43 protein-coding genes (1 of these 43 cut by a window edge) are annotated in these 51398 nt (G+C 65.9%); 17 read left to right on the top strand and 26 right to left on the bottom strand.

Annotation, left to right across the window (positions count from 1 at the left end; all coding sequences use genetic code 11):
- Positions 1 to 137: 137 nt before the first annotated feature.
- The 4 genes from AC6CHP_RS16105 (at position 138) to AC6CHP_RS16090 (ending at position 5977) form a co-directional block, all read left to right on the top strand.
- Positions 138 to 1238, top strand: a complete 1101-nt coding sequence (locus AC6CHP_RS16105) for a LacI family DNA-binding transcriptional regulator (RefSeq protein ID WP_498230953.1) — start codon at positions 138 to 140, stop codon at positions 1236 to 1238.
- A 13-nt stretch (positions 1239 to 1251) separates the two neighbouring features.
- Positions 1252 to 3063 carry a beta-glucuronidase gene (gene uidA / locus AC6CHP_RS16100; protein ID WP_498230951.1) on the top strand — a complete coding sequence of 604 codons (1812 nt, stop codon included), beginning with the start codon at positions 1252 to 1254 and terminating at the stop codon, positions 3061 to 3063.
- 82 nt (positions 3064 to 3145) lie between these two features.
- Positions 3146 to 4918, top strand: coding sequence for a glycoside hydrolase family 3 protein (locus AC6CHP_RS16095; protein ID WP_498230949.1), 1773 nt, complete (start codon positions 3146 to 3148; stop codon positions 4916 to 4918).
- Between the two features lie 90 nt (positions 4919 to 5008).
- Entirely contained in the window at positions 5009 to 5977 is a 969-nt protein-coding gene (locus AC6CHP_RS16090; RefSeq protein ID WP_498230947.1) for a LysR family transcriptional regulator, read from the top strand.
- A gap of 46 nt (positions 5978 to 6023) precedes the next feature.
- On the opposite strand, the gene AC6CHP_RS16085 is transcribed toward AC6CHP_RS16090, so the two are convergent.
- The 7 genes from AC6CHP_RS16085 to AC6CHP_RS16055 form a co-directional block, all read right to left on the bottom strand.
- Entirely contained in the window at positions 6024 to 7022 is a 999-nt protein-coding gene (locus tag AC6CHP_RS16085; RefSeq protein WP_498230945.1) for a fumarylacetoacetate hydrolase family protein, read from the bottom strand.
- A gap of 12 nt (positions 7023 to 7034) precedes the next feature.
- Complete coding sequence (locus AC6CHP_RS16080) at positions 7035 to 8117, bottom strand: amidohydrolase family protein (RefSeq protein ID WP_498230943.1); 1083 nt, start codon at positions 8115 to 8117, stop codon at positions 7035 to 7037.
- Positions 8114 to 9238: an FAD-dependent monooxygenase gene (locus AC6CHP_RS16075; RefSeq protein WP_498230941.1), complete on the bottom strand. Its 1125-nt coding sequence runs from the start codon at positions 9236 to 9238 to the stop codon at positions 8114 to 8116. The genes AC6CHP_RS16080 and AC6CHP_RS16075 overlap by 4 nt, the downstream gene beginning before the upstream one ends.
- A 63-nt stretch (positions 9239 to 9301) precedes the next feature.
- Positions 9302 to 10309: a cyclase family protein gene (locus tag AC6CHP_RS16070; RefSeq protein ID WP_229675262.1), complete on the bottom strand. Its 1008-nt coding sequence runs from the start codon at positions 10307 to 10309 to the stop codon at positions 9302 to 9304.
- On the bottom strand, positions 10306 to 11253 hold the full coding sequence (locus AC6CHP_RS16065) for a fumarylacetoacetate hydrolase family protein (protein ID WP_188728742.1): 948 nt from the start codon (positions 11251 to 11253) through the stop codon (positions 10306 to 10308). The genes AC6CHP_RS16070 and AC6CHP_RS16065 overlap by 4 nt, the downstream gene beginning before the upstream one ends.
- A 6-nt stretch (positions 11254 to 11259) precedes the next feature.
- Positions 11260 to 12279 (bottom strand): VOC family protein, encoded by a 1020-nt coding sequence (locus tag AC6CHP_RS16060; protein WP_498230938.1) that lies wholly within the window; start codon positions 12277 to 12279, stop codon positions 11260 to 11262.
- A gap of 305 nt (positions 12280 to 12584) precedes the next feature.
- On the bottom strand, positions 12585 to 13772 hold the full coding sequence (locus tag AC6CHP_RS16055; RefSeq protein WP_498230936.1) for an ABC transporter substrate-binding protein: 1188 nt from the start codon (positions 13770 to 13772) through the stop codon (positions 12585 to 12587).
- A 247-nt stretch (positions 13773 to 14019) separates the two neighbouring features.
- Here AC6CHP_RS16055 and AC6CHP_RS16050 point away from each other — a divergent pair, with 247 nt between their 5' ends.
- Positions 14020 to 14478 (top strand): SRPBCC family protein, encoded by a 459-nt coding sequence (locus AC6CHP_RS16050; RefSeq protein ID WP_498230934.1) that lies wholly within the window; start codon positions 14020 to 14022, stop codon positions 14476 to 14478.
- A gap of 37 nt (positions 14479 to 14515) precedes the next feature.
- On the opposite strand, the gene AC6CHP_RS16045 is transcribed toward AC6CHP_RS16050, so the two are convergent.
- The 4 genes from AC6CHP_RS16045 to AC6CHP_RS16030 form a co-directional block, all read right to left on the bottom strand.
- Positions 14516 to 15814 (bottom strand): Y-family DNA polymerase, encoded by a 1299-nt coding sequence (locus AC6CHP_RS16045; RefSeq protein ID WP_498230932.1) that lies wholly within the window; start codon positions 15812 to 15814, stop codon positions 14516 to 14518.
- A 24-nt stretch (positions 15815 to 15838) separates the two neighbouring features.
- Positions 15839 to 16270: a LexA family protein gene (locus AC6CHP_RS16040; RefSeq protein ID WP_377192284.1), complete on the bottom strand. Its 432-nt coding sequence runs from the start codon at positions 16268 to 16270 to the stop codon at positions 15839 to 15841.
- Between the two features lie 180 nt (positions 16271 to 16450).
- Positions 16451 to 17407, bottom strand: coding sequence for a polysaccharide deacetylase family protein (locus AC6CHP_RS16035; RefSeq protein ID WP_498230930.1), 957 nt, complete (start codon positions 17405 to 17407; stop codon positions 16451 to 16453).
- Positions 17408 to 17423: 16 nt separating this feature from the next.
- Positions 17424 to 18956, bottom strand: coding sequence for a purine-cytosine permease family protein (locus AC6CHP_RS16030; RefSeq protein WP_188728753.1), 1533 nt, complete (start codon positions 18954 to 18956; stop codon positions 17424 to 17426).
- A 109-nt stretch (positions 18957 to 19065) separates the two neighbouring features.
- On the opposite strand from AC6CHP_RS16030, the gene AC6CHP_RS16025 reads away from it, so the two are divergent.
- Entirely contained in the window at positions 19066 to 20616 is a 1551-nt protein-coding gene (locus AC6CHP_RS16025) for a helix-turn-helix domain-containing protein (protein WP_188728755.1), read from the top strand.
- Positions 20617 to 20802: 186 nt separating this feature from the next.
- Positions 20803 to 21786: an endonuclease domain-containing protein gene (locus tag AC6CHP_RS16020; protein WP_498230927.1), complete on the top strand. Its 984-nt coding sequence runs from the start codon at positions 20803 to 20805 to the stop codon at positions 21784 to 21786.
- A 156-nt stretch (positions 21787 to 21942) separates the two neighbouring features.
- On the opposite strand, the gene purU (AC6CHP_RS16015) is transcribed toward AC6CHP_RS16020, so the two are convergent.
- The 7 genes from purU (AC6CHP_RS16015) to glyA are packed head-to-tail and all read right to left on the bottom strand — an operon-like array spanning position 21943 to position 30828.
- Complete coding sequence (gene purU / locus AC6CHP_RS16015; RefSeq protein WP_471899994.1) at positions 21943 to 22839, bottom strand: formyltetrahydrofolate deformylase; 897 nt, start codon at positions 22837 to 22839, stop codon at positions 21943 to 21945.
- Positions 22840 to 22842: 3 nt separating this feature from the next.
- The gene (locus AC6CHP_RS16010; protein ID WP_188728758.1) at positions 22843 to 24216 is read right to left on the bottom strand and encodes an L-serine ammonia-lyase; all 1374 of its coding nucleotides are present in this window, start codon (positions 24214 to 24216) and stop codon (positions 22843 to 22845) included.
- Positions 24217 to 24855, bottom strand: coding sequence for a sarcosine oxidase subunit gamma (locus AC6CHP_RS16005; RefSeq protein WP_188728760.1), 639 nt, complete (start codon positions 24853 to 24855; stop codon positions 24217 to 24219). It lies immediately after the preceding gene.
- Complete coding sequence (locus AC6CHP_RS16000) at positions 24848 to 27793, bottom strand: sarcosine oxidase subunit alpha family protein (RefSeq protein ID WP_498230924.1); 2946 nt, start codon at positions 27791 to 27793, stop codon at positions 24848 to 24850. Before AC6CHP_RS16000 ends, AC6CHP_RS16005 begins: the two co-directional genes overlap by 8 nt.
- Positions 27790 to 28218, bottom strand: coding sequence for a sarcosine oxidase subunit delta (locus AC6CHP_RS15995; RefSeq protein ID WP_498230922.1), 429 nt, complete (start codon positions 28216 to 28218; stop codon positions 27790 to 27792). The genes AC6CHP_RS16000 and AC6CHP_RS15995 overlap by 4 nt, the downstream gene beginning before the upstream one ends.
- Positions 28219 to 28255: 37 nt before the next feature.
- Positions 28256 to 29476: a sarcosine oxidase subunit beta family protein gene (locus tag AC6CHP_RS15990; RefSeq protein ID WP_188728766.1), complete on the bottom strand. Its 1221-nt coding sequence runs from the start codon at positions 29474 to 29476 to the stop codon at positions 28256 to 28258.
- A complete protein-coding gene (glyA, locus tag AC6CHP_RS15985; RefSeq protein WP_377192264.1) occupies positions 29473 to 30828 on the bottom strand; it encodes a serine hydroxymethyltransferase in 1356 nt (451 codons plus the stop codon). Before glyA ends, AC6CHP_RS15990 begins: the two co-directional genes overlap by 4 nt.
- Before the next feature lie 156 nt (positions 30829 to 30984).
- Here glyA and AC6CHP_RS15980 point away from each other — a divergent pair, with 156 nt between their 5' ends.
- Together AC6CHP_RS15980 and AC6CHP_RS15975 are read left to right on the top strand one after the other, a co-directional pair.
- Positions 30985 to 31656, top strand: coding sequence for a GntR family transcriptional regulator (locus tag AC6CHP_RS15980; RefSeq protein ID WP_188728769.1), 672 nt, complete (start codon positions 30985 to 30987; stop codon positions 31654 to 31656).
- A 110-nt stretch (positions 31657 to 31766) separates the two neighbouring features.
- Positions 31767 to 32972, top strand: coding sequence for an MFS transporter (locus AC6CHP_RS15975; protein ID WP_498230919.1), 1206 nt, complete (start codon positions 31767 to 31769; stop codon positions 32970 to 32972).
- A gap of 6 nt (positions 32973 to 32978) precedes the next feature.
- Here AC6CHP_RS15975 and AC6CHP_RS15970 read toward each other — a convergent pair whose 3' ends face one another.
- From AC6CHP_RS15970 to AC6CHP_RS15950, 5 genes are all read right to left on the bottom strand, one after another.
- Complete coding sequence (locus AC6CHP_RS15970) at positions 32979 to 34067, bottom strand: LacI family DNA-binding transcriptional regulator (protein WP_498230917.1); 1089 nt, start codon at positions 34065 to 34067, stop codon at positions 32979 to 32981.
- Between the two features lie 38 nt (positions 34068 to 34105).
- A complete protein-coding gene (locus tag AC6CHP_RS15965; protein WP_188728775.1) occupies positions 34106 to 35011 on the bottom strand; it encodes a carbohydrate ABC transporter permease in 906 nt (301 codons plus the stop codon).
- Positions 35008 to 35889 (bottom strand): carbohydrate ABC transporter permease, encoded by an 882-nt coding sequence (locus AC6CHP_RS15960; RefSeq protein ID WP_188729205.1) that lies wholly within the window; start codon positions 35887 to 35889, stop codon positions 35008 to 35010. Before AC6CHP_RS15960 ends, AC6CHP_RS15965 begins: the two co-directional genes overlap by 4 nt.
- 101 nt (positions 35890 to 35990) lie before the next feature.
- Positions 35991 to 37325: an ABC transporter substrate-binding protein gene (locus AC6CHP_RS15955; protein ID WP_498230915.1), complete on the bottom strand. Its 1335-nt coding sequence runs from the start codon at positions 37323 to 37325 to the stop codon at positions 35991 to 35993.
- 48 nt (positions 37326 to 37373) lie between these two features.
- On the bottom strand, positions 37374 to 38810 hold the full coding sequence (locus AC6CHP_RS15950; protein WP_498230913.1) for a glycoside hydrolase: 1437 nt from the start codon (positions 38808 to 38810) through the stop codon (positions 37374 to 37376).
- Between the two features lie 279 nt (positions 38811 to 39089).
- Between AC6CHP_RS15950 and AC6CHP_RS15945 the strand changes: the two genes are divergently transcribed.
- Positions 39090 to 40661: a glycoside hydrolase family 32 protein gene (locus AC6CHP_RS15945; RefSeq protein WP_498230911.1), complete on the top strand. Its 1572-nt coding sequence runs from the start codon at positions 39090 to 39092 to the stop codon at positions 40659 to 40661.
- Between the two features lie 102 nt (positions 40662 to 40763).
- On the opposite strand, the gene hxlA is transcribed toward AC6CHP_RS15945, so the two are convergent.
- Both hxlA and hxlB read right to left on the bottom strand, forming a co-directional pair.
- A complete protein-coding gene (gene hxlA / locus AC6CHP_RS15940) occupies positions 40764 to 41387 on the bottom strand; it encodes a 3-hexulose-6-phosphate synthase (RefSeq protein WP_498230909.1) in 624 nt (207 codons plus the stop codon).
- A gap of 57 nt (positions 41388 to 41444) precedes the next feature.
- Positions 41445 to 42047: a 6-phospho-3-hexuloisomerase gene (gene hxlB, locus AC6CHP_RS15935; RefSeq protein WP_498230907.1), complete on the bottom strand. Its 603-nt coding sequence runs from the start codon at positions 42045 to 42047 to the stop codon at positions 41445 to 41447.
- Positions 42048 to 42179: 132 nt separating this feature from the next.
- Here hxlB and AC6CHP_RS15930 point away from each other — a divergent pair, with 132 nt between their 5' ends.
- Both AC6CHP_RS15930 and AC6CHP_RS15925 read left to right on the top strand, forming a co-directional pair.
- Positions 42180 to 43439 (top strand): helix-turn-helix transcriptional regulator, encoded by a 1260-nt coding sequence (locus AC6CHP_RS15930; protein ID WP_498230905.1) that lies wholly within the window; start codon positions 42180 to 42182, stop codon positions 43437 to 43439.
- Positions 43440 to 43506: 67 nt separating this feature from the next.
- Positions 43507 to 44313: an IclR family transcriptional regulator gene (locus tag AC6CHP_RS15925; RefSeq protein ID WP_188728786.1), complete on the top strand. Its 807-nt coding sequence runs from the start codon at positions 43507 to 43509 to the stop codon at positions 44311 to 44313.
- Between the two features lie 90 nt (positions 44314 to 44403).
- Here AC6CHP_RS15925 and AC6CHP_RS15920 read toward each other — a convergent pair whose 3' ends face one another.
- The gene (locus AC6CHP_RS15920; protein WP_104185765.1) at positions 44404 to 45336 is read right to left on the bottom strand and encodes a LysR family transcriptional regulator; all 933 of its coding nucleotides are present in this window, start codon (positions 45334 to 45336) and stop codon (positions 44404 to 44406) included.
- Between the two features lie 160 nt (positions 45337 to 45496).
- On the opposite strand from AC6CHP_RS15920, the gene AC6CHP_RS15915 reads away from it, so the two are divergent.
- From AC6CHP_RS15915 to AC6CHP_RS15895, 5 genes are all read left to right on the top strand, one after another.
- A complete protein-coding gene (locus AC6CHP_RS15915; RefSeq protein ID WP_377195653.1) occupies positions 45497 to 46801 on the top strand; it encodes an aromatic ring-hydroxylating oxygenase subunit alpha in 1305 nt (434 codons plus the stop codon).
- On the top strand, positions 46798 to 48213 hold the full coding sequence (locus tag AC6CHP_RS15910; protein ID WP_498230902.1) for a ferredoxin reductase: 1416 nt from the start codon (positions 46798 to 46800) through the stop codon (positions 48211 to 48213). The genes AC6CHP_RS15915 and AC6CHP_RS15910 overlap by 4 nt, the downstream gene beginning before the upstream one ends.
- Positions 48214 to 48471: 258 nt before the next feature.
- Positions 48472 to 50394, top strand: coding sequence for a BCCT family transporter (locus tag AC6CHP_RS15905; protein WP_377195652.1), 1923 nt, complete (start codon positions 48472 to 48474; stop codon positions 50392 to 50394).
- Between the two features lie 3 nt (positions 50395 to 50397).
- On the top strand, positions 50398 to 51327 hold the full coding sequence (purU, locus tag AC6CHP_RS15900; protein ID WP_427117638.1) for a formyltetrahydrofolate deformylase: 930 nt from the start codon (positions 50398 to 50400) through the stop codon (positions 51325 to 51327).
- 23 nt (positions 51328 to 51350) lie between these two features.
- Positions 51351 to 51398, top strand: partial view of a GcvT family protein gene (locus AC6CHP_RS15895; protein ID WP_498230899.1) — the 5' portion only. Its footprint extends 2460 nt past the window's final position; the window shows 48 of its 2508 coding nt (coding positions 1-48); its start codon is at positions 51351 to 51353; its stop codon lies beyond the right edge, outside the window.

The following is a 51398-nucleotide window of genomic DNA, read 5'->3' as shown; positions in this document are numbered from 1 at the left end:
AACCCCGAACACCCCTACACCCAGCGCCTGCTCCTCGCCTCCCCGGTCCCGGACCCCGACCGCCAGGAACAACGCCGCGCCGACCGCCACCGGCTCCTCGAAACCCAACAGCAACAAAACGAACAGGCTCTCCCGGCATGAGCACGCAACCGGCGACCGACAACGCGACAGGCAAGGCTAGATCGAAGCCGACAATTTACGACATCGCCAGGGCCACCGGCGTCAATCCGTCAACGGTTTCCCGCGCACTTAATAAACCAGGACGCGTCAGCGCCAAGACCCAAAAAGTCATCCAGGACGCAGCAGAGGAGCTGCAATTCCAGATGAACCCCTACGCACGGGCGCTGGGAACAGGCCGCACCGAAACGCTCGGACTGATTCTTACAGACATCACCAACCCCACGTTCTTCGACATAATTCGAGCCGCCCAATCGACGGCGATCACCCGGAACTACACCATGATGATCGCCGAATCGGCCGAATCTCCAGCCACCGAGCTGAAGGCCGCGGTGAGGATGCAGGCCACCGTGGACGGGCTGATACTGGCGAGCCCCCGCATGGACGATGACAACATCCGGATGCTCGCCCGCACCAAACCGCTCGTCGTCATCAACCGCGAAGTTGAGGGTGTTTCCTGTGTCGTCCCGGATGTCAACGGCGGGATCGGCGCCGCTGTCAGGGCTTTGGCCGAACAAGGACATCGCAAAATCGCCTATTTGGCTGGCCCGCAGCAATCATGGATGTCGGTCCGTCGCTGGGAAGGCGTTCAAGAGGCCTGCGACTGGTCCCGGCTGGAGGCAGTCCGGCTGGAAACGGCCAAACCCACAGTGGACGGCGGACGCCGGGTTGCGCGGGAAGTCCTGGCCAGCGGGGCGACAGCGGTTATGGCATACAACGACCTCCTCGCCATCGGACTGATGCAGGAACTCCAAGCGGCGGGAGTGGTGGTACCTGACCAGGTCAGCATTGTCGGCTTTGACGATATCTTCGGGGCAGACTTCACCACCCCGCCCCTGACAACCGTTCGCTCGCCGCTGGCGAGCTGCGGCACCACCGCGGCGGCACTCCTGCTGGACATGTTCGACAGGGAACCGGAGGAGAAGCCCTCTCTGGTGCATGTTGAGACCGAACTGATCCGTCGCGGCTCCAGCGGACGGCTGATGCCTGCCGCGCGGCGCCCCCACCACTCTTCCGCTCTGACGGGCGCGAGTGCCCTTCGGGGCGCTCCAACACTATGAAAAGGACAAGAACTTGCTAAAACCCCAAGCGAACAGCACCCGTGAACTGGTCAACCTGGACGGCCTCTACCGGTTCAAGGTGGATACCGAGCGCACCGGACATAGCCAAGAATGGTTCAAGAAGCCCCTTGAAACCGGCCTGGAAATGGGCGTGCCCGGCAGTTACAACGACGTGTTCCCGGACAAGGCAATCCGGGACCACGTGGGTTACGTCTGGTATCAGCGCGAAGTGCGCGTGCCCCGCGGATGGGCGGGGGAGCGCATCCACCTGCGGCTCGACTCCGCCACGCACGAGGGTATGGTCTGGGTAGATGACGCACTCGTTGCAGAGCACGTTGGCGGCTACGCGCCCTTCAGCGCGGACATCACCGACCATGTAGCTCCCGGCAGGGCTTTCCGGCTCACCGTCGCTGTGAACAACGAACTGACCCAGGCGACCATCCCACCAGGCAAAATCACTGTGGGGGCGGACGGACGCAGGCAGCAGACCTACTTCCACGACTTCTACAACTATGCCGGCCTGCACCGCAGCCTCTGGCTTTACAGCACACCCGCCGTGACAGTCGACGACATCACGGTTGTTACCGGCTTTGAAGGCCACACCGGCAGCGTCGACTTCAGCGTCGCCGTACGTGGCAGGTCCGGCACCGAAGCTGTCACCGTCACGCTCCGGGATGCTTCAGGCGCCGAAGTCGCCCGGCGGGACGGAACTGACGGCACCCTGACGATCAGCGACGTCGTTCTCTGGCAACCGGGTGCCGGCTACCTGTACAGCCTTACTGCCGACGTGCGTGACGGGGACCAGCTGCTGGATACCTATACCCTGCCTGTCGGCGTACGCACCGTGGAAGTCAGTGGGGCCGAATTCCTGATCAACGGAAAGCCGTTCTACTTCACGGGATTCGGGATGCACGAGGACCACGTCACCATCGGAAAGGGCCACAGCAACGCCCAGATGGTCAACGACCTCGAACTGCTGAAGTGGACAGGGGCGAACTCTTTCCGGACGTCCCACTACCCCTATGCCGAAGAGTTCCTGGAATACGCCGACCGACACGGCATTGTGGTCATCGACGAAACAGCCGCGGTTGGGTTGAACCACGGCTTCGCTGCCGCCTTCGGGGGCCTGCCCCAGAAGACTTATGAGGAGGGTGCGGTGGACGCAAAGACTGCTGCGAACCACCGCCAGGCCATCACAGAACTCGTAGACCGGGACAAGAACCACCCCTCCGTGGTTCTCTGGTCCATCGCCAATGAACCCAACGCCTCGGAGGAAGGCGCCCGCGAGTACTACGAACCCCTTGCCCAGCTCACGCGCGAGCTGGACCCGAGCCGCCCTGTTGGCTACGTCAACCTGATATTCGATCCCGTTGGCAAGGAAAAGCTGGGAGACCTTTTCGATGTCATCATGCTTAATCGCTACCAGGGCTGGTACACCAACACCGGTGACCTGGAGAACGCGGAAGTCCTGCTGGAAGCTGAACTCCGTACCTGGGAAGACGCCTACGGGAAGCCGATGATCATGACCGAGTACGGCGCCGACACCATGACCGGCCTGCACTCCATCTACGAGCAGCCGTGGAGCGAGGAGTACCAGACGGCCTTCCTTGCCATGTACCAGCGCGTCTTCGACCGCATTGATGCGATGGTGGGTGAACATGTATGGAATTTCGCTGACTTCCAGACTTCCGACGGGGTACGGCGCGTGGACGGAAACAAGAAGGGAGTATTCACCCGTGACCGCCGGCCCAAACCGGCCGCCTACGCCCTCCGCCAACGTTGGACTGCGTTGGCTGGAAACAAGGACAACGTTCTTCGCCCGTAGGTGCGGGGAGGACAACATCGGCCTGGCCATCCGCGGCCACGGCTGAAAGAACCAAGAGCATGGTCCAGACAGGAGAACCCAAATGACGCAGACAGCCGGCACCTCCGCCTACGGCGACGCCTCCCGCCCGGCCGCTGAACGCGTCGAAGAGCTGCTGGGGTGCATGACGTTGGAGGAAAAGGCCGGGCAGATGTTCCATGCCATCTCTTTCGGCGGCGAAGAGGTGGACACGGAAACGCAGCGGCTTATAAGCGATGGCCTGATGAGCCACTTCAACGTGCACCAACTGCCGGACGCCCCCACAGCAGCAAGGTGGCACAACCGGATGCAGGAACTGGCGTCCAGGACCAGGCTCGGCATCCCCATCACCGTGTCCACCGACCCCCGGCATGCCTTCGCGGAGAACCAGGGTGCTTCATTTGCGGCCGGCTTCTTTTCCGCTTGGCCTGAGCCAATCGGCATGGCCGCGCTCGGCGACCCCGAGACTGTTCGACGGTTCGCCGACACGGCCCGGCAGGAGTACCTTGCCGTGGGCCTGCGTGCAGCGCTGCATCCCACCGTGGACCTGGCCACGGAACCTCGTTGGGCCCGGCAGTACAGCGGCTTTGGCCAGGATCCCGAGCTGACGGGGAAGCTGGCCGCCGCGTACTTGGAAGGGTTTCAGGGTCAAGCACTGGGCCGCCAGAGTGTCGCGTGCATGACCAAGCATTTCCCTGGCGGCGGGCCCCAAAAAGACGGGGAAGACCCCCACTTCCCCTATGGGCGGGAGCAGGTCTACCCCGGCGGCAGATTCGAGGACCACCTGCTCCCTTTCCGGGACGCCATCAACGCCGGGACCAGTGCGATTATGCCGTACTACGGCATGCCCGTCGGCCTCAGCCGTGATGGCGAAGCGATAGAGGAGGTAGGTTTCGGGTTCAACCGCCAGATCATCACCAAGCTGCTCCGCGACGAACTGGGCTACGACGGCGTGGTGTGCACCGACTGGGGGCTTCTGCACGATTCCCATGTCTTTGGCATGACGTTGCCGGCCCGGGCCTGGGGCGTGGAGCACCTTTCTGTCGAAGAGCGGATGATCAAGGCAATCGACGCCGGCTGCGACCAGTTCGGTGGTGAGTCGTGCCCCGAGATTCTCGTTGACTTGGTGAGGGCCGGGCGCATATCAACGCAGCGCATCGACATGTCCGTGCGGCGCCTGCTGCGGGTCAAGTTCGAGCTGGGCCTCTTCGATGACCGCTATGTGGATGAGGATGCTGCTGAAGCCCTGGTCGGTAACGCCGAGTTCCGCGAGGAAGGCCTGAAGGCCCAAAGCCGCTCGGTGGTCGTCATCAAAACCACCGAAGGAATCCTTCCCCTCCGAACGTCCATGCGGGTGTACCTTGAGGGCCTGTCAGCTGCTGCCATCCAGTCCTGCGGCGCGACCGTTGTCGCGTCTCCGGCAGAGGCTGACCTTGCCATCGTCCGCCTGGACGCTCCCCACGAGCCGCGGAACGAGCTGTTCCTCGAGGCGATGTTCCATGCGGGAAGCCTCGAGTTCGGCGACGCCGTGGCCTCCCATTTGAAAGAGCTTGCCGGGCAGGCGCCCCTGGTCTTGGTGGCCAACCTGGACCGCCCCGCGATCCTCACTCCGCTGGAACCGCACTGCTCCGCCATACTGGCCACGTTCGGAGTATCAGACGAAGCCCTCACGCGGGTGCTGACCGGACAGGCTGTGCCTGCAGGCCGCCTTCCCTTTGAGCTTCCCCGATCAACCCAGGCAGTTCTGGAAGCACAGAGTGATGTTCCGGGGGGCTCAGCAGACCCTCTCTACCCGTACGGCCACGGCCTCGCAGGATGGGCCGGCTTGAAAAGCTGAGGCCCTGCACATGAACGACTACATCCCAGACGCTGACGCTGCGGGCCTGCCACTGGAGGGACGAAAGTTGGGGCCGGATAACCTGTGGGTATGAAGAACCTGGACCTTAACCTGTTGCCCCAGCTACAGGTCCTGCTGGAACTGCGGAATATTTCCCGGGCAGCTGAGCGGCTCCAGCTCAGCCAGCCCGCCACGAGTGCGGCGATGGCAAGGCTCCGGCGGCATTTCGATGACGAACTCCTGGTCCGGAATGGCCGCACGTACGACCTCACGCCGTTTGCGCAGTCGCTGGTCCCCCTGGTTGATGAGGCCATGATTCACATCCAGCGGGCCTCACGCGTGCGGTCCGGTTTTGATCCGGATACCAGCGAGCGGGAGTTCATCATCGCTGCGTCGGACTATGCCGCAGCACTGATTGTGGGCCCACTGCGGGGAATCCTGCGCCAGGAGGCGCCGGGTGTGTCGGTGGATATCGTACCCACAGCAGCCAAGTCCGGCATTTTGGGCCAGATGGCCGACTATTCCAGAATCGATCTGCTCGTCGGACCCATGGGCTACCAACTGCAGGGTGCCAGCAAGCAGTTGTTCCGTGACAGCTTCGTGGCCATAGCTGACGCCGGAAACCCCCTGCTGCAGCAGCCCCGGCTCACCCTGGCGGACCTGACTGCGGTGCCCCACGCCGTCGGTTACTTTGGTGAGGGGATCAGCACACCTGCCGACAAACTGTTCGAGACCCGCGGCATACAGCGGCGAGTGGCGGCGGTGGTGGCCGGCTTCCTGTCGCTGCCGCTGCTGGTCGAAGGTACGGATCTCGTGGCCCTGGTGCCGCGGATGCTGGCAGCGAGGGCACAGCGCGGCGCGGACATCGTGGTGCTGGAGGTCTCGGACGATGTAGACGCGTCCCTGGTGGAAGCCATGTACTGGCACCCTTCCCAGACGGAGGACCCGGCCAGTGTATGGCTGCGCTCCGTGGTCCAGCGTGCCTGCTCGAGGCTGCACGAGCTCTTCCCGATTTCAACCCACCCTGTGACCGTCTGCGCCCTGGACACTCCACCGTAGACCTGCGCTCGCAGTGCTGAAGGAGTGGTTCGTGATGACTGCCAGCCTAGGATCCGGCCGGAGCCGGGTGGACCGTCCGGTTGCGCGGGCGGACGCGTGCAGCCACCCGGGTCACGGCCTCGCGCCGGTCACCGACCGTGTTTTCGATGCTGCCGATGCCTTCCACGGTCATGCGGACAACGTCCCCCGTCTTCAGCGGCGGGGGAGTCTTGGCACCGTTACGTCCCCAGAGTTCGCCGAGGCAGCCGCTGCCGCAGGTGCCGGAGCCAAGGACGTCGCCGGGCCGGACCACGGAGTCCTGGGAGGCGTATGCCACCAGTTCGGCGAACGGCCACCCCATATTGGACAGCAGGTCCTGACCGATGGCTTCCCCGTTGACCTTCACCGCCATGGAGATCGGCAGGAACCCTTCGGCGTCGTGCCGGTCCTCAAACTCATCCGCGGTGACAATCCAGGGCCCCAGGGTGTTGGCGAAATCCTTGCCCTTGCACGGGCCCAGGCTGACCTTCATCTCGCGGCGCTGCAGGTCCCGCGCGGACCAGTCGTTGAGCACGGTGTAGCCGAAGATGTGCCGGTGCGCCTCTTCTGCCGTGAGGTTCCGGCCGTCGCTCCCCGGGACACGGCCGACGACGGCGGCCACTTCCGTTTCAAAGTCCAGGTCCTCGCAGCCCGCCGGAATACCGATCACCTCACCGGTGCCGGTTACCGTGTGCGGGTTCGTGAAGTAGAACGTGGGCGCCTCGTACCATTCAGGCATAACGCCTGCCATGCCGTCGATGCTCATCCGCATCCCTTCGACGTGTTCCTCAAAGGTCACAAAGTCGCGGATGGTGGCGGGCACCAGCGGAGCGAGCAGCTCCACGTCCGCAAGCGGAACGGCAGGGCTGGACCCGATGGTGTCCCGGGCGAGGCCCAGCGTTTCTTCCAGCCCGGCGTCCAGGAGGGTCTGGACACCCTGGCCTGCCGGCAGGGGGTAGCAGTTAACGCCATCGACGAAGCCGGACTGCGTGCCGCCGTCGAAATTCCAGCGTGCAATCTTCACCATGGGAGTTGTTCCTTAAACAGTAGGGCGTTGTGAGAGTGCGGCAGCCGCCGCGAGGCCGAGGGCAGCAGCATTGCCGGTCAGCATGCTGGCTTCGTCCTTCGCGGAAAGCTGCGCCTCGATGACCTCGGCAACCGGGCGTTCGGAGCCCATGTCGAACGGGTAGTCCGAGCCGAGCAGCACCTGCTCCGGGCCCGCGGCCGCCACCAGTGCCCGCAGCTCGCCGGCGCTGTGGACCAGGGAATCGAAGTAGAGCTTCTTCAGGTACGACGACGGCGGCTGGGCACAGCCATGTGCCTCCGGCCGGACTTTCCAGGCATGGTCCGAGCGGCCCAGGGTGGTGGGAAGATAGCCGCCGCCGTGCGCGGCCAGAACCTTCAGGCCAGGGTGCCGGTCCAGGACCCCGCTGAAGATGAGGTGGGACAGGGCAACCGCATTTTCTGCGGGCTGGGAGACAGTGTTGGCAAGGTAGAACCGGTCCAGCCGCTCATCAAGGGAGCAACCAAAGGGATGGAGGAAAATAACAGCGCCCAGTTCCTCTGCCCGGCTCCAAAACGGTTCCAACCGCGGATCGGACAGTTCAACGGTGCTCCGCTCCGGGTTATCCGGCGTGGCGGCGAAGGAGCCGATTTCCACACCAAGCAGCCCGCACTCCAGGACCGCGTGCTCCAGTGCCTCCACCATGAGTGCGGGGTGCTGGAGCGGAACCAGGCCCAGGCCGTTGAGGCGTTCCGGGGCGCGGTCAACGAACTCCCGTACTGCCTGGTTGGCGGCCTTCGCCACCTGCAGCGACAGGCCTTCCCCCGCGAAGTAGTAGAAGTGCGACGGCGACGGCGAGACCAGCTGCACGTCCACGCCTTGGGCATCCATGTCCGTGAGCCGGCGGTCGAGGTCTGTCAGCTGCGGCCATCGCTCTTTGACCATCCGGCCTGAAATGGCCATGGAATCAGCCCCGTGGCGCAGCACCTCCAGCGACTGCTGGGCCCCGAAGCCCTCGGGGTCGGCTTCGGCGACCATCTGCTGCAGGGCCGGAAGCAGGACGTGGGCGTGGACGTCCACGGTAGGGCTGGACGCCTCGTTGATGGAGCTGTTGCTCATGCAGGTTCCTTCACCACGACGGACACCGAATGCACCAAGCCCGGGACATCGGCGTCGCGGACACCGTCCAGCATCCACTGGCCCAGCTGGACGGATGCGTTGACCACTGCCTTGGCCCGGTCCAGCCGGCGGTCGGTGAACTCCTTCCAGACAGTTTCAGTGACCTCGTCGGCCTTGATCAAGAGTTCGGCGAGCACGGCCGCGTCCTCGAGCGCCATGGCAGCCCCTTGGGCCACCGTGGGCGGGCAGCTGTGGGCGGCATCGCCGATGATCACGGTGCGGCCACGGTTCCAGGGCCCGTCCACCAAGTGCGTGGTGAACCACGTGTAGTTGATGCGGGCACTGTGGTCCAGGTTCGAGCGGATCTCATTCCACGGTCCGCCGTAGGCCGCGGCAAGTTCGGACATGATCCGCGGGCCGTCCTCGTGCCGGCGCTCCTGCGCCCGCTCCACCAGGTAGGCGTAGATGGTGTCCGGGCCGGTGGGGCAGTAGCCGGCGATGAAGCAGGGGCCGCCGTAGGTGAGGTCCGTGCGGACCACGTCGGCGGGACGTTCCACGAAGGCACGCCAGATGCCCATCCCGGTGGACTTGGGTTCAGTGTCGATGCCAATGGCTTTGCGTACGGCTGAGTGCAGGCCGTCGGCGCCGATCAGGAGATCGTAGCGGGCTGTGTTGCCGTCGGCGGTGCTCACGGTGACGGAGCCGCCGTCGTCCGTTATTCCGGTGAGAGTCTTACCGTAGCTGATCCTGGCGCCGGCCTGCTCCGCCCGGTCCCGGAGGATGGCGGTCAGGTCGGGGCGGTACATGCCCAGGGTGGCCGGCAGGTCGTCGCCGCCGGTCCGCATGTCGTCCAGGACTGCAATGACGGTGCCGGCAGGGTCCGGAGCCCGCAGTCCGAGGGTGCTGAATGCGTAACCCTTCGCCTCGATCTGCTCCCAGACGCCGAGCTTGCGCAGGACCCGAAGGGCATTCCCCTGCAGGGTGATTCCGGATCCGAGCGTCTGTGGGGCGTCGGCCTTCTCAAGCACTTCCACGTGGATTCCGGCGTCGGCCAGGAGGATGGCTGCGGTCAGTCCCGCGGCTCCCGCCCCGACGATTCCGACGTTCTGTACTGCTGCCATCGCTGACTCCTTTGTATTGACGGCGTTACTGCTGGTGCTGGTTTGCGGCTGTTGATGTGATCGCTAGCGGAGGGCAATCGGGTTGACGGGGGAACCGACGGCGCCGGTGATGGGAAGCGGGGCGGCCGTCAGCAAGAAATCGTACCGGCCGTCCGCTGCGCAGGCTGCGGCAAGTGCGTCCGGGTCCCACATTTCGCCCAGGAACAGCCCGAGGTTGGGGATGGCGATCTGGTGGAGGGGCTGGAAGGCGTCGTCGAATTCGTTGGGACGGACCTCGAAACCCCAAGTGTCCGTCGCGATCCCGGCGATTTCGCTGCGGTGCAGCCACGGGGCCGTGCTGAAGGACAGCCCGGGTGCCGGCCCGCCGGCATAGTCGCCCCAGCCTTCGCGGCGGGTCCTGGAGTACTGCCCTGTGCGGATTACCACGATGTCTCCCCGCCCAACCTTCGCGCTGGGCCCTTGCAGGTCAATGGTGCGCGCAAGGTGTTCCGGGGTAATGGCGAAGCCGTCCGGCAGTTCACCGTCGATCCTTCCGAGCTCCGGTCCGAGCGCCCTGCCCACATCCAGCAGTACTCCGCGGCTGACGATCTTGGCAGCTGCGGTCTCGATGCCCGTGACCAGGTCACCTTCGGAGGTCACGACGTCCCCTGCGGCGCGGCCGTTCCAGGCCTTGCCACGGTCGAAGATGTGGCCCAGCCCGTCCCACTGGGTAGAGCACTGCAGCGGCATGGCGATCACGTCATCGGCGCCGCCGATGCCGTGCGGGAAACCTTGGTTTCCGCGTTCCGCGTCCACTCCTGTGTCCGTCATGGTGTGGACGGGGTTGGTGCGGCGACGCCAGCCCTTTTGCGGGCCGTTGGTGTCGAACGGCTGGGAGAGCGAGAACGCCTCGCCGGTGCGAACCAGCGCTGCTGCTTCCACACGTTTTGCGGCATCGATGAAGTTCAGGGTGCCCAAGACATCATCTTCGCCCCAGCGGCCCCAATTGTTGTACTTGTAGGCGGCCGCCGTGATGCTTGCCAGCGGATCCCCGCGCTGGATCAGCTGCTCTTCCACCGCATCGGCTGTCACGGCTGGACCTCGTCCTTGCAGCGGATCAGCTGGGTGCCGAGCCCGGTGATGGTGCCTTCCATAACGTCGCCGTCCTGGAGCAGGCGGCCCCAGTGAGCGCCGTTGCCGGCGGGGCTGCCGGTGAGGACCAGGTCGCCGGGGCGGAGGGGCATGATCTGCGAGGCTTCGCTGACGAGCTTGGCCACCCCGAAGATCATGTCCTGCGTGGACTCGTCCTGCATGGGCTTGCCGTTGAGCTTCAGGGTCACCTGGACGTCCTGCGGGTCGCCGAAGAACTTGGCGGGTACCAGCAGCGGTCCGGTGGGCAGGAAGCCCGGGGCGTTCTTGGCGCGGTACCAGTCCGAACCGATCGCGGGCATGTCCTTGCGGAAGACGAACTCACGGGTGGTGATGTCGTTGACCATGGTGTAGCCGAAGACGTAGTCCAGGGCTTCCTCGGGGGTGACGCGGAACGCGGTCCTGCCGATCACTGCTGCCAGTTCCAGCTCCCAGTCGTGGGACTTGCTGTATGACGGAAGGGTGAGGTCGTCCGTGGCGGACGCGATCGCCGTCGGGAGCCCGATGAAGAAGTACGGCGTGCCCTGGCCCGCGCGCTTGTCCATGATGGCCGCCGTCTTGGCGCGCACATCCTCCTCGTCCTCGCCCGGTTCGCGGTGCGCTGCGGCGAGGTCGATCACGTGCTTGCGATAGTTAGCGCCGGTCTGCAGGACCTGCGCAGGCTCAACCGGAGCCAGGATTTCGACATCGGCGGCCGCCAGGCCGGTGTCCTGGCCGGCAGTGGCGGCCAGCGAGTCCAGCTGGCCTTCGGTGGTGTCCCAGTGCTCGATCAGGGAGTTGATGTCCCCATCCAGCGGCAGGACCCGGTTTTCCACCAGCAGGCCGGCGCGGGCCTTGCTGTCGCCGGCTTCCTGGAACCGGACCAGGGCGTACTGTGTTTCGGTCATCGTCCTTTAGCCCCGGCCCTGCTTGGCGTACGGGTTCAGGAGGGCTTCCTTCATCTCCGGGGAAGCTCCCTCCTCCGTGGCGGTGAAACCCTCGGCGGGAGGGAACGATTCCGTCATGGAGTGCGGCATTGCACCGTTCTTGTAGAAGTTGTTGGAGCCCTCGGACGGCTTCCAGGTGTTGGCTTCCCAGTCCGGAACATAGTTGCGGTAGCCGCCGGAGTTGAGCTCCACGCGCAGGCCGGACGGTTCACGGAAGTAGAGGAAGTTCTGCTCGCCGATGCCGTGGATTGAGGGACCGTACTCCATGGGAGTGCCGTTTTCCATAAGGACGTCCGCGGTCCGCAGCAGGTCCTCGTGGGTGTCCACCCAGAACGCGATGTGGTTCACGCGTCCGGAACGGCTGGAGGTGTCCAGGACAACGCCAAGGTCGTGGGACTTCTCGTTGGTGGTGAGGACCGAGAACACGGTGATGGGGGCCTCGTCGAGTTCGGTGAACGCCATCACGCGGAAGCCCAGTGCGTCGTTGTACCACTTGGCGAAGCCGCGGACATCGGAAGCCGCAACGGTCACGTGGTCCAGGAAGCGCGGTGCCGCGGCGTGGCTGCTGCGGCGCTCCGGCCGGTCCGGGTAGGTGGACTCGAAGCCGGGCTCGGCGACGAACTTTTCCACCTCATAAAAGAGGCGCATGGAGTGCCCGTAGGGGCCGGTGAATTCATACGCCTTGCCGAAGCCGTGGCCGCCGGCGGTCCAGCTGCCCTGGACGCCGGTTGCCTCGATGCGCTCGGCGGCTGCCTCGAGCGCTGCCTGGGAGGTGGTGCGCCAGGCCATGCGCCCCAGGGACGCTTCCGGTCCTTCGGTGATGACAAGGCTGTAGCGGTAGTAGTCGCCCCAGCAGCGCAGGTAGACGTTGCCGTCCACGCGGTCGATGATGCGCATGCCGAACTTTTCCTCGTAGAACCGTGCCGAGGCTTCGACGTCCGGGGCGGTGATCTCGAGGTGTGCAAGATGGGAGAGCGGAGTTTCCACGTTGAAGTCCTTCTGGTTACTGGCTGCGGTACTTGTTGTTGCAGGTCCTGTAACTACTGTGAGGCACTTCATATATTCGGGGAAGATGAGGTTCTTGATATCAGGTATCCGCCTCGCTGATACCTGGGCGCTTCGAAAACCGCTGGGGGGCGGCCCCTGTTTTCCTGCCCCCAGGACGCTCTCTCACTTGATGCAGGTTAATTGCCATCGCTCTCTCACTCTCAAGGGGAAAGTGAGAGAGCGATGGCCAAAGTGATGCAGTAACTGCGAGAGCGTTTCGGCGGGGACCTGGAAACCCGCTGCCGCTACTCCTTCCCCAGCCCGGCAGCCGGGGTCTTCCCGCCCGTTACCTCATTGAGGGCGGTGAGGTTGAAGATGCCGTTGATGTCGGCCTGCTTGGTGGTGCCGGCAGCGACGCCGTCGGCCAGGAGCTTTTCGTAGGTTCCGGCCAGCGGGTCCACGGTGAACACGATGTTCTTGAGGGAGCGGTCGATGACGTCGGCTTTCAGCTCCGCACCCGCGGCATCCTTGAGGGCGGCGTTGATGACGCTGGCCTTTTCGGCGTCCGCCGCGCCGTTCAGCCATTGGACCGACTTCACATGGCCTTTCAGGAGTGCCTTGACGGTGTCCGGGTGCTCCGCAGCGAACTTCTGGTTGACGATCAGGATGGTAGTGGGGAACTCGCCCGGCTTGCCGGACAGCGAGCCGTCCCACAGGTCCTTTTCGTCCACCAGGACCTTGGCTCCGGCAGTGAGCACCAGGCGTGAGGCCCACGGCTCAGGCAGCCACGCGCCGTCGAGCTTTCCGTCCTGGAAGAGCTTCAGGGTCTGGGCGTTCTCGGTGGGGTTGATGGCCACGTCGCCGCTGCCGTCAACGTTGGTCCTGTAGCCCTGGGACGCGAGCCAGGCGCGGAGGGCCACGTCCTGCGTGCCGCCGAGCTGCGGGGAGGCAAGGGTTTTGCCCCTCAGGTCCGCGGCGGAGCTGATCTCCGGCCGAACCACCAGCTGGGCGCCGCCGGCTGCAGCGCCGGCGATGATGTTCACCGATTCGCCGCCACTCTTCACGAACGAGTTGATGGCGGGATTCGGGCCGATGTACGTGGCATCGATGGCACCCGCGTTCAGCGCCTCGATCGCGGCCGGGCCGGCGTTGAACACCTGGGTGCTGAGCCTGGTATCGCCGAGCTCCTCCGCGATGTAGCCCTGGCTTACCCCCACCAGGGCGGGGGCGTGGGTGACGTTGCCGAAGTATCCAAGCTTGAGTTCCGCGGCGGGGTTGCCGGCGGGGGCGGTCTCCTGCACTGCCGCGGGGGTCCCGCCGTTCACGGCGGAGGCGACGGCGGCGCCCCCGCCAATGAGGGCGAGGATGCCGACGGCGATGCCGACCTTCAGCCCGAGCGGCCGCTTGGGCGCGGCGGACTGGCCGGCCACGATGCGGGTGGAGCCTGGCTGGTCCTGCGGATTCTTGGGGCTTTGGCGCGAGGGATCTGACACTGGAATTCCTTTGCTGGGGCGGATGCTGAAATGAGATTACGGAGCGCCCGGCAGCGCCACAATCGTTCCCGTAGCGGGCGTTCACGGGAGGTCGCGGGGGCTCAACAAGGCGTAGCACAGCGACAAGAAACGTCGCGGGACGTCTTTTTCCGGGGCGCCCGAAGGAGTGTTCCCACGGCAATAAATCCCAGACGTTGCCGGTCGCGGGGGCCTGTTTCCGGGCCCTGATACGGACGTACGATCAGGCATGGAAAAGTTGAAATTTGAGGTGGATATCAACGCTCCCGCCGGGACAGTCTGGTCCACGATGCTCGACGATGCCACCTACCGGGAATGGACGAGTGCCTTCAGCGAGACAGGTTCCTTCTATGAGGGCGACTGGAACACGGGCAGCGAGATTCGATTCCTCGGCCCGGACGGTGAGGGGTCCGTGGGAGGGATGATCGCAACAGTTGAGGACTGCCGGCCGAACGAGTTCGTGTCCCTGCGGTATCTCGGCCAGATCGTCCGCGGTGTGGATGACAGGACCAGTGATGCTGCGCAGGAATTCATCGGAGCACACGAAAACTATTCGTTCACCGAAGCCGAAGGGGTAACGAAAGTCGAGGTCGAGGTTGAGAGCGTCGCGGAGTGGGCGGCCATGCTGAACGACACTTGGCCCGTGGCCCTCGCCAAACTCAAGGACCTCGCCGAAGCTCGGGCCTGACCTAGCCGCCCTCGGCGGCCGTGGACCTGCGTGCGGCTCAGGCAGCCTTCACCAGGGGAAGCTCGTCCCAATGGGTGGTGTACCTGGGGGACCGCATGTTCCGTTTCATGGTCCAGTCCAGGCCCGACTTGATCCCGGCGTGCCCCAGGCCGATGGAGCTGCGTCCGAAGCGGCTGCCCACGTCCTCCAGCAGGGTGCCGATGTGGCGTTCCTCGTGCCGGTTCTCGAACAGCTCCAGCGGGGACTGGTTGCCGGTAGGCCGCAGGTCCGTGAGCATGAGCCCCACTTTGACGTACTTCAGCCCTTCGCGGATGTTGGGCAGCAGGGCGTGCGCCGCCCTGGTGAGCAGGAGCGGGTCGGCGGTTGGCATCGGCAACGGGACGCACACGGACGGATACGCCTGCTCCTGCCCGCTGAAGGGTGAGGTGCCGGCGAATGCGGTGAGGACTTTTGCCTGCAGCCCGTGTTTGGCCAGCCGCGCGCTCGCGTTCTGGCCGTAGATGCTGAGGACCTGCCGCAGCCCCGCCGCCGTGGTGACCGGGGTGGAGAAGGAACGGGAGAAGATCAGCTGGTCCCGGCCCAGGCGCTCCTCTTCCATGGGGATGCAGGGCGTGCCGTTGAGTTCCAGGACAGTGCGCATCATGACCACGGAGAACTTGTCCCGGATGGCCACGGGGTCGGCGCGGGTGAGGTCCAGGATGGTGTGGATGCCCATGGCGTTCAGGCGCCTGGTCAGGCGGCCGGCGATGCCCCAGATTTCCTCCACGGACAGGCGCCCCAGCAGCTGCTCCCGCACGGCGGCGGGAACGCTGTCCCAGTGGCATACCCCGCCGAACGCCGGGTTGTTCTTAGCCCATTTGTTGCACAGTTTGGCCAGCGTCTTGGTGGGCGCGATCCCGACGCACACGGGCACGCCCACATTGCGGCGGACGGCATTCTTCATGGTCCTGCCCAGCGCCAGCAGCTGCTCCGGCTCCCCCTTCACTCCGAGGAAGGCCTCGTCGATGCTGTAAACCTCCAGCCACGCTGAGTACCTGCCGAGCAGCTCCATGACCCGGGCGCTGATGTCCCCATAGAGCTCGTAGTTGCTGGATTTGGCCACCAGTCCCCATTCCTTCGCGCGGGGTGCGAGTTTGAACCACGGCTCGCCGGTGGCAATGCCCAGGGCCTTCGCCTCGGGGGAGCGGGTGACGGCGCAGCCGTCGTTGTTCGAAAGGACCACCAGCGGCCTGCCCTCCAGCGAGGGATCGAAGGCACGCTCCGCCGAGGCGTAGAAACAGTTCACGTCTACGTGGGCGATCTGCGGCATCTGCCGCATGGGGACGGGTTTGCTCATCGCCGGGCCCCCGGACGCCGCCGGCTAGACATGGTGCAGGCACCTCGTGGCCACGCCCCAGATGGTCAGCTCCGAGAGGGCAGGCACTTTGATGTCCGCATACTTTGGATTCTCCGCCTGCAGCACCACGCCTGTGGCGGTAAGGCGCAGGCGCTTCACCGTCAGCTCCCCGTCCAGCACGGCAATCACCACTGAGCCGTCCCGGGGCTCCAGTGCCCTGTTGACGATCAGCTCATCACCGTCGCTGATGCCCGCGCGCTCCATGGAGTCTCCTGTCACGCGGACCACGAACGTGCTGGTGATGTCCTTGATCAGGTGGGCGTTCAGGTCGATCCGGCCATCGAAGTAGTCCTGCGCCGGCGAAGGAAACCCTGCGGCGACGGGAACCGGGGCAATCAGCACCGACAACAACGAGGCGCCCGCATCTATCACGCGGGGACCGATAATAACGCCCACAACACACCTTTATTCGAATATATGTTCGATTACTTCAGTGTAGACCCTGGCCCTGACAATGCCACCCCCGGAGTACCTGGCGTCCCTGCTTCCGGGTGCTTCACGGTGAGGCAGCCACCTTAAAAGCAGGAGTGGTGCTGCCGGATGGGCAGCACCACTCTGCGGCTGGTTGTAGCTAAGTCAGCCGGCGACGGCGGGCCGTGACTCCCGCACCACCGACGGCGTGAACTTCGCCCCGGTGTCCGGGAAGGAGGGCACCTGGATGCGGGCGTGGGTGTGGACTTCCTGAACCGTCCGCCGGGTGTGCTCCGCGATCTCTTCCATGGTGGCCACCCACATGCCGTCCATCCCCTTGACCCGTTCAATCAGCCGCTCCAGGGCCACAGCCTTGGAGGGGCGCCCGGAGATGAAGGGATGGTTGGTCAGGACGAAGCAGCTGCCCTGCGCATGGTGCGCCTCCGCCTCCAGCGTCCACATTTCCAGGACCTTCGCCGGGCTCTCGATGACGCCGCTGCCGGTGACGCCCGGGTAGAACGCGTACTGCTCCCAGTCGTCCAGCGCCCAGTCCACCGGGATCTCTACAAGGTCCCGGGAGTCGCCCGGGGCGACGCTGAAGCGGTAGGGGGCGTCGCCGTCGAGCAGGCTTGAATCGTAGAGGAAGCCGCGGTCCGCCAGGAGGGCCGGGGAATGCCAGTTCAGTTCCCACCACGGCGCCCGGTAGCCCACCGGCTCCACCCCTGCCACCTTGGCCAGGGCCTCCAGGCCGCGGTCGATGTAGCGCGCCTCCGTCTCGGCGTCGATACCCTGCATGGGCTCGTGCAGGTAGCCGTGGTGGGCCACCTCATGCCCCGCGTCCACGATGCGCCGGACCGTGTCCGGATAGCACTCGGCGGTGAAGCCGGGGACGAAGAACGTGGCACGGATGTCCTGCCGCTGGAGGATCTGCAGCAGCCGGGGGACTGCCACCTTGGGCCCGTAGGACTGGTGGGTCATCAGGGACATCCGGCTGGTGCTCTTGGGGTCGTGGGCGATGGTGCAGGATTCGGCGTCGACGTCGAAGGTGAAGGAGGCTGCCGCCTGCTTGCCCTCGGGCCAGGTGATCGGGTGGGCGGAGTCGGGGAATGCGTCAAAGGTCATGTCAGGTGTTCCTAGGTTAGAGGCCGGCCGGGGCGCTGGGCCGGGCAGGGATTCCGGCCAGGGCCGGGGAGGGCTGGGCGTCGGCGCCGGCAGCCGGAGCGGATTCGAGGAACTTGCGGTGGACCCTCGGGCCCAGGATGGCGTAGCTCGTAGCGCTCGCCAGCCCGCCGGCCAGCCAGGACAGGTCCCAGCCGCCCAGGGCCACGGCGATGGGGCCCTGCATGGCGGGAACGAGGCCGTACATAAACAGCCAGGTGGCGAAGATGCCGACCAGGAGGGAGGTGACTCCCGCCCAGTTGACGCCGGGCAGTCGCTTGGTCCCGACGCCGTCGAACAGCCGTGCGGGGTTGCCGGGCCAGCGCTTCTCGATCCAGAAGTAATGCACCAGCATCACGCCGCCCCAGGCGGCCACCCAGGCCACCAGCCCGATGAGCCAGGCGTCCAGCACCGCTGCGAAGTCCTCCTGGAAGATGAAGAAGACGACGGCGATGAGCGAGAAGACGCCGACGAACAGGTTCAGCTTGCGGCGGCTGATGGTGATGTCCAGTGACTGGGTGGCCACCGAAAAGGTGTAGATGTTCAGGATGTTGGTGGCGATGGGGCCGTGCAGCACCATCAGCAGGACGGGCAGGGCGAGGACGCCGAAGTTCTGGACGATGAGCTTTCCGGGGTCGATTTCACCGCTGTTGGTGGCCAGGCTCGCACCCAGCACGCCGAGCCAGACGACCGGGATGAACTGGCCCAGGACGGATGCCAGGTAGACCTTCTTCTTGGGGACCTCGGTGCTGACGAAGCGGGAGTAGTCGGCGGCGTACGTGAACCAGGTGATGCCCCAGCCGATGCCGATGGCCGTCATCACGGCGCTCATGGCCGCGATCCGCTCGGAGCCTTCCAGGATGTTGCCGGCGGGGCCGGCGTAGGCCCAGTCGATCTTCATGCCGAACCAGGCAACAGCGGACATAACGGCCAGGATGATGATGGTGGGCGGGACGGTCCACTTTTCAAAGGCGGCGATCGCCTTGTAGCCAAACCAGGCGATGGCCACCTGGGTGGCCATGATGGCCGTTGCGACGCCGATCTTCCAGGCGTAGTTCTGCGCCGCGGGATCCACCCAGCCGAGCGTTCCGAACAGCGCCATCACCAGGTCCAGGATGATCCAGGTGTTGACGGCGCACCAGCCGATCACCAGGAGTGCCTGGATGCTTGCGGGAAGGTAGTTTCCGCGCCGGCCGAAGGCTGCCCGGGCCAGGACCATGCCGGTGGCGCCGGTCTTCTGGCCCAGCAGGACGAAGCAGCCAAAGAGCAGCATGCCGATCAGGTTGCCCAGGACCAGGACAGTGACGGTGTCCGCGAAACCCAGCCCCAGGTGGATTCCGAGGGCGCCCAGTACCCAGTTGATGGGGGCGAGGTTGGCGCCGGCCCAGATCCAGAACTGGCCTGAAACCTTGTGCGTGCGCTGGGACTCGGGAATGGGCTGGAGCCAGGCTTCGCAGTCCTCGGCCGGCGCCATTGCCGGCCCAGACTGCTTCGTGGAGAGGTTGTCTTGCATGGGGAAAGCCTCCAGTAAGTGAAAGGGATAGATCCAGATTATGTGGCTCATGCCACAACCACCACATACAATGTGTCGTGAAGATTCACCTTCTACTTGACGGAGTGTCATGCCAATACGGCTGCAGGACGTTTTGAAACATTCCACCCTCACCCCTGCGGACCCCGTGATCCGCGCTGCGGCGGCGACTGCGGCCCAGACGCAGCTGCGCTGGATCCACTCCAGTGAGGTTTTGGACATCGCACCGTTACTTGGCGGCGGAGAACTGCTGCTCACCGGTGGCCAGGCGCTGGCCGCGGCAACGGACAAGCGGCGCATCGGCTATATCTGGGAGCTGGCGGAGCGTGGAGTGGCCGCACTGGCCATCGAGACGGGCGCGGCCCTGCCGTCCATTCCGTCCTCCATGGTGGGAGCAGCCGAAGCCGCGGGGCTTCCCCTGATAGAGCTGCGCAAAAGAGTGCCCTTCGTGGGTGTCATGGAAGCCATCAATTCGTTGCTGGTGAGCGAGTCGGCTGCGCACCTGCAACAGGCTGACCGGGCAAGCCATGCCATGGCGGTGGAGCTGGCCCACGGCGGCAGCCTCGACCGGATCCTGGCCGTCCTCGCCGACGCTACCGGCGCGGAAGTTGTCCTGACCTCCAACGCCGGGGCTCCGCTGGCCAGCGCACTGCCTGCCGGCCATGCCGCGGATGCCGAACCGGCACCCGAGGGGGACGCCGACCAGGACCGGGCACGGACCACGCATATTGATGTGTCCGTGCGGGGCATACCCTCGGCGCGACTAAGCCTTCACACATTGGAGGGAGGCGATGTGAACCTGGCAAGGATTGCCGGGAACCGCTCAGTGGACATTCTGGCACTGGCGCTGTTGCAGCGCATGCCGCCCGGCCTGAAGGAGATGGCGGGTGCCGCACTGATCCGCGCCGTTGATGCCGGTACCCAGAACTGGCGGCTCCAGCAGCTCGCCCCGGCTGCGGGGATTCCCCCTGCTGCGCAGCTGGTGGCTGTTGTGATCCGTTCTCCTGGCTCCCGGCAGCTCCGTACCACCGTGGAGCAGCTGCTGGACCGGGTGGGCCGGCACAGTGCCAGCTACGCCGATAACGAGGAGCTGCTGGCGCTCGCGGCGTTGCGGACCGGTAAGGCGCAGGAGGACCGGAGCGAGATCCTGGCCGGGCTCCGCACGCTCGAACTGCCCGAGGGCAGCATCAGCGCGGTAGGCCCGGTGGCCTCCGGGATTTCGTCGGCACCCTGGTCGCTGGCAGAGGCGCGGCTGACGCTGGATATTGGAGCCCGTGATGAACTGCGCCCGTCCGGGGCGCGGCTGGCTAGTGGGGCGCTCGACGCGGAGGCGTTTGCGGTGGAACGGATGGCCTTCCATTCTCTGGATGCGGCCAGGCGCGAGGATTTTGTCCGGCAGCAGTTGGGGTCCCTCCTTGACTACGATGCGCAGCGTCGCTCGCAGCTGGCCGAAACCCTGCGGGTATGGCTGGATTCCGGCTGCAACACCGCACAGGCTGCGCGGGAGCTGCACCTGGAGCGGCAGTCCATGCACCAGCGGCTGCAACGGATCTTCTCCCTGTGCGGCGGCGACCCCCGCAGCACCGGCCGCCTTGCCGCCCTGCACCTGGCCAGCCGCCTCGCTGCCATGCACTCCGACTAGGCCCCAACGCTCTCTCACTTGATGCCCCTTCCCCGGCGATCCTCTCTCACCTAACGTCGGGTTCCGGGAAACCCTCTCGCAGTTAACGCGCGTTTTGGGCGCACCCTCTCTCACCCCTGGCCGGCCCAACCGCAGGCCTGTGGATAACTTCTGCAGCCTTCAGCCGGATCGAGGCACAATGCCAGCATGCAAAAGCAGGATTCCCTGCCCCTGCCGTTGGCAGCGGCTCCCTTCACCTTCAGCTCAGCCATGTCTTCCGGCGTCCCGTTAAGCAGGCTCCGCCGCAAGGATGTGATCAATGTGGGCCGCGGCCTCTACCGTCCGGCAGGCTGGGATTTTGACTTGGAAGGCGCGGCCAGGGCGTTGTCCGCGGCGTCGCCGGGAGCCTGGATCTCGCATGTGACCGCGGCACGGCTTCGATGCCAACTGCTGCCGCCATGGCTGGCGGATTCGTCAGAGCTGCATCTGAGCAAGCCGAGGTCGCTGCCATCGGTCCGCCGGAAGGGCGTGATCGGCCATACCGTGCTGGCACGTGAGGATGAGACTGAACTTGTCGACGGCATCCGCCTGAGCACCCGGTCCCGCACGTGGCTTGATGTGGCCCGCATCCTGCCGCTCCACGACCTGGTGAGCATGGGGGACCAACTCATCCGCATGCCACGGATGGATTTCGAGGGAAGGGCACAGCCCTACGACACCATTGCGGGCCTTCGCGCACTCGTAGCCCGCCACCCGAACCTCCAGGGCATCGTCCGCGCCCGTGAAGCGCTGGATCTGATGCGGGTGGGGGCCGACTCCGCGCCCGAATCGCTCCTTCGCTTGGCAATCGCCGACGCCGGGCTCCCGGAGCCCGAACTCCAGGTGCCGTTGCGCGCAGGAGACGCGCGGTCGCCGTCGGCCGATCTCGGCTACCGTCATCGCCGCCTTGCCATCCAGTACGACGGCGAACATCACCTCGGTGACGCACAGATCCTGAGCGACAGGAGACGGGACAAGGCCTTCGAATCAGCCGGCTGGACGGTTCTCATCTTTGATAGGGACGATCTTGCTGACGAGTTTCAACGCGCAGTGCAAGGGGTCAAACGGGCCCTCCGGACGCTTGGCTTGACCACCCCCAGGCATCGGGATTCGCCAGCGGGGCCTGAACGTCAAAGAACTTTTGTGCAATGACGACGGCGGCGCTTAAGGCCGTGGCGCTCCCTCACCAGGGTGAGAGAGCGCCACGTAAAAACCCGCATCAGGTGAGAGAGCGTCACGGGAAAACCCGCGTCAGGTGAGAGAGCGTCACGCAAAAGCCTGCGTTAAGTGAGAGAGCGTCGCAGGGGGCTACCGGAGGACCACCGTGCGGTTGCCCTGCAGGATGACCCGGCCCTCGCAGTGCCAGCGGACCGCGTTGGACAGGGCCTTGCACTCGGTGTCGCGGCCGGCGGCCACCAGGTCCTCGGGCCCGTAGGTGTGGTCCACCTCCACGGTCTGCTGGGAGATGATGGGTCCCTCATCCAGCTCGCTGTTGACGTAGTGCGCGGTGGCGCCCACAGTCTTGACCCCGCGCGCGTACGCCTGGTGGTACGGCTTGGCGCCCTTGAAACTGGGCAAAAACGAGTGGTGGATGTTGATCGCCTTCCCGTCCAGCTTCCGGGTCAGGTTGTCGCTGAGCACCTGCATGTACCGGGCCAGCACCACAAGCTCCACATCGAACTCGTCCACCAGCTCCAGCAGCCGCGCCTCGGCCGCAGGCTTGGTGTCAGCCGTGACCGGCACATGGAAGAACGGGATCCCGTGCCACTCCACCAGGGCCTGGTGGTCGGTGTGGTTGGACACCACGGCCACCACGTCCACGGGCAGCTCGCCGATGCGTGCCCGGAACAGGAGGTCGTTAAGGCAGTGCCCGAACTTGGACACCATGATCAGCACCCGCCGCTTTGAGCCGTGCGGCTCCAGGCGCCAGCGCATCCCAAAACGCTCCGCAACGGGACCAAACGCGGCCCGCAGCGTGTCCGCGGTGGAGGCATCGCCGTCGGACGCGAAATGCACCCGCATGAAGAAGTGCCCTTCGCTGCGTTCGCCGAACTGCTGGTTGTCGATGATGTCGCAGCCGTGCTCCAGCAGGAAGCCGGACACGGCGTGGACGATACCCGGCGACTCGCTGCAGTCCAGCGTGAGGACATGCTCCACGGTGGTCAGCGGCGCGGACAGGGAAGTTTCAGTCTCAATGGCGGTCATGGTTCAGCACTCGATCACATTCACGGCGAGTCCTCCTCGGGAGGTTTCCTTGTACTTGGTTTTCATGTCGGCTCCGGTTTCGCGCATCGTCTTGATGGCTTTGTCCAGGGACACCTTGTGGCTGCCGTCGCCGTGCAGGGCAAGGCGGGCGGCGTTGATGGCCTTGACGCTGGCGATCGCGTTGCGTTCGATGCAGGGGATCTGCACCAGCCCGCCCACGGGGTCGCACGTCAGGCCCAGGTTGTGTTCAATGCCCACCTCGGCGGCGTTTTCCACCTGGGCGGGTGTGCCGCCGAGGACTTCGCAGAGCCCGGCGGCGGCCATGGAGCAGGCGGAGCCCACTTCACCCTGGCAGCCCACCTCGGCACCGGAGATGGAGGCGTTGATCTTAAACAGGATTCCGACGGCGGCCGCTGCCAGCAGGAAGCGGACCACGCCGTCGTCGTTGGCGCCGGGGACAAACTTCACGTAGTAGTGCAGCACCGCCGGAACGATACCCGCCGCGCCATTGGTGGGCGCCGTGACGATGCGCCCGCCGGCGGCGTTTTCCTCGTTCACGGCCAGCGCGAACAGGTTCACCCATTCCATGGCCCGGAGCGGATCGGTCACGCCGGTGTCCGCCGTCAGGGTCTGGAACAACGACGGCGCGCGGCGGCGGACGTTGAGCCCGCCCGGAAGGATGCCTTCCGCGGCGCAGCCGTTGTCCACGCATTCGCGCATCACCGCCCACAGCCCCAGCAGCTTCTCCCGGAGCTCCGCTTCGGTCCGCCAGGTCAGTTCATTGGCGAGCATGACGTCGGAAATGGACATCCCCTCGCGTTTGCAGATCTCCAGGAGCTCGTCCGCCGTGGTGAACGGGTAAGGCAGGACGGTGGAGTCCGCCACCACCCGGTCTCCGGCGTCGGCGTCCCCGTCAACAACAAAGCCGCCCCCAATCGAATAGAAGCTCCGTTCGCTGAGGACTGCCCCGGCGTGGTCCAGGGCGCGGAAGGTCATGCCGTTGGGGTGGGCGGGGAGGGACTTGCGCCGGTGCAGCACCACGTCATCGTCCCAGTTGAAGTCCACCCGGTGGTCCCCGCCGATCCACAGTTCGGCGTCCAGCGCGGCTGCGGCCACCTGGTCGTCGGCCGTGAAGGTGTCCACGGTTTCGGGGTCCAGGCCCTTGAGGCCCAGGACCACGGCCTTGTCCGAGCCGTGGCCCCGCCCGGTGGCGCCGAGGGAGCCGAACAGTTCAGCCTGTACGCGCCGGGTGGAGCTCAGGTGTCCGTCGCCCTTGAGTCCGTCGGCGAACAGCTTTGCTGCCCGCATCGGGCCGACCGTGTGTGACGACGACGGCCCGATGCCAACGGAGAACAGGTCCAGGACGCTGAGGGCCATTTAGGGGACCTCGGGCGAGGCATACTCGCGCATCGCGTCGAGGAGCCAGCGGCCCAGGAAATCCGCGAACGAGGCGCGGGGGAAGAGCCGGAACGTCTCCTCGCCGGTCTTCCACAGCACCACGGGGATGTTGCCGACCTCCGTGGAGAGCGCCGTGCCGGCTTTCAGCACGCGCGGGTGCAGGTCCAGCGAGCAGCCCTTCTCCAGGACGGCCCGGGCGCGGGGCCCGGTGAGCTCGAACGTGGTGCGGTTCGCGGAGAGGTCCACTACCTGGCCGGCGCCGTCTCCGAGGGCTTCGCGGAGCGCCTGGATCAGGCCGCCGCCCAGGGATTCGTGGGCGTCCCGTGGTGCCACCACCAGGAACTCTTCCGGGCCAAGCCACAGCACGGAGGTGTCCCCGGTTCCGCTGACGCTGCCGCACGTGGCGGGCAGGCCGCCGGTCACGGCGGCGACGCGCTGTCCGGCGTCGCTGGAGCGGCTGGCCCGGAGGCCCACCATGGTCAGGAAAGCCACTTCGCTGATCTCCACCACGCCCCGGACGGAGCCGGTTTCAAAGTCTGCGCGGAGCTGGGCGGCGGGGCTGACCCGGAGTGAGAGGTTCTTCTCGTAGGAGGTTGCGGGTGCTGCTGTTTCAGCCATCTTTGCGGGTCCCTTCGGGGTCAAAAAGTACGGTTTCGGCGACGACGACGTCCACCAGCCGGTCGCCGGCGGCAGCAGTCAGGGTTTCGCCGATGCGGTTGCGGCCGTTCTTGATCAGGGCCAGGCCAAAGGACCTGCCGAGCGCCGCACTGTGGTAGCTGGAGGTGACGAAGCCTTCCATCGGGACCGGCCCGTAGGCAGGGTTGGTGGAACGGCCCTTCTCTACGAGCTGGGTGCCTTCCGGGAGCCGCAGCGTCCCGTCCACCGGCAGCACGCTCACCAGGTGCTTGCGGTCCTCGCGCTGGCCGTCGGCCCGGGAGTAGGAGCGCTTGCCGATGAAGTCCTTGCCCTTGGAGACGATCCATTCCATGCCGGCGTCCTGCGGGGTGACGGTGCCGTCCGTGTCCTGGCCGACGATCGGGTAGCCCTTCTCGGCGCGGAGCACGTGCATGGTTTCGGTGCCGTACGGGGTGATGTTGTATTCGGCGCCGGCAGCCGCCACGGCCTCCCAGGTGTTCAGCCCGTACCAGGACGGAACGTTGATCTCGTAGGCCAGCTCACCGGAGAAGGAGATCCGGCAGACCCGGGCGCGGACGCCGGAGGCCAGGGTGGTTTCGCGGAACGTCATGAACGGGAACGCCTCGGCTTCCAGCCCGCCGCTGGCCGCCAGTTCCGGGGCCACCTTGGCAAGGACTGCGCGGGACTTGGGCCCGACGACGGCAATGGTGGACCACTGTTCGGTCACCGAGGTGCAGTGCACGTCCAGGTCCGGCCATTCGGTCTGCAGCCATTCCTCCAGCCAGTCCAGCACCTTCGCGGCGCCGCCGGTGGTGGTGGTCATGAAGTAGGTGTCGTCGTCCAGGCGCAGGGTCACGCCGTCGTCGAAGATCATGCCGTCAGCCATGCACATCACGCCATAGCGGGCGGAACCCGGGGCGAGCTTCTTGAACGCGTTGGTGTAGATCCGGTTGAGGAACTCACCGGCGTCCTTGCCGCGGATTTCGATCTTTCCGAGCGTGGTGGCGTCCATGAAGCCCACGGATTCGCGGACGGCGCCGCATTCACGCAGCACGGCCTCATCCATGTCCTCCCCGCCCTGCGGGTAGTACCAGGGACGCTTCCACTGTCCGACGTCCTCGAACAGGGCGCCCTTGGCGACGTGCCACGGGTGGATGGAGGTCTTGCGGGCGGGGTCGAACAGCTCGCCGCGCTGGCGTCCGGCCAGTGCCGCGAAGGCCACGGGCGTGAACGGTGCGCGGTAGGTGGTGGTGCCGATGTCACCGATGCCGCGGGAGGCTTCTCCTGCGGTGCGCAGCGCGGCGGCGATGACGCCGATCGCGTTGACGCCGGAGGTCTTGCCCTGGTCGTTGGCGGTGCTGATGGAGGTGTAGCGCTTGATGTGCTCCACTGAGCGCATGCCGGCCCCGGTGGACCGCAGCACGTCAGCCACGGACTGGTCGCGCTGAAAATCGACGTAGTGCTGGTGCCAGTCGTCCGGGGTACCCGCCTCGCCGGGGACCAGCCACAGCTGGCGGGTGGGGGCGGAGGCCTTCGGCTCCGCCAGGACGAGAGGAGCGACGGCGGACGCGAAGCCGGCAGCGATGGCCGCCGAGGCACCGGCGGAGATGCCCTCGGCCAGGCAGTCGGCCAGTTCGAAGCTGCCCCGGCCCGAGCCGATGGTCTGCTGGTTGGGGACCACGGTGCTCGGCACGAAGGCGGCCAGCTCGTCGTCCCAGCGCAGCTTGCCCTGCCGCTGGGAGTGCAGGTGCACCAGCGGGCTCCAGCCGCCGGACACAGCCAGCAGGTCGCAGGCGATCTGTTCGACGCCCGAGGTGAGCTCGCCATCGTCGTTAATGCTGCGGACGGTGACGCCGTCCACCCGGCCGTCTGCTGACTGCGAAGACGTGTTGGCCACGGCGCTGCCGATCAGCACCCGGGTGCCGGCTTCGACGGCGGCAGCAGCCACGGCGGTGAGCTGCGGACGGGCGTCCACGACGGCGGCAACCTTGACGCCCGCGGCGCGGAGGTCCGCGGCCACGGCGTAGGCGCTGTCGTTGGTGGTGCTGATGACCACGCGGCGGCCGGCGGCCACCCCGTAGCGGTTCAGGTAGGTGCGGACGGCCGAGGCGAGGATGATGCCCGGGCGGTCGTTGTTCTCGAACACCAGGGGACGCTCGTGGGCGCCCGGTGCCAGGACCACCTGGTTGGCACGGATGTGCCAAATCCGCTGCCGGGATACTCCCGACGCGGCAGGGGAGGACAGGTGGTCCGTGCGGTTCTGGACAGCGATCACGTAGTTGGCGTCGTAGGCGCCGAAGGCCGTGGTGCGGTTCAGGACGGTGGATTCGGCGCCTGAAACGAGCTCGGCTTCGACGTCCGCCACCCATTCCAGGGCCGGCTTGCCTTCGATGGTCTCAACGAGCTCCGGTGCCGTTGACCCGGACAGGAGGGACCCGCCCAGCTCGGGCTGGTCGTCCAGCAGCATCACGCGTGCGCCGGTGCGGACGGCTTCGCGGGCTGCGGCCAGGCCGCCGGGGCCGCCGCCGACCACCAGGACGTCGGTGTGGACGTACTTCTTGTCGTACTCGGCGCGGTCCTCCTCGGGATCCAGCTTGCCCAGGCCGCTGAGCAGTTCCGCCTTCAGGCCGTCCACCAGGGTGACGGTGGTGGCGGGGAGCATGGATTCGGCGACGTCGCCCGGGAAGCGCGCAGCGATCTTCACCATCGCATTGGATTCCTCCACACCGGCGGACATGATGCCGCGGGGGCGGTCCTCGTAGAGCGAGTTGCCGGCGTTGATGCGGCCGTTGGCGATCAGGGCGGAGGCGAGGGTGTCGCCGGGGTGCCCCGTGAATTCCTCGCCGTCCACGGTGAATCGCCAGGAAATGGTGCGGTCGATGCGGCCGCCGGAAGCGAGGCGGGCGTTCTGGGAAGTCACTTGGTTGCTCCTTCCGGGGCAGTGGTGCTGGCGGTGCTGGCGGTGCTGGTCTTAGCGGTGCTGGTCCCCGAGATGTCCGGTGCCGCGGTCCCGGTGGTGGTGCTGTCCGGGGCGAGGCTGGCAGTGCCGGTGTCCGGGGTTGTCCGGCCGGCAGCGTCAGGCCGGGGCGCGCCCATCGGGTAGATGGCCTGGATGTCGTAGGTGACGGTGTCGCGGAGCATGTTGAACCACTGGCGGCAGCCGGTGCTGTGCAGCCAGCGCTCGGCGAAGGCGCCCTTGGTGTTGTCCCGGTAGAACAGGTACTCGGCCCACTGGCGGTCGGTCAGCTCGTTCGGGTTTTCGGGGTAGGGAACGTGGGCCTGGCCGCCGTAATGGAACTCGGTCTCGTCGCGGGAGCCGCAGTTGGGGCAGGAGATGAGCAGCATGTGCGTCTTCTTTCTAAAGTGCAGTGTTCGCTGGCGGCTAGTGGGCCACGGCGGCGGCGCCGTGTTCGTCGATCAGCGCGCCGGTTTCGAAGCGTTCCAGCGCAAACGGCTTGTTCAGCTTGTGCGGGGTGCCGGTGGCGATGTTGTGCGCGAAGGTCATGCCGGCCGCGGGAGTGGCCTTGAAGCCGCCGGTGCCCCAGCCGCAGTTCACGAACATATTTTCCACCGGGGTGTTGCCCACGATCGGGGAGGCATCCAGCGTCGTGTCCACAATTCCGCCCCAGGTCCGGAGCACGTGGGCCCGGGCAAAGATGGGGAAGAGCTCAACGGCGGCAGCCATTTGGTGCTCGATCACGTGGAAGGAGCCGCGCTGGCCGTAGCCGTTGTAGGAATCGACGCCGGCGCCCATCACCAGCTCGCCCTTGTGGGCCTGGGAGACGTAGACGTGCACGTGGTTGGACATGACCACCGTGGGGTGGACGGGCTCGTGCAGCTCGGAGACCAGGGCCTGGAGCGGGTGGGACTGGATGGGGAGCCGGAAGCCGGCCATCTCGGCCAGGACCGAGCTGTGCCCGGCGGCGGCGAGGCCCACCTTTTCGGTGTTGATGGTGCCGCGGTTGGTCTTGACGCCCACCACGCGGTTGCCGTCCTTGACGAAGCCGGTGACTTCGCAGTTCTGGATGATGTCCACGCCCATCTCATCGCACTTGCGGGCGAAGGCCCAGGCAACGTGGTCGTGCTTGGCGATGCCGGCCCGGGGCTGGTAGGTGGCGCCCATGACGGGGTAGCGGATGTTGTCGCTGATGTTCAGGATGGGGCAGAGTTCCTTGACCTGCTTGGGGTCCAGCCACTCGGCGTCCACGCCGTTGAGCTTGTTGGCCCCCACGCGCCGCATGCTTTCGCGGACGTCGCCCAGGGTGTGGGCGAGGTTCATCACGCCGCGCTGGCTGAAGAGGAAGTCGTACTCGAGCTCCTCGGGCAGGATCTCCCAGAGCTTGAGGGCGTGCTCGTAGATGGCCGCGCTCTCGTCCCAGAGGTAGTTGGAGCGGATGATGGTGGTGTTCCGGGCCATGTTGCCGCCGGCCAGCCAGCCCTTTTCCAGGATGGCGATGTTGGTCATGCCGTGGTTCTTGGCCAGGAAGTACGCGGTAGCCAGGCCGTGCCCGCCGCCGCCCACAATCACGGCGTCGTACGAGGACTTGGGCTCCGGGTTGCGCCAGAGGAAGTCGGGGTGCTCGGGGAGGAGGTCTGCACTCACTGGGCTGCTCCAATCAGGTCTGCTTCAAGGGCGGCAACTTCAGTGCCGTTGCTGAGGTGTGGGTAGAGGGGGAACTGGTCGGCCAGGGCGGTGACGCGGGCGCGGAGTTCGACGGCGGTGCTGTCGCCCAGGGTGCCGCTGGCCGCGGTGCCGTTGCCCGCAGCGGCGATGAGCGCCGTCGCAATAATGTCTGCGACTTCCTCGAATTCCTTGGCGCCGAAGCCGCGGGTGGCGAGGGCCGGGGTGCCGATGCGCAGCCCCGAGGAGACCATCGGCGGGCGGGGATCGAAGGGGACGGCATTGCGGTTGACGGTGATGCCGATGCGGTGCAGGGCGTCTTCGGCCTGCTGTCCGTCCAGCTCAGAGTTGCGGAGGTCCACGAGGACCAGGTGGACGTCGGTGCCGCCGTTGACCACGGAGATTCCGGCCGCGGCAACGTCGTCGCGGAGGAGCCGTTCGGCGAGAAGCTTGGATCCCTCAAGGACACGCTGCTGGCGTTCCTTGAACTCGGGGGAGGCGGCGAGCTTGAAGGCCACGGCCTTGGCGGCGATCACGTGCTCCAGAGGCCCGCCCTGCTGGCCGGGGAACACGGCGCTGTTGATCTTCTTGCCGTACTGCTCCTTGGCAAGGATGACGCCTCCGCGCGGGCCGCCGAGGGTCTTGTGGGTGGTGGTGGTGACGACGTCGGCGTACGGCACCGGGTTCGGGTGCAGGCCGGCGGCCACCAGGCCTGCGAAGTGGGCCATGTCCACCATGAGGTACGCGTCCACCAGGTCGGCGATGCGGCGGAACTCGGCGAAGTCCAGCTGGCGGGAGTAGGCGGACCAGCCGGCGACGATCAGCTTGGGCCGGTGCTCCAGGGCCAGCGCCTCAACCTCGGCCATATCGATGCGGAGGTCCGATTCGCTCACGTGGTACGGGACCACGTTGTAGAGCTTGCCGGAGAAGTTGATCTTCATGCCGTGCGTCAGGTGGCCGCCGTGGGCCAGGCTCAGACCCATGATGGTGTCGCCCGGGTTCAGCAGGGCGAACATGGCGGCGGCGTTGGCCTGCGCGCCGGAGTGCGGCTGGACATTGGCGAATTCTGCGCCGAACAGGGCCTTGACCCGGTCGATGGCGAGCTGCTCCACAACATCCACGTGTTCGCAGCCGCCGTAGTAGCGCTTGCCCGGGTAGCCCTCGGCGTACTTGTTGGTCAGGACCGAGCCCTGGGCCTCCATGACCGCGGACGGGGCAAAGTTCTCGGAGGCGATCATTTCCAGCGTCGACTGCTGGCGGCCCAGCTCACTGGCAATGGCCTGCTGGACCTCGGGATCGACGACCGAAAGTCGCTCGTTCAACTGCTCAACCACGGATGCTCCTTTGAAATACCACTTGCTTACTAACTGATATATCAGTGTGAGCTCAATGGTATGATCGGGATCACAGCAGAGTCAATAGCTGGACGAAAGTGACGCGAAGCCCGGCACGGGCAGCCCCGTCACGTCAGCGGAGAACGGAGCGGCGCGTTGAATGCACTTCTTGCCCTGCCTCAGGCGGAGGACGAGGCACCGTCCCAGGCGGAGGCCGCCTACCGGCAGCTGCGGGACAAACTGATCATGCTGGAAATCCGCCCGGGCGAGCCGATCAACGAGGGCCAGGTAGCGGTTGAACTCGGGCTCGGGCGTACCCCCGTGCGGGAGGCCATCAAGCGCCTGGAGGTTGACCACCTGGTCATTTCCTATCCGCGACGCGGCACCTTCGCCACGAACGTCGACTTCACGGAGCTGGCTGATGTCTCGGAAATCCGGGAACTCCTGGAGCCGCTGGCCGCACGCCGGGCGGCCAAAAGGGCCAGTGAAAGCATGCGCCGCGAACTGCTGCAGGTGGCCGACGCCATTGCGGAGCTGGGGCCCGGCCAGGGGGAGTCCCGCGACCTGATGCGGTACGACCTCATGGTGCACCGGCTGATCTACAAGGCGGCCGCGAACCCGCACCTGGAAAGCACCCTGATCCGCTACGACAACCTGGCCACCCGCATCTGGTGCGTGGTGCTGGACAAAGTGCCGTCAGTGAGCGGCCACATCACCGAGCACGTGGACCTGCTCAAGGCGGTGGCCGCCGGCGACGCCGACAAGGCCGCCGAGCTGGCCCTGCACCACGTCACGAGCTTCGAGGAAACCATCCGCAAGGTGCTGTAACCGGCCTGGGACGCTCTCTCACTTAACGCCGCATAAACCGTGGCGCTCTCTCACTTAACGCCGTATAAACCGGGACGCTCTCTCACTCCTGAAAGGATGCAATGCGCGCCATGCCCGCTGCCACCCGGAACGCACAGGACCGCACTGCCAGGCTCGGCTTCGCCTTCATCGGCGTTCTCCTCATTGCAGTCAACCTTCGGGTGTCCTTTGTCAGCGTGGGGCCGGTCCTGTCCAACATCAGCTCCGACCTTGGCCTGTCCAGCGCCGCGGCAGGTTTCCTGACGGGTCTTCCGCTCATTGCTTTTGCCATCTTCTCGCCCGTTGCGCCCGGCTTCGCTTCCCGCCTGGGCCTCGACCGTGCGCTGTGGATGTCCCTGCTGATCCTGGCCTCGGGCATCGTGCTCCGCTCCTTGCCTGTGCCCGGCTTCATCTGGCTGGGCACAGCACTCATAGGCCTCGCAATCGCGTTCCTCAATGTCCTGGTCCCTTCGCTGGTGAAGCGGGACTTTCCCACGAGGGTCAGCCAGCTCACCGGAAGCTACACCGCCACCCAGGCTGCCTTCGCCGCCATGGGGGCCGCCGTCGTCGTGCCCGTGGCGCAAACGTCGCCCGCGGGATGGCGCCTTGCCCTCGGTATCTGGGCGGGACTTGCCCTCATCGCCATGGCGGTGCTCCTGCCGTGGCTGCGCCGGCACAGCTCCGGCACCATGAGTGCCGCCAAGCCGGACGTGTCCTACCGGTCGCCGTGGACCTCAGCCCTGGGCTGGCAGGTGACCACCTTCATGGGGCTGCAGTCGATCGCCTTCTACGTCCTGATGGCATGGCTGCCCACCATTGAACAAAGCCGGGGCGTCCCGGCCACTACCGCCGGCATCCACCTGTCCGTTTTCCTGCTCATCAGCGTCTTCGCCAGCCTTGCCGCAGGGGGCATCCTTCACCGGGGCTCGGACCAACGGATCGTTTCCTTCGCCAGCGGCGCGGTCATGGTTGTGACGTTCCTGGGCCTGGCACTTGCGCCGGACCTCATCCTGCTGTGGGTCCTCCTGGGGGCAATCGGATGCGGGAGCCTGATCGTCATTGCCCTGTCGCTGTTCAGCCTCCGGACGGTCAACTACCCGCAGGCGGCATCATTGTCCGGCATGGCGCAGTCCGTCGGCTACGGCATGGCTGCTGTGGGTCCGGTAATGTTCGGGGGGCTGCGCGATGTGAGCGGAGATTGGACCCTTCCCCTCCTGGTCACTGCGGGCATCATGGCCGTCCTCGCCGTGACGGGTGCGCTCGCGGGGCGGAACCGGGTCATCAGCCCTTCGGCGTAGCCCCCGTCAGGCGTGCGCCTGCGCCCGGACGGAGGTCCGTTCCACCGCGGGGCAGTTGATCTTGGCCACCCCGCCCGAGCCGGTTCGGGGTGCAGTGTCGAGCCCGAGGAGCATCCGCACACCCGCTGCGCCCAGTTCGTAGTGGGGGAGGGACACGGTGGAAAGCGGGGGCCGCAGGTGGGCGGCAATGACTTCCTGGTTGTCGAACCCCACCACGGCCATGTCGTCGGGGATGGACAGGCCGTGCTCGCGCAGGCCGTCGTAGAGGCCCATGGCCATCCGGTCGTTGTAGCAGTACACCGCGGTCGCGCCCCGCGTAAGGAGATCGGAGGTGGCCCCGTAGCCGCCCTCCTGGTCCGGATAGGCTTCCAGCACCAGCTCCGGATCGAACGGAACACCGGCCTTTTCCAGTGCTTCCCGGTACCCCTGGAGCCGCCCGTCCTTGGCCGGTGCCGGGATGGTGGCGTTGATGAAAGCGATCTTCCGGTGCCCGTGCCCCAGCAGGATTTCCGTGGCTGAGCGGCCGCCCTGCACCTCGTCGGGCACCACGGCCCGGGTGCCCGGCTCGTTGGAGAAGCAGTTGACCAGGACGAAGTCGGCTTCCCGGAGTTGCGCCGGAATGTCCGTCTGGCGGTGGAACCACGTGGAGTAGAGGATGCCGCGGACCTTGTATTCGAGCATCATCTGGATGGCGTCCTGCTCGAGCTCGCCGTTGCCTTCGGTGTTGGCGATGAGGAGGGCATACCCGTGCTTCCACGCCTCGTCCTGGGCTCCGTGGATGATCTGGCCGGCGAAGGGCGTGGTTGCAACGCCGTCCGCCACCAGCCCGATGAACCGGGACGTGCCGCTGACCAGTGTTTTTGCCATCGCGTTGGGCCGGTAGCCCAGGGTCCGGATGGCGTCCTGCACCCGCCGGCGGGTTTCCTCGGCGATCCGGGCGGCCTTTTTCTTGTTGACCACCAGTGACACCGTGGCTGTGGAAACGCCGGCCGCTTCTGCCACGTCACGGAGGGTGACGGGGTGCGCGCGCTCCGGGGTTTGTGGCGCCCGGGCGGCAGGTGCCGGCGCCTCCGCACCATTCTCCATTGAACTCATCTGCCCTCCTTGAGGAGTATATCCATCCGCCGTTGCCGTCATCCCTTCGTCGCCCCGCTTTCGAGTCCCTGGATCATGGCCTTGTTGAGCACCAGGAACACCAGCAGCAGGGGGGTGATGGTCACGCATACGGCGGCGAACGTTGCCGTCCAGTCCACCTTGCCCATCGCGCCGATATAGTTCTGCAGGCCCAGCGGTATGGTTTTCAGGTCCTCGGACAGGACGAAGGTGTTGGCGAAGATGAAGTCGTTCCAGATGAAGATGCTGTTCACCAGGACCACGGTCACCACGGTGTTCAGGGACAGCGGCATGGTGATCAGCCCGAAGATCCGGTAGGGGCCGGCCCCGTCCAGGGACGCTGCCTCGTACGTTTCCTTGGGGATGTACTCGTAGAACGAGCAGAACAGGTAGATGGCCATGGGCAGCGAGAACCCGGCCAGCGGGATGATCATGGACAGGTAGGTGTCCAGCAGGTTCACCGCAGCGTAATCGATGAACAGCGGGACCAGGGCGATCTGCACCGGGACGATGATGCCGATCAGGAACAGCCCGCGGACCAGCTTGCTGAGCCGGAACCCCAGCACCTGGATGGCGTAGGCGGCCATCATGCCCAGCAGGACGATCAGGATGTTCGCCCCCATGGTGACGATGAAGCTGTTCAGGATGTTCCGCCCCAGGTCGCCCGTTTCGAAGGCCCTGGCATAGTTCTCCCACGTCAGGGAGCTGGGCAGGGCAAAGGGATCACCGGTGGCAAAGTCCTGTTCCGTGCGGAGGCTGGTGAGGAACAGCCACGCCAGCGGGTACACCTGCACGATCACGATGAGCATGATCAGCACGCGGGACAGCGTCCGGAACAGGTCGGGCCTGCGCCGGCGGCGCTTTCCGGACGGCCGGACAGGTACGACGGCGGCGGGCGGGGTGGGCGGGGCTGTTTGGGTGATCATGCGTCTGCCTTCCGCTTCAGCAGGAAAAGGATGAGGCCGACGGCGACGAGGCACTCCACCACGATGAACACCGAGATGGTGCTGGCGTAGCCGAAGTCCGTGCTGGTGAACGCCGTCTTGTACATGTACGTGGTGAGCAGTTCCGAGGACTGCCCGGGGCCGCCGTTGGTCATCAGGTAGGGGATGTCGAAGCCGCGCAGCCCGTAGGTGGTGGCCATGATGGTGGTGGTGATCCACACCGGGCGGATGTACGGGAAGCGGATCTTGGTGAACAGCGTCCACCGGGACGCGCCATCCAGGACGGCGGCCTCCTCAAGCTCCTTGGGGACCGCGAGCAGGGCCGCGTAGATGATGAGCATGTACAGCCCGGTGAAACGCCAACCCTCCGGTGCGGACACCGCCGCAAGGACCGTGTTGACGTCCGAGAGCCACGGCCGCTCCAGGCTGCCGAGGCCCACCCAGTGGAACAGCTGGTTGAGCAGGCCCACGGGCTCCATGGAGTAGATCCGTACGAAGAGGAAGGCGATGGCCACCGTGGAGATGACGGCCGGCAGCAGGTAGAGGGTCTTGATCAGCTCACGCCCGCGGCGGAGCGAGGTGAGGAGGCTGGCCACCACCAGGGCGCCGCCGAGTTGCAGGACCAGGCAGATGGCCAGGTAGACGAGGGCGTTCAGGAACGCCCGCCAGAAGATGTCGTCGGCGACGAACATCCGGACATAGTTGTCCACGCCCACGAACTCCATGTCGCTGATGCCGTTCCAGGAAAAGAAGCTCAGGAACAGGGACTGGAGGATGGGAAAGAGGACTGCTGCGCCGTAAAGGAGCAGCGGTGGAAGCAGGAAGACCAGGACCGAGGTCCGTGACCTGTTGGGCAGCATCCTGTTGGGTTGCATAGCGGGCCTTTCGGGGCCTTGCGGGCGGGGGAACGCTTTCGCTTTTTGAGTTCCCCCGCCGCGTTGGTTTCGTGGGGAAGCAGTGCCTACTTGAAGAACTTGGGGGCGTTCTGCGCGATGGCCTTGTCCATGGTTTCGGTGAACTGCTCAGGCGTGGTGTTGCCCTGCACCAGCAGCACCAGCTCCTGCTGCAACCGGCCGTTGGTGGTCGGGTCCAGCTGCGTGTCCCACGGCATGGCCTGCTTGGAACCGAGGCCGTCGGCCTGGTCCAGGGCCTTCTGGTACAGCGGCGTGGCATTGGCCGGGACAACGGTTTCGACGTCGGTGGTGGGGGACAGTGCCCCGGTGGCGGCATATTCAGCGGGGTACTTTTCCAGGGCGAACTTCAGGAAGTCGCTCACCAGGGGATCGTATGTTGTGGCGTTCACGGCCATGCCGATGCCGGACGGGGACACGAACTCGTTGGCCGCCGTCACGGACCCTGCCGTTGTGGGGAGGGTGAAGAAGTCGATGTCGTTGCGGACGGCCGGGTCCAGCTTGTCCGTGGCCAGGCTGGGCAGTTCCCACGTGCCGATGTTGTACATGGCGGCCTGTCCGGAGGTGAACTGGTTTTGCGCGTCCGAGTAGCCCTGGGCGGAGAAGCCGTCCTGGAAGCACTTGGCCTCGCCCAGTTCCGCCATCCAGTTCACGGTCTTCTGGCCGGCAGGATCGCTGAACTTCGCCTCGCCCTTCTTCAGTTTCTGGACGAACTCGGGGCCCGCTTCGCGGAACGGCTGGTAGGCGATGTAGCGCTCCAGCGGCCACTGGTCCTGGCCGTCGATGGCAATGGGGGTGATCCCGGCGCTGCGCAGGGCGGTGCACATGGCCGGGATGTCATCGAGCGATGTTGGCACCGCCACGCCGGCCTTCTCCAGCAGTGCCTTGTTGTACCAGATGAATTCCAGCTCGAACTGGAAGGGGATCATGTACAGGGACCCGTCGTCGAAGCGCTGGTAGTCCAGCGCGCCCGGACGGTAGTTGTCGTAGATATCCAGTGACTCCAGCAGCTTCTCGGCGTCCACCATCTTGCCCTGCTTGGCCAGCTGCTGGGCGAAGGGCGTTGCGTCCGTATCGAAGAGTTCGGGCAGCTTGTTGGCTGCCGCCAGGGTCTCGAGTTTCTGGATGTAGGAGGGCCGGTCCGGGGTGGTGATCAGGTTGAGCTCAAAGCCCGGGTGGTCCTTGGCATAGTCGTCGGCGAGCTTTTTCATGATGTTGATGACCGCGCCGTCGGCAGGGCGGGAGAGCAGCCACGAGATCTCGCGGGCCTTGATCTCTCCGGTGGGGCTGACGTTGGACGGGTCAGTGGAGCTGGCGCCCCCGCAGGCTGTCAGGGCCAGGGCGGTGACGGCTGCGGCAGCGGCAGCGCGGAACATGTTCTTCATATGGGTCAATCTCCCTTGATTGGAACGGAGGATGGGTGGTGGGGGTATTCAGTTGTCGGTGCGCTTGCGTACGTCGAAATCCGTGACGGTCACGGTGCCCTCGCCGGCGAACACGCCTATTCCGCCGGCGGGGAGGTCGTAGATGCGGGTGCTGAGGGCCACCTGGCGGTCCACGACTGCGACGCACAGGTCCCCCTCGACCACCACTTCCAGCGTGTGGCTGCCGGGGGAGAGGTCGCAGGGGCGTTCCAGTTCGACGGCGTAGGGAACGTCGCCTGAGACATGCCACTGGGCTTCCCCGGTGATGGTCCGGGGCCACCGGTCGAACACCAGGCGTCCGCGCTTCGGTTCGAGGCGGAGGACGTACGAGTGGTCGCCGTCCGGACTGGAGCGCAGCAGGAGCCCGCATTCCGTGGTGCCCGGCTGGATGTCCAGCACCGCTTTGGCATAGAACTGCGTGGGCAGGTCGTGTGCCGTGACGGCGGCGCTGTAGGAGTCCGGCACGTCCAGCCGGATGGGCAGCGGGCTCTCCAGCTCGAGCGGGACCGCGTCCCAAAAGCTGTCCACAAGCTCGTCCGCCAGGCCGAACGCCAGCGTCCCGTCGGGGTTCTGCCGCGCCTCCAGGACGGACATGGTGCCCGCCCATTGCCACGCGCCGTCGTCGCGATTGCCTTCCTTGCTGGCAATCCAGCCGAAGAAGAACCGCCGGCCGTCCCGCTCCGCCGTTTTGGAGGCGTAGAACGCGCGCCCGTCGATGCTGTCCAGGTCCGGAACTGTCCACGGCCCCGTGGGGCTCTTGGCCATCCGGTACCGGGTGGTGAACGTTTCGGAAAACTCCGAGTAGGCCATGTACCACCACCCGTTCCATTCGAAGACGTCCGGGCATTCATGCGTGATGTACCTGCGGGGATCCCAGAACGGGTCCGTGTGCTCCCACGTCATCAGGTCCGTGGAAACGCACTGGGCGATGACCCCGCGGCGGCGTTCGGGACCGTCGGAGTGCCGGGCCGCCAGGAGCATCCGCCACAGGCCGGCCGCCTCGTCACGGAAGACGAAGGGGTCCCGCCAGTCCGCTGACTCGTAGCCGTCCGGTGCGCCGAACGTAAGCTCCGGGTGCTTGACCCAGGTGTTCATGCCGTCCGTGCTGGTGGCGTGCATGACCAGCTGCAGGGGCAGGCCGTCCGTCCCGAGGTTGCCCGGGTTCTGGCCTGTGTAGAACAGGTGGTGGACGCCTGAGTCGTCCGCAATGACGCTGCCTGTGTAGCAGTTGAAGTCCAGGTCTTCCGTGGTTCCGTGGGGCAGGGCCACCCCGTGGTCCTGGAACTGGGTGAGGTCCTTGGTGGTCACCAGGTTCCAGGCCGTTCCGGGCTTCGGGTCGGCGCGGACCTCGTGAAGGTAGAAGAGCCAGAACTCCCCGTCCTTCTGGAAAGGGATAAGGTCTCCAACCCATGCATCGGCGGGCTGGAAGAAGACTGGGTAGCTCATCGGCGTTGATGTCCATTTCTGCTAAAGCGTTTGATCACCATGAAGCTAGCGTGAAATGGAACGCCGATCAAGCGTTTTAGCAAAAATTGTCCGGAAGGATTCTTTCGGCCGATTTGTGACGGGGGCCACTTTTGCTGAAACGCTTGACCGCGGAGACGCCGCTCGGTATGTTCTTCTGCTAAAGCGCTTAAGCAGCCGGTGGCCCGATCAGCAAACCACTGGAGGTTCCATCACCCCGAGCGCCCGGCGGAGCCGCCGCCCCCTGAGAGGAAGTCAACGATGACACATGCCTTTTCCCGTCGCCACGTCCTGCAAGGCACCGGAGCAGGAGCACTCGCCCTGTTCACGTCCGGTGCTGGCGCCAGCGCCGCATCGGCCTCACCGGCCCGGGCGGCGCAGGGCTCACAGCGGGCCATTTACCACATGACGCCGCCGTCCGGCTGGCTGTGTGACCCGCAGCGCCCGGTGTTCCTGGACGGCAAGTACCACCTCTATTACCTGCACTCCACGCAAAACAACGGTCAGGGCGGCTGGGACCACGCCACCACGGCAGATGGCGTGGCGTTCACCCACCACGGGGATGCGCTGCCGCTGCAGCCCGACTTCCCCGTATGGTCCGGATCTGCCGTGGTGGACACCGCCAACACGGCGGGCTTCGGCGCGGGGGCCGTCGTGGTCCTCGCCACCCAGCCCACCGGCGGCATCCGCAAGTACCAGGAGCAGTACCTCTACTGGTCAACCGACGGCGGCTACACGTTTACTGCGCTGCCGGACCCGGTCATCGTGAACACGGACGGGAGGGCTGCCACCACGCAGGCGGAAATCGACAATGCTGAATGGTTCCGGGACCCGAAGATCCACTGGGATGCCGTGCGCAACGAGTGGGTCTGCGTGATCGGCCGGGCGCGGTATGCGGCCTTCTATACCTCCCCGAACCTGCGTGACTGGCAGCTGAAGCGCAACTTCGACTTCCCCAACCCCGCGCTGGGCGGCATCGAATGCCCCGACCTGTTCGAGATGACGGCCGACGACGGCACCAGCCATTGGGTGCTCGGCGCCAGCATGGACGCCTACGGCATCGGGCTGCCCATGACCTACGCCTACTGGACCGGCACGTGGGACGGGGAGCAGTTCCTGGCTGACGACGTCGCCAATCCACAGTGGCTGGACTGGGGCTGGGACTGGTACGGAGCGGTGACATGGCCGGCTGCAGAGGCGCCCGCAACACGGCGGTACGCGATTGGCTGGATGAACAACTGGAAGTACGCCGCCCGCGACGTTCCCACGGATGCGTCCGACGGGTACAACGGGCAGAACTCGATCGTGCGGGAGCTGCGCCTGGAACGCCAGGGCGGTGGCTGGTACAGCCTGCTCAGCAGTCCCGTCACGGCGCTCTCGAACTACGCCGGCTCCACCACCGCGTTCCCGGCCCGGACGGTTAACGGCAGCTATGTCCTGCCCTGGAACGGCCGCGCGTACGAACTGGAGCTCGACATCTCCTGGGAGGCCGCCGCCAACATCGGGGTCTCGGTGGGCCGCTCTGCCGACGGCGCCCGGCACACGAACATCGGCAAGTACGGCAATGAGCTGTACGTGGACCGTGCGCCCTCGGATCTTGCCGGCTTCTCACTGCTGCCGTTCACGCGTGCGGCAGCGCCCATCGACGCCGCCGCGCGGTCCGTCCACCTGCGCATCTTCGTGGACACCCAAAGCGTCGAGGTGTTCGTCAACGCCGGCCACACGGTGCTCTCGCAGCAGGTGCACTTCGCCGACGGCGACACCGGGATCTCCTTCTACACCGACGGCGGGCCTGCAACGTTCTCCGGCATCACCATCCGGTCCTTCCAGTAGCCGACCACGCGAAGCGGCGGCCCCCACGCATCGGTGGGGGCCGCCGTCGGCATTGCAGCCGGTTCAGCAGCCGGCCGGAAAACCAGCTGCCGGCAGGAAGAATCAGATGATGGCAGCCTTCAGTTCCTTGGCCGCCAGGGCGGGGTCTCCGGCGCTGTAGATGGAACCGCCCACAACGGCCACGTCCGCGCCGGCGCGCTGCACGGCCCCGATGGTGGAGATGTTCACGCCGCCGGCCACGGAGAAGGGTACGCGGGCTTCTTCTCCGGCGCCCAGCAGGACGTTCAAGTTGTAGCCGGGCAGCGCCTGCTCGTCCAGGCCGGCATGGAACTCGATGAACTGGGCGCCCAGCACCCGGGCTTCCTTGGCGCGGGACACCTTGTCCGCAACGCCGATCAGGTCCACCACCACGCCCTTGTTGTGGGCCTTGGCGGCCTTGACGGCGCCGGCGATGGTGGAGTCGTCCGCGCTGCCCAGGACGGACACCAGGTCCGCGCCCGCGTTGAAGGCGATGTCGGCCTCGAGCTCGCCGGCATCCATGGTCTTCATGTCCGCGAAGACAATCTTGTCCGGATGGGCCGTCTTGATGGCGGTTACGGCGGAGAGGCCTGCGTTCTTGATCAACGGGGTGCCCAGTTCGATGATGTCCACGGACCCGGCAACCTTGCCGGCCAGGTCCAGTGCGGCCTCGACCGTGAGGACATCCATGGCTACTTGCAGTTTCATGTGGGGGATCGCTTTCTGTTGTTTCCTGCGTTTTAGGGTGGGGAGGGGAAAAGGCAATTACTCGAGGTTTGCGTGCCGCAGCCAAAGGTCCTCCGCCGCGGACGTGTCCTCGTCCCACAGGCTTTGGAACACCGCCTCGGTGGCGGCGAACAGCACCTGCTCAAAGAGGCTGCCCGAGTACTGCCGCGTGAGCGCCGAGCCGTGATCCGTCTTCCTGGCCGCAGGGATGATCACGACGGCGGCAGCAGCGGCCGCCAGCGGGGAACCTTGGGCGGTAGTGTAGGCAGCCACGCGGGCGCCGTGGGCAGCTGCAGTTTCCGCGGCTTTGACGACGCCGGCCGTGGTGCCGGAGCCGGAAGCCGCGAGGAGCAGGTCGCCGGCGCGGATCGCGGGTGCCGTTGTCTCGCCGACCACATGGACCGTCAGGCCCAGGTGCATGAGCCGCATGGCCGCCATCTTCAGGACCAGGCCGCTGCGGCCGGCGCCCGCCACGAAGATCCGGTCCGCCAGCCGAAGTTCGGTCACCAGCGCGGCCACCTCCAGCGGGTCGACCTGCTCCACTACTGAGCCGATCTCGCCCAGGACCAGGCCCCGGTTGTGGTGGAAAGCCCGCGCTGTTCCCGTCAGGGCCGCCGGGCCTGCTTCTGTGGTGGCGTTCATGCATGTACCTCCTTGGATAATGGTGCCCTTCCATGCTCGCCCGCCCTGGGGGTGGGTGAAACGGCATGATGGGACGGTCCTGCCCACCCGAAGGGGTAGGTACACCTCGGGCGGCCCGCCTACACTGGACGGGTGGAACACCCAGACGCTCCCCTGCTCCGGTCAATTGCTGCCCTGGCAACGGCACCCCTGTTGGACATGGCGCACCGGCTGCGCGAGGCTGCCCGCCCCTACATCACGTCCAGCGCGCTGGTGATTTTCACGGAGGACTGCACCGGCCGGCCGCAGAAGAAGGCCGGTGACGAGGCCATCATCAGCCGGGTGTCCATAGCGGAGCTGGATGCCATTCGGGCAACGCTCGTGGAGGCGGGCGACGCCGGAACCTGGAGCGGGGAGGCCACGTTCGGCGGCGGCCTTCGCCGGGTCCTCGCGGTGTCCTCGCCGAGCGACGCGCTCCTGGTCCTCTCGGACCCGCAGCCCGTCGGGCCGGAGGCGCAGTGGATCCTGCACTACCTCTGGACCCTCGCAGCTGAACGGATCCGCGAAAAAGTGGCTGATGCGCCGCCGTCGTACCTCATCGAATCACGCGCCGCCTCGGCGGAACGCCTGCGGGTGACCGCTGAACTGGTGGACCAGCACTCCACCACCCTCGAAACGCTGCTCGCGGCGCTGAGGTCGCCTTCGCTGGAGGACGCCGCGGCCCGGACTGCGGCAACGGACGTCGCGGCCAGGGCATTGGTGGGCCTCCGCACCCTCAGCGACCGCACCACCGGCCTCGTGGAGGAACCGGTCGCCTCCGCTTTCCAGCGCCTTCGCGAGGACCTCCGGCCGCTGATGGGCTTCAGCGGCATCGACGTCCAGTTCATCGAACCGCCCGTGAACGGCCGCGCGCTTCCCGGCGAGGTGGCACACGCCGCCAGGGCGATTGTCCGCGGCCTGGTCCTCGCCATGGTGGACCAGCAGGGCGTCCGCCGGATCCGCACGCAATGGGATTGCGACGGCGTGAACCTCCTCATCAACGTGCGCGACGACGGCCCGGGCGAGCTTTCCGCGTCGGCGCCTGCCATGGCGCGCCTGGTCCAGCGAGTTGAAGCGCTGGACGGGAGCATGGGTGTGGACGTGATGCCCGGCTGGGGCGCCGACGTGGCCGTGGCGATTCCGCTGGACCCGCCGGCCCGGCCGCTGGCCGACGTCGCCCAGTGGAACCTGGGGGAGCGCGAGGTGGAGGTCCTCCAGCTCTTGGCCGCCGGCCAGCGGAACCGGGGGATCGCCGCGAAACTCCACATCAGCGAGAACACCGTGAAGTTCCACCTGCGCAACCTCTACCGGAAGATCGGCGCATCGTCGCGCACTGAGGCGATGGCGCTCGCCCACAGCAACGGCCTGCGCTGATTTCGTCAGCCGGTGATTTCGGGCGCCGCTGATTTCACGCGGCGCTTGCTACTTGAGAGTATTAGTCATGGCTTCGAACAATGAGCGCGAACCCGACGTCGATGGTGAAGCGGGCCACGGCGGCGTCCAGTCCGTGGACCGTGCCCTCGCGGTCCTTGAGATCCTGGCACGGGACGGCCACGCCGGCGTGAGCGACATTGCCGAGGAAATGGGCATCCACAAATCCACTGTTTCGCGGCTGCTGGGCTCACTGGTGAGCCGGGAAATGGTCCACCAGAACAGTGAGCGCGGGAAGTACCAGTTGGGCTTCGGCATCCTCCGGCTGGCAAGCTCCATCCCCGGACGCCTGAGCCTGGTGCGGGAGGCCCGGCCGGTCATGGAGGCCCTGGCGGACCAGTTCAAGGAGACGGTGAACCTCGCCGTGCTGCGCTCCAATTACGCGGTGAACGTGGACCAGGCGATGGGGCCGTCAACCCTGGCCACGTATGACTGGGTGGGCAGCCTGACCCCGCTGCACGCCACCTCGAGCGGCAAAGTCCTGCTGGCGGCACTCTCCGCGGATGACCGGGACCGGATCCTGAAAGAGACAGGGCTTCCTGCACGCACCCCCCGCACCATCACCAGCCGCAAAGAGCTCGAAGCCGAGCTGGTCAACGTGGCCCGGGACGGCTACGCCGTGACCCGGGAGGAATTCGAAATCGGGATCAACGCCATGTCCGTGCCGGTGTACAGCCACCTGGGAACGGTCATTGGCGCCATCAGCATCTCCGGCCCGGCCTTCCGCTTCGATCCTGGGAAGGAACCGGGGCTGGCAGAAGGCCTCAAGGAGGCAGGCCTCCAGGTGAGCGCCAAGATGGGCTACACCCGCCGGTAATGCGCCAGGGGCCAGGTCAGGTTCCCCGCCAGGGTCCGTAAGCAGGATAAGGACGCTGCCGAACGCCACGACTCCGCGCGCCGGTGGCGCTCAGAGATCCTCTTCGAGGCGGGCGGTAAGGATCCGGTTGGCATTGGCCTGCAGGATGCGGAGCGACTCCTGGATCAGTGGTGAGGCGATGCTGCCCCTGCGCACCGCGGCGACGATGCGGCGCGTGGGTTTTCCCTTGCCGGTGATACGTAGCCGAACCACGTTCTCAGCTCCATGCAAAGGCGCCAGCCGGGGCAGCAGGCCGACGCCCAGCCCCGCACCCACGAATGCGATGTGGGTTTCCCATTCAACGGCTTCATGGGCAATCCGCGGTGTCACCCCGACTGCCGTGAACGCCGCCGTGAAGAGGGAATGGTAGGCGGAACCGGCGGCCTCCGTGATCCAGGGCTCCGACGCCAGCTCCTCAAGCGTCGCCGTTTCCCGTGACGCCAGCGGATGGTCGCCGGGAATGATCACGTCCAATGGATCGTCGAGCAGGACTTTCTGCTCGAAGCGCGGATCGTCCTCACCGTAACTGTCGGACTGCATGGCCACAATGACTGCAAGGTCGATTCGTTCGGCAATCAACAAATCGAAGCAGCGGGCCGGTTCAGCCTCAAGAACCTGCACCTCCAGCAGGGGGTGTGTTGAGTGCAGGGTGGCGGCCAGCGGCGCGAGCAAGTGGGCGGCTGCAGAGGAGAATCCGCCGAGTCCAAAATGGGCCTGCACCTGGTCGCCGGCCTCCATGGCCGCGGCGCGCAGGCCCTCCCACTGGGCAATGAGGGGATCCGAGCCCGCCACGAGAAAACGTCCTGTGGCGGTAAGCCGCACGCCCCGGCCGTCTTTTGTCAGCAGCTGCATTCCAAGCACGCGCTGGAGCTCCCGTAACTGCGCGGAGACGGCGGAAGGGGAATAGCCCGTGAGCTCAGCGGTCCCGCCTATGGTGCCGCACCGGGCGAAGACGCGGAGCGTGATGAGTCGCGCATCGATCATGCACCTATTCTGCAGGGTAATCTTCAATATTTTGCGCTTTTCTTGCAGCGCTTGTGACCCTAATCTCATCACAACGAGTACTTCGACCACTGCCGGTACCACCCCCGCACCCGTGGTCAACACGCAACACCCACTACCCATGCCTCCCGGGAGGAAACCCATGACTGCTTCAGTGAACGTGCCCCTCAATTCACGCGGAAAAATCGCTGCATCATTGCCTGCCGAGCAGCTGGCCGAGATTACCGCGCTGTTTGAGTTCCGTCGCACCGGCTACTCCCTCGATGCCCCCTTCTACACCGATCCCTCCATCTTCAAGATCGACATGGAGGCGATTTTCGGCCAGCACTGGATCTTTGCCGCCAGCACCGCCGAACTGCCCGAGCCGGGCGACTATGTCACCGTCGACTACGGGCCCTACTCCCTGATTGTGCTGCGCAACGACGACGGCGGCGTGAACGTCCTGCACAACGTCTGCCGCCACCGCGGCGCCCGCGTCCTGACCGAAGCTGCCGGGTCGACCGGAAACCTGGTCTGCGGCTACCACTCCTGGACCTACTCCCCGGAGGGCAACCTGATCCATGCCTCCGCGCCTGGGGAAGCGAAGTTCGACAAGAGCTGCTTCGGCCTCAAGCGCGCCCACGGCCGCGAGGTCGCCGGACTCATCTTCGTCTGCATCGCGGATGAACCGCCAGCGGACTTCGACGAAACCGCGAAGATCTTCGAGCCCTACCTGGCGCCCCACGATCTCTCGAAGACAAAAATCGCCTACCAGCAGAACATCATCGAAGAGGGCAACTGGAAGCTCGTCATGGAGAACAACCGTGAGTGCTACCACTGTGACGGCCACCCCGAGCTCGCCTGCTCCCTCTTCCCCACCTGGGGCCTGACGGAGGGCCTGATCCCGACCCACCTTGAGGAAGTGTGGGACCGGAACAAGGAAGCCCAGTCCTCCCTCGAGGAGCGTTGCCGCCGCTATGGCCTTCCCTATGAGGTGGTCGAGCAGCTTGACACGCGCATCGCGGGAATCCGCATCTCACGGGAATCACTCGATGGAGAGGGCGAATCGTTCTCCGCGGACGGGCGGAGGCTTTCCAAGAAGCTGCTCGGGGACTTGCCCGACTTCCGCCTGGGCCGCTGTTCCATGCACCTGCAGCCCAACAGCTGGTTCCATTTCCTCGGCGACCACGTCATCACGTTCGGTGTCTTCCCCATCAACGAACACCAGAGCCTCGTACGCACCACGTGGCTGGTGGCTGACGACGCCGTGGAAGGCGTGGACTACGACCTTGAGAAGCTCACCTACACCTGGAAGCAGACGAACCTGCAGGACAAGGCGTTCGTGGAGCTCTGCCAGCAGGGTGCCGGCAGCCCCGCTTACGAGCCAGGTCCCTACATGAAGAGCGAATACCAGGTCGAGGCATTCATCAACTGGTACGTGCAGCGCGTGCAGGAGCACTTGGCATGATTGAAGTCCTCACTGAAACGGCAATCCAGGAACCGCAGCGTATCCGGGGTCTGGAGATGCCGTGGAACAGGGTGATGGGAAGCACCGAGACGCCCGCCCGGGCGGCCCGTGCACTGGGCCCATGGCATCCGCAGGAGTTCATGGCCGAATGCGTCGAGACCGTTCCCGAGGCCGGGGGCATGATGACCTTTGTGTTCCGCCGCTGCGACGGTGCGCCCTTGGCGTTCCGTGCCGGCCAGTACGTGAACGTCGCATTCCCCGTGAATGGCGAGGACCAGGAACCGGTGGACCGCAGCTACTCACTGTCCAGTTCGCCCACCGAGCCGTGGACCTTCAACATCACCGTCAAGTGTGACCCTACGGGGCTGGTCTCGCCGTGGGTGCACGATAACGTCAAACCCGGCACCGTTCTTGAGATGCTGGGGCCGGTGGGGGCATTCCACCTGCCCGATGCCGACCGGCGGGCACGCTATCTCTTGCTGGCCGCCGGCGCAGGCATCACTCCCATCATGTCCATGGTGCGGACCATCCATTCCCTGCCCGGACACGCCGATGTAGTGGTGCTCTACCACGGCTCGGATGCTGCCGGCTTTGCCTTCCATCGGGAATTGGCCTACATCGCCTCCGTGGACTCACGCGTCAAGGTCTACTACTCCCTGGGCGACCGCAGCGTACCGGAGGGGTGGGAAGGACTCAGCGGAAGGCTGACGGCGGCCATGCTCGAGGAGGTGGCTCCGGATGCCAACGGCCGCCAGGTGTACGCATGTGGTCCCGAGGGTTACCTGAACACCGCCACCGAACTGCTCAAGAAGGTCGGCGTCGACGACACTTCCATCTACATGGAGTTCTTTTCGGGAGACCGCCAGACGCTCCTTGAATACCAGGCGGAGGTGGCATTCGCAGCCGACGTCGCGGAAGAGATCGCCGAGGAGATCGCCGAATCAGCCGAGGACTACTTTGAAAGCCTGCCCGCCGCGTTCGGGCTCTACGAGCCTGGTTACGACGCCGACGGAACCCTGCCGGCCTCGGGGCTGCCGCTGGAAGTCATCAACCAGGACGCACCCGGCCCCGACCCCTCCGCCGACACCCCGGGCGGGGAGCCGGAGGCCGGTTCCCCTGACGCCTCGAGCTTCGACACGGTGGGAACAGGCAGCCTCACCATGTCCTTCATGCGTACCGGCATCAATGTGCGGATCGACCCCACCGAGCACATCCTCGAGGCGGCCCAGCGTGCGGGTGTCCGGATTGGCGCGAACTGCAAGGAAGGCATGTGCGGCTCCTGCAAAGTCGTCAAGCTTTCCGGGGAGATCGAGATGAACCACCAGGGCGGGATCCGGGCACGGGAAATCTCCGCAGGCAAGTTCCTGCCCTGCTGCTCCGTTGCGCAGACGGACCTGGTGATCGATGCCTGACCCCTGTTCGGGCCCAGTGTCAAGGCGTAGCCGAACCCCTGAAATAGGGCTTAAGAAATCGGAAAAACCTTGACACGCGGCTGCGGCCGGGGCCACTCTGTTGCTTATTACGAGACGCGTTGATCCTTGTGGAACAACAGCCCGATCACAGCAAAGCTGATTCTGCTGACTGAATGCCAGCAAGCACTGGATCTTCCGCCCGGCGTGGGGACGCCGGAGCACTGCGCCAGCCCATGAATTCAAACCAAAGGACTTGACATGGCTTTGAACAGCGACATCCGCCCGGATGCCCAATCCCCCCTTGAGCTGGAGGAGCCCACACCCGTTCCTTCACCGGAGAACCCTCTTTCCGCCCACGACTCACACGATGCGGAGGACACCCAGCAGATCATGCAGGAACTCCGCCAGACCAAGGCCGAACAGGCTGTGGCGGAGCGGCGGAACCGTAAGCTCACCCTCGACAAGGCCACCTTTGGCATCACCGGCATCCTGGCCCTGGCGTTCGTGGCCTGGGGCTTCCTGGGCCGGGACAGCCTGGCCGCAACCTCAACCGTCGCGCTGGACTGGGTGATGGAATACACCGGCTGGCTCTTTATGGTGCTGGCCTCGCTGTTCGTCGTTTTTGTCCTCTGGCTGGCCCTCGGAAAATGGGGCAACATCCCGCTGGGCAAGGACGGGGAACGGCCCGAATTCCGGACGGTCTCATGGATCGCCATGATGTTCGCCGCCGGCATGGGTATCGGCCTGATGTTCTACGGCGTGGCCGAGCCGCTGTACCACTACATCGCCCCACCGCCCGGCACCGTGGACGGCCGGACGCCCGCTGCCATCCAGACGGCCATGGCCACCTCCATCTTCCACTGGACCCTGCATCCCTGGGCGATGTACGCCGTCGTCGGAATCGCCATGGCCTATGGCACCTACCGCCTGGGGCGCAGGCAACTGATCTCCGCGGCCTTTACGTCCCTGTTCGGCATCAGGACGGTGGAAGGGCCGGTAGGAAAGTTCATCAACATCCTGGCAATCTTCGCCACGCTGTTCGGCACGGCGGCCTCCCTGGGACTCGGCGCCCTGCAGATCGGCAGCGGGCTGAGTTCGAACGGCTGGATGGGCGAGGTGGGTACGCCCGTCCTCGTGGCCATTGTCGCCGTCCTGACCGCCTGCTTCGTGGCCTCAGCAGTGTCCGGCATCAGCCGCGGCATCCAGTGGCTGTCCAACATCAACATGGTCCTGGCCGTGGTCCTGGCGCTCATCGTCTTCATCGCCGGCCCCACACTCTTCATCCTCAACCTCATCCCTGCCGCAGTGGGGGACTACGCCCGGGACCTGGCCGAGATGTCCTCCCGCACCGAGGCAGTCGGTGACGAAGCCCTGCGCACCTGGATGTCCGGCTGGACCATTTTCTACTGGGCATGGTGGGTGTCCTGGACGCCTTTCGTAGGCATGTTCATCGCCCGGATCAGCCGCGGCCGCACCATCCGGCAGTTCGTCACCGGCGTCCTGCTGGTCCCCAGCGTTGTCAGTGTCATCTGGTTCGGCATCTTTGGCGGTGCCGCGTTCAAGGTCCAGGAGAAAGCGGACCAGGCGGGCCAGCCGGGACTGGTGGCCATGACTGACGGAGCACCATCCATCGACTTCGACGGAGCACTGTTCGACCTCGTCAACAACCTGGCCATGCCGGGCTGGCTGACCGGAGCAGTCATTGTCCTGGCCATGGTCCTGGTGGGAATCTTCTTCGTCACCGGCGCCGACTCGGCGTCCCTGGTGATGTCCTCCCTGAGCTCCAACGGTTCAGCCGAACCAAAACGCGGACTGGTCATCTTCTGGGGCCTGCTCACCGGCGCCGTGGCGGCAGTGATGCTGCTCGCCGGAGGCGACAAGCCCTCGGAGGCGCTGTCCGGGCTGCAACGCATCACCATCGTCGCGGCCCTGCCGTTCGTGCTGGTCATGCTGCTGCTCTGCTTCGCCCTGGTCAAGGACCTGCGCCGGGATCCGCTGTCCCTGCGGCGGCGACTGGCTGACTCAGTGGTGGAACGCGCCATCCGGACCGGCGTGGACCAGCACGGCGGCGTCCAGTTTGATCTCGTGACCCAGCATCAATGTGACCAGCGCTGTTCCGAGGACGGCCCCTGCGCCGCTTCCCCCGCTGACACCCAAGCCCCCGCAAAGAACCAGGAGTAGACCATGACCACAGTCCTCGAGGGCCGCCCCACCGCCAACGCGACGGCGGAAGCCGGCGCTGTCCCCAGCGTCCGCAGTACCGGCACCGCACAGTACGTCCTCACGCTTGCATGCCCGGAGCGCCCCGGAATCGTCCGGGCGATCACCGCATTCCTCGCTGACCGCGGCTTCGACATCGTTGAACACCAGCAGTTCGATGACCACATGAGCGGCAAGCTCTACCTTCGCACGGCCTTCACCCCGGGAGACAAGGAAGTTTCCGCGGAAGGCCTCAGCGCAGAGTTCGCCGCCACTGCCGATGAGTTCGACATGGAGTTCGCCATCCACGACGGCAGCCCCCAGCGCGTGCTGGTGATGGTCTCGAAGTTCGGCCACTGCCTCAACGACCTCATCTTCCGGTGGCGCGCCGGAAGCCTGGGTGCGGAGATCGCCGTCGTGGTGTCCAACCACGAGGACCTCCGCCCCATGGCTGAAGCTGCAGGACTGCCCTTCATCCACGTCCCTGTGACCGCCGAAACCAAGCCCCAGGCCGAGGCGCGCCTGCTGGAACTGGTCGAGGAGTACCAGGCAGACCTGGTGGTCCTGGCCCGCTACATGCAGGTCCTCTCGGACGGCCTCAGCAAGACCCTTCGCGGCCGCGCCATCAACATCCACCATTCCTTCCTGCCGGGGTTCAAAGGGGCCAAGCCGTACCACCAGGCCTACGACCGCGGCGTGAAACTCATCGGAGCCACCGCACACTACGTCACCGCAGACCTGGACGAGGGCCCGATCATCGAGCAGGAAGTGTTCCGGGTGGACCACAGCCTGGACCCGAATGCACTTGTCACTGTCGGCAGGGACGCCGAATCGCAGGCACTGTCCCGCGCCGTCAGGTGGCACTGCCAGCACAGGGTCCTGCTCAACAACACCCGCACCGTCGTCTTCCGCTAACGCGAATACCAGGAGAACTACTTATGAGCGCATCACCACGCGTTGTCATCATCGGCGCCGGCATCGTCGGA

It is taken from the genome of Pseudarthrobacter sp. GQ63 (genome assembly GCF_059758765.1).
This window is presented reverse-complemented; position numbering and strand designations above follow the sequence as displayed.

What these genes read in the sequence shown, in the direction of transcription:
- AC6CHP_RS16105 (WP_498230953.1), top strand. Translation starts at nt 138, where the DNA reads ATGAGCACGCAACCGGCGACCGACAACGCGACAGGCAAGGCTAGATCG.
- AC6CHP_RS16095 (WP_498230949.1), top strand. Translation starts at nt 3,146, where the DNA reads ATGACGCAGACAGCCGGCACCTCCGCCTACGGCGACGCCTCCCGCCCG.
- AC6CHP_RS16090 (WP_498230947.1), top strand. Translation starts at nt 5,009, where the DNA reads ATGAAGAACCTGGACCTTAACCTGTTGCCCCAGCTACAGGTCCTGCTG.
- AC6CHP_RS16085 (WP_498230945.1), bottom strand. Translation starts at nt 7,022, where the DNA reads ATGGTGAAGATTGCACGCTGGAATTTCGACGGCGGCACGCAGTCCGGC.
- AC6CHP_RS16080 (WP_498230943.1), bottom strand. Translation starts at nt 8,117, where the DNA reads ATGAGCAACAGCTCCATCAACGAGGCGTCCAGCCCTACCGTGGACGTC.
- AC6CHP_RS16075 (WP_498230941.1), bottom strand. Translation starts at nt 9,238, where the DNA reads ATGGCAGCAGTACAGAACGTCGGAATCGTCGGGGCGGGAGCCGCGGGA.
- AC6CHP_RS16065 (WP_188728742.1), bottom strand. Translation starts at nt 11,253, where the DNA reads ATGACCGAAACACAGTACGCCCTGGTCCGGTTCCAGGAAGCCGGCGAC.
- AC6CHP_RS16050 (WP_498230934.1), top strand. Translation starts at nt 14,020, where the DNA reads ATGGAAAAGTTGAAATTTGAGGTGGATATCAACGCTCCCGCCGGGACA.
- AC6CHP_RS16045 (WP_498230932.1), bottom strand. Translation starts at nt 15,814, where the DNA reads ATGAGCAAACCCGTCCCCATGCGGCAGATGCCGCAGATCGCCCACGTA.
- AC6CHP_RS16035 (WP_498230930.1), bottom strand. Translation starts at nt 17,407, where the DNA reads ATGACCTTTGACGCATTCCCCGACTCCGCCCACCCGATCACCTGGCCC.
- AC6CHP_RS16030 (WP_188728753.1), bottom strand. Translation starts at nt 18,956, where the DNA reads ATGCAAGACAACCTCTCCACGAAGCAGTCTGGGCCGGCAATGGCGCCG.
- AC6CHP_RS16025 (WP_188728755.1), top strand. Translation starts at nt 19,066, where the DNA reads ATGCCAATACGGCTGCAGGACGTTTTGAAACATTCCACCCTCACCCCT.
- AC6CHP_RS16020 (WP_498230927.1), top strand. Translation starts at nt 20,803, where the DNA reads ATGCAAAAGCAGGATTCCCTGCCCCTGCCGTTGGCAGCGGCTCCCTTC.
- purU (WP_471899994.1), bottom strand. Translation starts at nt 22,839, where the DNA reads ATGACCGCCATTGAGACTGAAACTTCCCTGTCCGCGCCGCTGACCACC.
- AC6CHP_RS16010 (WP_188728758.1), bottom strand. Translation starts at nt 24,216, where the DNA reads ATGGCCCTCAGCGTCCTGGACCTGTTCTCCGTTGGCATCGGGCCGTCG.
- AC6CHP_RS16005 (WP_188728760.1), bottom strand. Translation starts at nt 24,855, where the DNA reads ATGGCTGAAACAGCAGCACCCGCAACCTCCTACGAGAAGAACCTCTCA.
- AC6CHP_RS15995 (WP_498230922.1), bottom strand. Translation starts at nt 28,218, where the DNA reads ATGCTGCTCATCTCCTGCCCCAACTGCGGCTCCCGCGACGAGACCGAG.
- AC6CHP_RS15975 (WP_498230919.1), top strand. Translation starts at nt 31,767, where the DNA reads ATGCCCGCTGCCACCCGGAACGCACAGGACCGCACTGCCAGGCTCGGC.
- AC6CHP_RS15970 (WP_498230917.1), bottom strand. Translation starts at nt 34,067, where the DNA reads ATGAGTTCAATGGAGAATGGTGCGGAGGCGCCGGCACCTGCCGCCCGG.
- AC6CHP_RS15965 (WP_188728775.1), bottom strand. Translation starts at nt 35,011, where the DNA reads ATGATCACCCAAACAGCCCCGCCCACCCCGCCCGCCGCCGTCGTACCT.
- AC6CHP_RS15960 (WP_188729205.1), bottom strand. Translation starts at nt 35,889, where the DNA reads ATGCTGCCCAACAGGTCACGGACCTCGGTCCTGGTCTTCCTGCTTCCA.
- AC6CHP_RS15955 (WP_498230915.1), bottom strand. Translation starts at nt 37,325, where the DNA reads ATGAAGAACATGTTCCGCGCTGCCGCTGCCGCAGCCGTCACCGCCCTG.
- AC6CHP_RS15950 (WP_498230913.1), bottom strand. Translation starts at nt 38,810, where the DNA reads ATGAGCTACCCAGTCTTCTTCCAGCCCGCCGATGCATGGGTTGGAGAC.
- AC6CHP_RS15945 (WP_498230911.1), top strand. Translation starts at nt 39,090, where the DNA reads ATGACACATGCCTTTTCCCGTCGCCACGTCCTGCAAGGCACCGGAGCA.
- hxlA (WP_498230909.1), bottom strand. Translation starts at nt 41,387, where the DNA reads ATGAAACTGCAAGTAGCCATGGATGTCCTCACGGTCGAGGCCGCACTG.
- hxlB (WP_498230907.1), bottom strand. Translation starts at nt 42,047, where the DNA reads ATGAACGCCACCACAGAAGCAGGCCCGGCGGCCCTGACGGGAACAGCG.
- AC6CHP_RS15925 (WP_188728786.1), top strand. Translation starts at nt 43,507, where the DNA reads ATGGCTTCGAACAATGAGCGCGAACCCGACGTCGATGGTGAAGCGGGC.
- AC6CHP_RS15920 (WP_104185765.1), bottom strand. Translation starts at nt 45,336, where the DNA reads ATGATCGATGCGCGACTCATCACGCTCCGCGTCTTCGCCCGGTGCGGC.
- AC6CHP_RS15915 (WP_377195653.1), top strand. Translation starts at nt 45,497, where the DNA reads ATGACTGCTTCAGTGAACGTGCCCCTCAATTCACGCGGAAAAATCGCT.
- AC6CHP_RS15910 (WP_498230902.1), top strand. Translation starts at nt 46,798, where the DNA reads ATGATTGAAGTCCTCACTGAAACGGCAATCCAGGAACCGCAGCGTATC.
- AC6CHP_RS15905 (WP_377195652.1), top strand. Translation starts at nt 48,472, where the DNA reads ATGGCTTTGAACAGCGACATCCGCCCGGATGCCCAATCCCCCCTTGAG.
- purU (WP_427117638.1), top strand. Translation starts at nt 50,398, where the DNA reads ATGACCACAGTCCTCGAGGGCCGCCCCACCGCCAACGCGACGGCGGAA.